The following is a 56423-nucleotide window of genomic DNA, read 5'->3' as shown; positions in this document are numbered from 1 at the left end:
CCTGGCCCTGGGGATGGGCCTGCCATTGCGCCCAACTGCGCATTTCGGCAGCGCAGCCACCGGCGGCGACCACCGCGTGCTCCAGTTCGGTCTTGTTCCACCCGGCCACCTGTTTCGCCATCGCGGCGCGATCGGCACAGGCACCGAGCACGCTTTCGGCGGCAGCCCGGTGATGGGGGGCGTTGGTGTGCAGGCGAATCCAGCCGTCCCGGGTCGCGTAGTCGCCGGCAACCGGGTCCCACAGCGGCGGAACGCTCCAGCCGGTGGGGCGGATCGAGGTGGCGAACCAGAACGAGGCCAGGCGCCGGTCGACTTCAACATGGGGCAAGCGCCCGTTTTCCTGGTGCAACAGCTCGCTGACGGCTTGACCGGCGGCTGCAATGCTGGCGCTGGCCAGGTCGGTCACGGCAAACGCCGAGGGCAGGGCGCCCTCGGACGTGAACGGAATCGGGGTGTGGGGCAAGCCGAGCGCGGCTTGAATGGACGTGAGTAAATCAGTCATCGAAGGCCCTCCGGAGCGAGAGCCCGATCATAGATCAAAAAAGCGATGGCGCTGGATGAAACCTGTGGGAGCGGGCTTGCCCGCGAAGAGGCCCTGACCTTCAACACCTCTATCGCCTGATCAACCGCTTTCGCGGGCAAGCCCGCTCCCACAGGGATCGTCGGTGTTGCCTACACCCGGAACTGATCCATCAGTTTCATCTGGTGGGTGGTCAGCGCGTTGAGCTGGCTGCTGATCTGCGCCGACTCGGTGGCCTGGCCGGTCAGGGTCTCGGTGACGGTGCGGATCGCCGAGACGTTCCGGTTGACCTCTTCGGCCACGGCGCTCTGTTGTTCGGCGGCGCTGGCGATTTGCAGGTTCATGTCGCTGATCACCGTGACCGCGTCGCTGATCTTGCCCAGCGCTTGCACCGCTTGCTGGATCTGCCCGGCATTGCTGTGGGCCTGGGTCTGGCTCGAGTGCATGGTGGCGACCACGCCACGGGTGCCGGTCTGGATGCGTTCGATCACCAGGCGTATTTCCTCCACCGAGTCCTGGGTGCGCTTGGCCAGGTTGCGCACTTCATCGGCCACCACTGCAAAGCCGCGACCGCTCTCGCCGGCACGCGCTGCTTCGATGGCCGCATTGAGGGCCAGCAGGTTGGTCTGCTCGGCAATGCTGCGGATGACCTCCAGCACCGAGCCGATCTGCTCGCTGTTGACCGCCAGGGCCTCGACTTCGGTCACGGCCTTGCTGACCTCGTCGGCCAGTTGGTTGATGTCGCGGGTGCTGCGCTCGATGATCGACAGGCCATCGCGGGCGGACTGGTCGGCACCCTTGGCCGCGTTGGCGGCGTTGGAGGCACTGTTGGCGACGTCGTGGGCGGTGGCGCTCATTTCGTTGGACGCGGTGGCCACCTGATCGATTTCACGGAACTGCACCTGCATGCCTTCGCTGGTCTGGCGGGCAATCTCCGAAGACTGGTCGGCGGTGCCCCGGGCGTCGGTGATGCTCTGCTTGATCTGCGCAATGGTCGGCTGCAGTTTGTCGAGGAAGCGGTTGAACCAGCTGACCAGTTCACCCAGCTCATCTTTCTTGCTGTAGTGCAGGCGCTGGGTCAGGTCACCGTCGCCGCTGGCGATCGCCTTGAGCATCTGCGCCACGCTGTTGATCGGCCGGGTCACACCCGACGCCGTCAGCCAGATCAACAGCAGGCCGATCAGGCCGGCGACAACCGCCACCGACACCGCCTGGATCGTGCCGCTTTGCTGGGCGTCATCAAGGACCGCCTGCAATTTCACCGAGTCGGCCAGCAGCACTTGCTTGGGCAAGTCGATGACCACCGCCCAGGCGTTGGCATCGGGAATCGGACTGACCGGGTAGACCGCGCGGATCAGGTCGCCCTGCTGGAGGATTTTCGCTGTCCCGGCGCCGAGCAGTTGCATGATGTCCTTGCCTTCTGCGCCCAGGGCGTCGCTGATGTTTTTACCGACCTTGCCCGCGTCTGCCCCGTAGCCGGCGAGAACGCCGCTGCCGGAAACGATCAGCATGTGCCCGGCGTTGTTGAACAGCTCGCGCTGGGAGTCGACCGCCGCCGCTTGCAGGGCATCGAGGGCGATGTCGATTCCGACGACGCCGATGGCTTTCCCCTCCACCAGCAGCGGCAGGGAAATGGTGGTCATCAGCATTTCCTTGCCGTTGACGGTGTCGGCATAGGGGTCCAGCAGGCAGACGCGCCGGTTGTCGCGAGGGCAGGTGTACCAGCTGTTGTAGGGCGTGCCGTTGATGTTCTGCGTGGTCTTGGTCATGTCGTCTTCGACCATGATCGTGTTGATCCCTTCGCCGCCGGCACGGCTCCAGTAGCTGGCGAAACGTCCGATCTCGTTGGACTGGCGGGCGGCGTCATTGGCGAACTCGCTGTCCCTGCCATCCAGGCCATTGGGCTCGAACGCCAGCCAGATGCCCAGTACCCGGGTGTTGCGCTCGAACGCGGTTTTCAGGCTCTGGTTCAACTCTTCACGCACGGCACCGGCTTCGAGCGACCGCTTGGCGGCCATGGTGCGCATGTCCTTGATCTGGTCGGCCAGGGCAGTGACCACCAGCAGGCTTTCGCCGAACGTCTTCTGCAGCCGCACCGCCTGCTCGGCGGCCTTGGCCTGCAGCCGTTCCTGCACGCTGTCGGTGAGCATCTTGCTGCTGGAAGCGCTGACCAGCTCATCGTTCCGGTTGGTCTGGTAGAAGTTCATGCCGACGATCAGCACGACCACGCCCAGCAGGCAGAGACCGGAGAGCAGGACGATTTTCAGGCGAATGGACAGGGAGTCGAACATGGGACGAACTCAAGTAGGAATGAAGTGATGACGTGAGTCGAAGCCCGACCCGGTTCGCCAAATCCATTCAGCGCCATTGACTGCACATCGGCGTGCCGGAGAAGCGCATGAGTCCACTGCCGACGAACGGTCGTGGTTGAACGTTTGCGCGGGGAAATGTGCCGAAAAGACTGATAAAAACGGGAAAAAGCAGGGTGTATGCGGCGGGGAAAATGACCGGGACGTTCGGGTTCAGCAGCCTTGCGGCAGGGACTCCGGTCGGGTCCAGATCCACAGGTTGCCCAGGCTCATGCCCGCGATGGCGAGGTAGATCGGCCAGCCATGGTCGAGCATGACCAGCATCAACCCGGCGCACAGCAGCATGCTCGCGGTGGCGCTGACCTTGGCGCGTCGCGCGATGACCTTGCCATTGCGCCAGTTACGCAGGATCGAACCGAACAACCGATGGTTTTCCAGCCAGGCACTCAGGCGCGGCGAACTGCGCGTGGCGGCCCAGGCGGCCAGCAGGATGAATTCGGTGGTCGGCAGACCGGGCACGACAATGGCGATCAGTCCGATGGCCAGGCTGGTGTAGGCGAGCGCACCGTACAGCAGGCGGGCGAGTTTTGAGGGTGAACGTTGGGGCATGCGGGTTCCTTGTGGGAGCGAGCCTGCTCGCGATGGCGATTTTCCAGTCACTGCGAAGGTGAATGTTAAATCTCCATCGCGAGCAGGCTCGCTCCCACAGGTGTTTATTCTCAGACGGGTTCGGGGGTGGTGGCGTAAGCCTGTTCCAACAATACGGTGAAGCGGTTGAACGCGTCGATGGCGCCCTTGTCCATTTCGGCTTCTTCGTCGGCGGTGAGTTCCAGCTCATCCAGGGTCTTGACGAAGGTTTTCCAGCCTTGCGCACGACCCCCGGCCGGTTCGCCGAGGTGGCGGGCGCCGAAAGTTTCGCTCAGGCCAAGGCCCATGGCGCGCTTGATCAGGAATGCCGCGCCCAGTTTCGAGCCTTCGGAGACGAAGAGCCAGCCCAGTGCCTCGGCCTTGCTCGGGTTGTTCACCGCACCGGCGACCGGTGCCGGCACTTCGGTGTCGAGGTCCGCCAGGTCGGCCTTGGCCGCCTCGGCCCGGCAACGCGCGGGCAGGTCGCCGACCAGCGCAACCAGTTCCGGGTCGTTGTACAGCGCCACCAGTTCCGACTGGAACAAGTACTGTGCGACCACAAATCGGGCAAAGTTGGTCTGGGTTTCAAAAGGAGCGTGGGCTTTGACCAGGGCGTCGAGCTTGCTGTGAGGCTCGTGGGTGATCTGGTTCAAGCGTTGCGAACGCAAGGCAGGGCGTTGAGCAGTGTCCTGGGTCGTCATGAAATATCCTGCAAGAAGAGGGGGCTTGGTAACGAGACGTACAAGAAGACGCCTGACAGTAAAAAAACTCACTGTGCGGCTCGATGAAAACCGCACAGCGAGGTATTCAGGATCAGATGTCCCAGACCAGGTTGACCGCGAAGTTGCGACCCGGTTGAGTCAGGCGGTCGAGGTTGGCCGGCTGTGTCACCGACGCTTCGCCGACGTTGTCGTAACCGCGCACGGAATCCCACTGCCAGTATTTTTTGTCGGTCAGGTTGTACAGGCCGGCGTTGAGGGTGAGGTCGTCTGTGACTTTGTAGAAACCGGTCAGGTCGAGCACCCCATAGCCTGGCGTCTTGAACTGGGTGCTGATGCCGTCCGGCGATTTGAAGCGGGTGTCATCGACGCGATCCTTGTTCTTGACCAGTGTCCAGCTGAGCAAGGCACCGTAGTTGTCGGCGTCGTAGCCCAGGCCAAACACGCCGGTCAGCGGGTTGACGCTGTTGATCGGCTCGCCGGTGTCGTTGTTGCGGCCGTACAGGTAGCTCACCGAGCCCTGCGTGTAGAGGCCTTGTGGAGCACCGAACGCATTGAGGTTCAGGCGGCCCTTGAGCTCGGTACCCTTGATCGTCGCGTGCTTGATGTTGGCACTGCGGAATGTCAGGTCGGTATAGCCGGGGGTGACGGCGTCTTCCTCGATGAAGTCGCGGTACTTGTTATAGAACACCGCGACCTCGAACGAACCCGATTCGAAATTGCCACGCAGCCCGGTTTCGACGCCTTTGCTGGTTTCCGGCTCAAGGTCGGGGTTGGGTTGCACGCTGTAGCCGGCGGTGGTGTTGTCGTAACGTCCGTACAACGCTTTGGCGGTCGGGGTGCGGAAACCCTCGGCGTACTGGCCGAACCAGGTGTATTCATCGGTCAGGGCGTAGGTCAGGCCGAATTTTGGCGACACGCGGTTCCAGGTCTTTTTCTTGTCGCTGACGGTGCCACGGCCGTCGGCGGCCACGGTGTTGAGGAACTCCTGGGTGATGTCGGGCTTGAGCTCGGTGTAGTCATAGCGGACGCCGGGCAGGAAGGTCCATTTGTCCCAGCTGATCTGATCCTGGGCAAACAGGCTGTAGGTGTTGATGGTCGGGTCCGGGAAGTCACTGGATTTGTTCAGCACATCCGCAGGACTGATGGCGCCTGCGCCGGTGCAGCGCACGCCCACCGCGAGGCAGGTGCCGCTGCCGCTGCGCGACCCGGTGACTTTCTGCTGCTTGAGTGTGGTGCCGTAGGTCAGCAGATGGTCGGTGTCGGCAATGCTGAAGGCCTTGTCCAGTTGCGCGTCGAAGACCCACTGCTTTTCTTCGTAGAGCGTTTCGCGAGTGCGGATCACCCGACGGGTGATCGGGTAGTAATACTCTTCGGTGCTCTGATCGGTCTTGGCGATCTGATAGTTGAGGCTCCACTTGGCGTTGTCGGCCAGCAGGCTGTCGAGGGCGAAGCTGTGCTCCAGGCCGAAACGTTCACGGCTGATGGTGTCGTTACCGGTGCGCCACTGGTACATGCCGCCGGGCAGAACACTGGACGGAATGGTCGGTGCGCCCTGGAAGTACGGGCCGCCGTAGGCGCTTTTCTGATCGGTGTCGCGGTCGTCCTTGTACTTTTCGTAGACCAGGCCCAGGCGCGAATCTTCGTTGTAGTTCCAGCCGACCTTGGCCAGTACGTTGTAGGTCCGCACGTCTTCCGGGTTGGCGGCGGTGCGGCTCAGGCCGGTGCTGTTGTGACTGCCGTAGGATTCGATTTCATGACCGTCGCGCTGGCTGTAGTGCAGCAGGCCGTCGAACTGATCGGCACGCCCGGCGACGGTGGCGGACTTGAGCCAGCTGTCGTCGGCCGAGCTGTAGCCGGTTTTCAGGCGAGCGCCGACGTCCTTGCCAGGCTTGATGATGTCATCCGGGTCGAGGGTGAAGTAACTGACTGCGCCGCCAATGGCGTTGCTGCCGTAGAGCACCGAGGCCGGTCCGCGGAGGATCTCCACGCGCTTGATGATTTCCGGGTCGACATAGTTTCGCTGGCTCTTGGCGTAGGGCCCGTTGAAGAAACCGTTGGGGATTTCCACGCCATCGATCTGCGTCAGGATGCGGTTACCGTCGATGCCACGGATGTTGTAGCCGCTGATCCCGCCACGGGTTCCGGCCCCACCCACCGACACGCCCGGTTCGTAGCGCACCAGGTCCCTGATGTTGTTGACGTTGTTGCGGTCCAGTTCTTCGCGGGTCTGGACCGTGACGGTGCTGGGCACGCTGTTCACGTTCTGCTCGTTACGCGTGGCGCTGATGGTCACCTGCTGCAGATTGAGGGTGTCGGCACCGGTGCGGCGTTCGAGCACGATGTTGTTGTTGCCCAGTTTGCGGTAGCTCAGGTTGGTCCCCACCAACAGGCGTTCCAGGGCTTTCTCCGGCGGCAGGGAACCTCGTACACCTGGCGAGGCGACGCCTTGCGCCAGATCAGCCGAAAAGCCCACCTGCCAGCCGGTGACCGTGGTGAAGGCATTGAGGGCCGAGACCAGCGGTTGCTGCGCGATGGCAAAGCTGTAATCGCCCATGTTGCGTGGGGTCTGCTCGGTGGCGGTCGCCGCCAGCAATGGTGCGCTGCCGGCCATGAGAATGGCGGCGGTCAGCAGGGAAAGTACGCGGGACGAAGAGGAAGAGGCGCAAGTAAGGCGAGAGGACATCGATAGTGCTCCGTGTCGCACGGGTTGTTATAGGTGCAGACAGGCATCCGAAGATGCGAATCAATTGCATTGGCTATAACGAGACGTACGGGCGTCGGCTATCGAGTAAAAATAATTCTCATTCAGTTCAGGATCACCAGCTTCGGGAATTCCTGAAGCCGCGCTGAGGTGATGTGGGCCAGCGAACGTACCACGTCCAGCGGCTGGTCGAGGCGATAGTTGCCGGTCACGGTGACATCAGCCAACTGCTCGTTGGTGTTGATGATCCAACCGGGGTAGTAGCGACGCAGTTCGGCCAGCACCTGATTCAGCGGGCAGTTCTCGAACACCAGTCGGCCCTGGACCCAGGCCAGTTCGGTGGCGGCATCGAGTTTGGCCGGGCGATCGAAGCCGTTGGGGCCGATGCGGATGCTTTCCCCGGCAGACAGGCGGATTCGCGCATCGTTACGGGTCGCGCGCAAGTCGACATCGCCGCGCTGCACCTGCACCTGCGCCACGCCATCGAGGTAGCGCACCGCGAAGGCGGTATCGTGCACGCTGGCCTTGACCGGTCCGGCATCGATTTCCAGCGGCTGGCCGAGATGGGCGGGCACTTCGAAAAACGCTTCGCCCTGATACAGGCGGGCCACGCGCTGGCGATCGTTGATGGTGCTGGAAAACGCCGAATTGGTATTGAGCAGGACTTTCGAGCCGTCCTCCAGTTGCACGCGCTGGCGCTCGCCGACCACGGTCAGGTGGTCGGCCTGCAGGCGCATGGGCAGGTTGCTGAAACTGAACAGGCCGAGGATCAGCACGGCCGCCGTGGCCAGGGGTTTCCAGTGCGGGCGCAGGCGTGCGAGCACGGTGACTTTCGCTGGCCGCGCCGCCAGGTGTTGTGCGCACTCCGCCACCTGTGGACCCTCCCAGATCGCCCGGGCCTTGGCGTAGGCTTCGGCATGCAGGGCAGAGGCTTCCAGCCACTCGTTGAACTGCTGGCTCTGTTGCGCGCTCGGACTGTCCATCACGATCAACCAGTCCAGTGCCTGGTCCATCGCGCTTGCGGGGTCCTGCGCCGCAGGGGGCGCCGGAGAGTGGTGGATGTCCGTCACGGTGTTTCCTCGCAGTGTCTGTGCACGGCTGTTTTATGAATGAGGCCTGAAAGCGGCCAAGAGTAGCAAAGCCCGGCGGTCTCAGTCGTGGTTCAACCGGTCGGCGACACCGACGCAGATCGCCATGATCAGCTTCAGCTCCTTCTGCACGGTGCTCAATGACACGCCGAGCTTTTCGGCGATTTCCAGGTAACTGTGCCCGTGCAAGCGGCTGAGGATGAAAATCTGTTGCTGGCGGCTGCTGAGTTCACTGAGGCTCACGTTCAAACGCTCCAGCAATTGTTTGGCATGGGCGGCGTCCTCGGCACTGCTGGCCGGCGCGGCGACGCTTTCGACCACGTCCGGCGGCACGTCGTCGAGCATCGTGCGCGACTGGATGCGCCGCGCCCGAAGATGGTCCAGCGCCAGGTTACGGGCGGTCTGGAAAACGAACGGCTCCAGGTGATCGATGGCCCGCTCGCTGAGGGCCCGGGTCACGCGCAGGTAGGTTTCCTGCAGCAGGTCTTCGGCGGTGCTGTGATTGTTGACCATCCGCTCCAATGTGCGCAGCAGCGAAACCCGCTGGGCGATGAAGACGTGATTGAAGCGCGATTGACTCACGGGAAGACCTGATCCATTTCGATCAGATGATAATGCTTATCATCTGCGCGAGTGGTCAAGTGTTGATTTTCGCTCGTCGTGTAATGCTGTCGAAAAATCCGTGGGAGCGGATGAATGCCCGCTTTGCAGCCACCGAAAATCCCTGTGGGAGCGGGCTTGCCCGCGAAAGCGTAGGGTCAGGCGACAACGTTGTCGGCTGGAAAACCGTCTTCGCGAGCAAGCCCGCTCCCACAGTTGGCGGGGCTGAACACAACCTTTGCATCCACCCGAAATGTCCATCCCGGGGCGTGCCTTACTCGGCGTTGCACAGCGCCAGGCAGTTATCGAGCATGCGGTTGGAGAAACCCCATTCGTTGTCGTACCAGGCCAGCACTTTGAGCAGCTTGCCGTTGGCCTTGGTGTGGTTGGCGTCGAAAATCGACGACAGCGGGTTATGGTTGAAGTCGCTGGAGACCAGCGGCAGGGTGTTGTAACCCAGGATTTTCGAATGCTGACTGGCCTGCCTGAGCAGTTCGTTGACTTCCTCGGCCGACGCTTCGCGCTTGAGTTGCACGGTCAGGTCCACCAGCGACACGTTGATGACCGGCACACGCACCGCCATGCCAGTCAGCTTGCCCGCCAGCTCCGGCAGCACCAGGCCGACCGCTTCGGCGGCGCCGGTCTTGCTCGGGATCATGTTCTGGGTGGCGGAGCGGGCGCGGTACGGGTCGGTATGGTAGACGTCGGTCAGGTTCTGGTCGTTGGTGTAGGCGTGGATCGTGGTCATCAGGCCGCTTTCGATCCCCAGCTCGCGATGCAGCACCTGGGCCACCGGGGCCAGGCAGTTGGTGGTGCACGATGCGTTGGAAATGACCTGGTGGGACTGGCGCAGGATGTCGTGGTTGACCCCATAGACCACCGTGGCGTCGGCGCCCTTGGCCGGGGCCGAGATGATGACTTTGCGCGCACCGGCCGTAATGTGTGCGGCGGCCTTGGCCCGGTCGGTGAACAGACCGGTGCATTCGAAGACCACGTCGATTCTTTCCGCAGCCCAGGGCAGGTCGGCCGGGTTGCGAATGGCGCTGACCGCAATACGGTCACCGTTGACGGTCAGGCTCTCCTGGTCGTGCTGGACATCGGCGTCGAACGTGCCGTGAACAGTGTCGTACTTGAGCAAGTGAGCATTGATCGCGCTGTCGCCCAGGTCGTTGATGGCGACGATCTGCAAATCCTGGCGATAGCCCTGGGTATACAGTGCGCGCAGGACATTGCGGCCGATACGGCCAAAACCATTGATTGCGATTCGAAGAGTCATTAACAGGGCCGCCGTCGATTTGTTGTTGGAATTACAAGATTATTCGCAAAAAAATAGAAAACAAGCCTTTTTAGTGGCAATATTTTGTTCAATCTACAACGAGTGACCTGAATCAACTGGTCCGAATGATCAAGCACACCGTCTGTCATTCCATCGACACCGGTGCTTGGTCAGCTAATGGGTCAGCATAGACAATCGGGTCGCCACATCCGTTAGCCTGGAGTTCTGAACATGCATCCCCGCGTCCTTGAGGTCACCGAACGGCTTATCGCTCGCAGTCGTGCCACCCGTGAGGCTTACCTTGCGCTCATTCGCGGTGCCGCCAGCGACGGTCCGATGCGCGGCAAGCTGCAATGCGCCAACTTCGCCCATGGCGTGGCCGGTTGCGGCAGCGAGGACAAGCACAGCCTGCGGATGATGAACGCCGCGAACATCGCAATTGTTTCGTCATATAACGACATGCTCTCGGCGCACCAGCCGTACGAAGTGTTCCCGGAACTGATCAAGAAGGCCCTGCGCGAGATCGGCTCGGTCGGTCAGTTCGCCGGGGGCACGCCGGCCATGTGCGATGGCGTGACCCAGGGCGAGCCGGGCATGGAGCTGAGCCTGCCGAGCCGTGAAGTGATCGCGCTGTCCACCGCAGTGGCGCTGTCCCACAACATGTTCGATGGCGCACTGATGCTCGGCATTTGCGACAAGATCGTGCCGGGCCTGATGATGGGCGCGCTGCGCTTCGGTCACCTGCCGATGGTGTTCGTGCCCGGCGGGCCGATGGTCTCGGGGATTTCCAACAAGCAGAAAGCCGATGTGCGCCAGCGCTATGCCGAAGGCAAGGCCACGCGTGAAGAGCTGCTGGAATCGGAAATGAAGTCCTACCACAGTCCCGGCACCTGCACCTTCTACGGCACCGCCAACACCAACCAATTGCTGATGGAAGTCATGGGCCTGCACTTGCCGGGCGCCTCCTTCGTCAACCCGAACACGCCCCTGCGCGATGCCCTGACCCGCGAAGCGGCGCATCAGGTCACGCGCCTGACCCAGCAGAACGGCAACTTCATGCCCATCGGCGAAATCGTCGACGAGCGTTCGCTGGTCAATTCCATCGTTGCCCTGCACGCCACTGGCGGCTCGACCAACCACACCTTGCACATGCCGGCCATCGCCATGGCGGCGGGCATTCAACTGACCTGGCAGGACATGGCCGACCTCTCCGAAGTCGTGCCGACCCTGAGCCACGTCTACCCGAACGGCAAAGCCGACATCAACCATTTCCAGGCGGCGGGCGGCATGTCGTTCCTGATCCGCGAACTGCTGCAAGCCGGGTTACTCCACGAGAACGTCAACACCGTGCTCGGCCATGGCCTGAGCCGCTACACCCAGGAGCCGTTCCTCGACAACGGCGAGCTGGTCTGGCGCGAAGGCGTGACCGAGAGCCTCGACGAAAGCATCCTGCGTCCGGTGGCTCGCGCGTTCTCGGCAGAGGGCGGCTTGCGGGTGATGGAGGGCAACCTCGGTCGCGGGGTGATGAAGGTCTCCGCCGTGGCGCTGGAAAACCAGATCGTCGAAGCCCCGGCCATGGTGTTCCAGGATCAACAGGACCTGGCCGATGCGTTCAAGGCCGGTCTGCTGGAGAAGGATTTCGTCGCTGTGATGCGCTTCCAGGGCCCGCGCTCCAACGGCATGCCGGAACTGCACAAGATGACGCCGTTCCTTGGCGTCCTGCAGGACCGCGGCTTCAAGGTCGCGCTGGTGACCGACGGGCGCATGTCCGGTGCATCGGGGAAAATCCCGGCGGCCATTCACGTCAGCCCCGAAGCGTATGTGGGCGGCGCTTTGGCGCGCGTGCAAGAGGGCGATATCATCCGCGTCGATGGCGTCAAAGGCACCCTGGAGCTTAAGGTGGACGCCGAGGCATTCGCCGCACGCACGCCGGCCAAGGGCCTGTTGGGCAACAACATCGGCACCGGTCGCGAGCTGTTCGGTTTCATGCGCATGGCGTTCAGCTCCGCAGAGCAGGGCGCCAGCGCCTTCACTTCTGCCCTGGAGACGCTTAATTGAAACTGGCTTTGGTCGGTGACATCGGTGGGACCAACGCACGTTTCGCGTTGTGGAAAAACCAGCAGTTGGAATCGGTCCAGGTCCTGGCGACGGCCGATCATGCCAGCCCGGAGGAGGCCATTGCCCTCTACCTGAGCGGGCTCGGCCTGGCGTCGGGTTCGATCGGCTCGGTATGCCTGTCGGTGGCCGGCCCGGTGAGCGGCGACGAATTCAAGTTCACCAACAATCACTGGCGCCTGAGCCGCAAGGCGTTCTGCCAGACCCTGCAAGTGGACCGCTTGTTGCTGGTCAACGACTTCTCGGCGATGGCGCTGGGCATGACCCGTTTGCAGCCCGGCGAATTCCGCGTGGTCTGCGAGGGCACGCCGGAACCGATGCGCCCGGCCGTGGTGATCGGTCCGGGCACGGGCTTGGGCGTCGGCACCCTGCTGGACCTGGGCGCCGGTCGTTTTGCCGCGTTGCCGGGGGAGGGCGGTCACGTCGATCTGCCTCTGAGCAGCCCACGGGAAACCCAGTTGTGGCAGCACATCTTCAACGAGATCGGTCATGTCAGTGCGGAAACGGCGCTGAGCGGTGGTGGCTTGCCGCGCGTCTATCGGGCGATCTGCGCGGTGGATGGGCATGAGCCGGTGCTGGATACGCCGGAGTCGATCACGGCCGCTGGCCTGGCAGGCGACCCGATCGCCCTGGAAGTGCTGGAGCAGTTCTGCTGCTGGCTGGGTCGCGTGGCCGGCAACAACGTGTTGACCACCGGGGGGCGCGGCGGTGTGTACATCGTTGGCGGGGTCGTTCCGCGCTTTGCCGATTTCTTCCTCGAAAGCGGTTTTGCCCGGTGCTTTGCCGACAAGGGTTGCATGAGTGATTACTTCAAGGGCATTCCGGTGTGGCTGGTGACAGCGCCGTATTCCGGGCTGGTGGGCGCGGGTGTGGCGCTCGATCAATCCTGAGTTGAAATGCGATCAACTGTGGGAGCGGGCTTGCTCGCGAATGCGGTGCATCATTAAACGTTGTGTCGGCTGACACAACGCATTCGCGAGCAAGCCCGCTCCCACATGGATCATGTGGTGTTTGCATATCCAGCGCTTGAGGCATAATCCGCCCCAATTTCAAACAACAAGGACGCCGCCCCCGTGAGCTCAGTCAACAAGTCGATATTGTTGGTCGATGACGATCAAGAGATACGCGAGTTGCTGGACACCTACCTGACCCGTGCCGGTTTCCAGGTACGTACCACGCCCGACGGCGCCGGTTTTCGCCAGGCCTTGAACGAGGCGCCGAGCGACCTGGTCATCCTCGATGTGATGCTGCCCGACGAAGACGGCTTCAGCCTCTGCCGCTGGGTTCGCCAGCACCCGCGCCAGGCGCAGGTGCCGATCATCATGCTCACGGCCAGTTCCGACGAAGCCGACCGGGTCATCGGCCTGGAACTGGGCGCCGACGATTACCTGGGTAAACCCTTCAGTCCCCGTGAATTGCAGGCGCGCATCAAGGCTTTGCTGCGTCGCGCGCAGTTCGGGCAGGAGCGTTCCGGCGGTGAAGTGCTGGCCTTCGACGACTGGCGACTGGACATGGTCAGCCATCGGCTGTTCCACACCGACGGCGAGGAAGTGATTCTCTCCGGCGCCGATTTCGCCCTGCTGAAACTGTTCCTCGATCACCCCCAGGAAATCCTCGACCGCGACACCATCGGCAATGCCACCCGGGGTCGCGACCTGATGCCGCTGGATCGCATCGTCGACATGGCGGTCAGCCGTCTGCGTCAACGCCTGCGCGATACCGAAAAACCGCCGCGGCTGATCCGTACCGTGCGCGGCAGTGGCTATCAGCTGGCGGCCAATGTGGTTGCCAGCAATGGTCACTGAGTTCTTCCGCAAGCTGGCCAGCAAAGTGCCGGTCCCGCGCTCGCTGCTCGGGCGGATGCTCCTGCTGACACTGCTGGCGGTGTTGTTTGCCCAGGCGTTGTCGAGCGTAATCTGGGTCTCGCAGTTGCGCGCCACGCAATTGGAGGGCCTGGTCACCAGTGCCCGCAGCCTGGCGCATTCGATGACGGCCAGTGTCAGTTACCTGCGCTCGTTGCCCGTGGCCTATCGCCCGCTGGTGCTCGACCAGTTGCGCAGCATGGGCGGCACGCGGTTCGTGGTGACCCTCAACGACAAACCCCTGGGCATGCAAGTGCTGCCCATCACGCCGCGCAAGCTGGCGGTGATGAAGGCCGTGGATGGCGTGTTGCGCCAGTCCCTTGGCCAGGACACGGACATCTCGGTGTCGTTCGTCAGTCCCGAGGATTTGCGCATCTTCAACGGCGGCCTGAAGCTCGATGAGTTGCCACGCTCCTGGGCGCATTACGCGCTGACCCTGGAGCCGGTGAACCCACCAGTGCTGGTCACGCAGATCCAGATGGCGCCGGGTGAATGGCTGTACATCGCCTCGCTGTTGCCCGAGCCCTACACCAGTCTGGAAGAGCAGGGCCTGCCGGCCCAGCAAGTGTGGTTCATTGTCCTGACCAGCGGTTTTCTCCTGTTGTTCATCGGCCTGCTGGTGCACTGGCAAAGCCGGCCGCTCAAGCGCCTGGCACGGGCGGCGCGGGAAATGTCGCTGGGGGCGGACGTCGAGCCGGTGGCGCAGGGCGGTGGCAGTGAGGTGGTGGAAGTGGGCCGTGCGTTCAACGCCATGCGTGAGCGCATCAGCCGTTACCTCACCGAACGCAGCCAATTGTTCAGCGCGATTTCCCACGACCTGCGCACGCCGATCACCCGCTTGCGCCTGCGCGTCGAGCTGCTCGAAGACGAGAAGCTGCAAGCCAAGTTCGGCCGTGACCTGGATGAACTGGAGCTGCTGGTCAAAGGCGCGCTGCAATGCGTGAAAGACACCGACATCCACGAAAACATCGAGCTGGTGGACCTCAATCATGTGCTCGACTGCCTGGTCGAACCGTACCTGGCGCCCCACGGCAATGGCCGCGTGACCCAGGATGGCCGGGCGCTGGCGGCCTATCCCGGAAAACCCCTGGCGCTCAAGCGCTGCATCGGCAATCTGATCGACAACGCTTTGAAGTACGGGCAAAACGCGCACCTGCATATCGATGACGACGAGAACGCCTTTGTCCTGCATGTCGATGACGAAGGGCCGGGCGTGCCGGAGCAGCGGCTGGAACAGGTGTTCGAACCCCACTTCCGCCTGGCCGGGCAGCAACAGGGTTATGGATTGGGGTTGGGGATCGCCCGCAACATTGCCCACAGCCATGGTGGCGAGGTCAGTCTGCAGAACCTGCGTGAGGGTGGGTTGAGGGTGACGCTGCAGTTGCCGCGCAATGCTGACTAGCCAGGACCGAGTCGCCCCCATCGCGAGCAGGCTCGCTCCCACAGGTTTCTCGGGTGTTCATGGATTTTGTGAACGACACAGGACCCTGTGGGAGCGAGCCTGCTCGCGATGGCGTCAGACCGGTCAATACATTCAAACAAGGCTGAATGTCACCATTCAGTGACATAACCCACCCCCTTCGTTACAAGCCCGCCGGCGCCCGTTGTTTAGACTGCCCTCCAGTCATAACAACAAGAAAGGCCGCCCATGCACACCTCTCCACCCGTTTCCGGCAATTGGCTGGACGCACCGGCCCATCAGCCATGGCTCGCCGCCGAAGGCTTGCGCCTGCTGGCGTTTGCCAAGGCGTCGAAACTGCCCGAAGGTTTCGGCAACCTGGATGAAAAGGGCCGGCTGCCGGCCAATGCCCAGGCCGAAACGATGAACACCGCGCGCATGACCCACAGCTTCGCCATGGCGCATATTCAGGGTCTGCCGGGGTTTGCCGAGCTGGTCGATCACGGCGTCCAGGCGCTCAGCGGTGCGTTGAAGGATGCCGTGCACGGCGGCTGGTTCGCCAGCGCCCATCACGCCGATGGCAACACCGGCAAGGCCGCTTACCTGCACGCCTTCGTGGCCCTCGCCGCCAGCTCCGCCGTGGTTGCGCAGCGCCCCGGCGCACAGGCCCTGCTCGATGATGCGATGCAGATCATCGACACGCATTTCTGGAGCGAGGAGGAGGGCGCGATGCGCGAATCCTTCAGTCGCGACTGGCGTGACGAAGAAGCGTATCGCGGCGCCAACAGCAACATGCACGCCACCGAAGCATTCCTCGCCCTGGCCGATGTCACGGGTCAACAGCGCTGGTTGAGCCGTGCGCAGCGCATCGTCGAGCGCGTGATCCATGGCCATGCCGCGGCCAATGGTTATTTGGTGATCGAGCATTTCGATCGCGACTGGCAACCCTTGCGCGAGTACAACCACGATAACCCTGCCGACGGCTTCCGTCCTTACGGCACCACGCCGGGCCATGGTTTCGAATGGGCGCGGCTGGTGCTGCACCTCGAAGCCGCGCGCGTGCAGGCCGGCATGCTGACGCCGGGTTGGCTGGTCAGCGACGCGCAACAACTCTTCGAACACAACTGCCGCCACGGCTGGAATATCGATGGCTTGCCGGGGATCGTCTACACCCTCGACTGGGACAATCGGGCGGTGGTGCGTCACCGCCTGCACTGGACCCATTGCGAAGCCAGCGCCGCTGCCAGCGCATTGTTCAAGCGCACGGGCGAGGCGCAGTACGAAGCCTGGTACCGACGGTTCTGGGCATTTTGCGAGCAGTATTTCATCGATCGCGAAGACGGCAGCTGGCACCATGAACTCAACCCGCAGAACCGGCCCAGCGCCGATATCTGGGCGGGCAAGCCCGATCTGTATCACGCCTGGCAAGCCGTGCTGATCCCGCGCCTGCCGCTGGCGCCGAGCATGGCCAGTGCCCTGGCAGGGTTGTCCCAGAGCATTTCCATGTAACCATGCGGTGACATTCACGCGTCCCTTCGTTACCTGCGAGGGGAACGCTCCTGTTTAAAATCCCATGCAGCGCAAGCACCAGACTTGCAATGCATAACAACAAGAAAGGTACTTCTAGATGAATGCGATTTCTCGCCTCGCTACTGTCATTTCTATCGCCTCCCTGTTTCCCCTCAGTGCCCTTGCCGACGCTTCCAAAGGTTCCGTGGAAGTCGTTCACTGGTGGACGTCCGGTGGCGAAAAGGCAGCGGTCGATGTGCTCAAGGCCCAAGTCGAAAAAGACGGTTTCACCTGGAAGGACGGCGCAGTTGCCGGGGGCGGCGGTTCCACCGCCATGACCGTGCTCAAGAGCCGTGCCGTGGCCGGTAACCCGCCAGGCGTTGCCCAGATCAAGGGCCCGGACATCCAGGAGTGGGGCAGCACCGGCCTGCTCAGCACCGACACCCTCAAGGATGTCGCCAAGGCTGAAAACTGGGATGGCCTGTTGTCGAAAAAAGTCTCCGACACCGTCAAATACGAAGGCGACTACGTGGCCGTGCCGGTGAACATCCACCGCGTCAACTGGCTGTGGATCAACCCGCAAGTGTTCAAGAAAGCCGGGATCGACAAAGCCCCGACCACCCTCGAAGAATTCTATGCCGCTGGCGACAAGCTCAAGGCCGCCGGCTTCATCGCGCTCGCCCACGGCGGCCAGCCGTGGCAGGACAGCACCGTGTTCGAAGACGTGGTGCTCTCGGTCATGGGCGCCGACGGTTACAAGAAGGCCCTGGTGGACCTCGACCAGAAAACCCTGGCGGGCGCCGACATGACCAAGGCGTTCACCGAGCTGAAGAAAATCACCACCTACATGGATCCGAACCGTGCCGGTCGTGACTGGAACATCGCTGCCGCCGACGTCATCAACGGCAAGGCCGGCATGCAGATGATGGGTGACTGGGCCAAGAGCGAATGGACGGCGGCGAAGAAAGTCGCCGGCAAGGACTATCAGTGCGTGGCCTTCCCGGGCACCGACAAATCCTTCACCTACAACATCGATTCGCTGGCCGTGTTCAAGCTCAAGGCCGATCGCAAGGGTGACATCGCCGCGCAACAGGACCTGGCCAAGGTCGCGTTGGGCACCGACTTCCAGAAAGTCTTCAGCATCAACAAGGGATCGATTCCGGTCCGCACCGACATGCTGAACGAGATGGACAAGCTCGGCTTCGACGCCTGCGCGCAAACCGCGGCCAAGGACTTCCTGGCGGATGACAAGACCGGCGGCCTGCAACCGAGCATGGCGCACAACATGGCCACTTCCCTGGCCGTGCAAGGCGCGATCTTCGACGTGGTCACCAACTTCATGAACGACAAGGACGCCGACCCGGCCAAGGCCAGCGCGCAATTGGCGTCGGCGGTCAAAGCGGCGCAGTAATCCCTGACATACCCCACCCAAATGTGGGAGCGGGCTTGCTCGCGAAAGCGGTTCCAACTTCAACACATGTGTTGACTGACACTCCGCTTTCGCGAGCAAGCCCGCTCCCACACTGGATCGGTGTGGCGATTATTTTCTCTTCTCTGGATTATCCCGATGAGCTCTGTGGCGGTTTTCAGCAAAGCCTCACCGTTCGATGCGCTGCAGCGCTGGTTGCCCAAGTTGGTACTGGCGCCGAGCATGCTGATCGTGCTGGTTGGTTTCTACGGTTACATCATCTGGACGTTCATTCTGTCCTTCACCAATTCCAGCTTCATGCCGAGCTACAAGTGGGTCGGCCTGCAGCAATACATGCGCCTGATGGACAACGACCGCTGGTGGGTCGCGAGCAAGAACCTCGCGCTCTTCGGCGGCATGTTCATCGGCATCAGCCTGATCCTCGGCGTGTTCCTCGCCGTGCTGCTGGACCAGCGCATTCGCAAGGAAGGCTTCATTCGCACCGTCTACCTGTACCCGATGGCACTGTCGATGATCGTCACCGGTACCGCGTGGAAATGGCTGCTCAACCCGGGCCTGGGCCTGGACAAGATGCTGCGTGACTGGGGCTGGGAAGGCTTCCGTCTGGACTGGCTGGTGGATCAGGATCGCGTGGTCTATTGCCTGGTGATCGCCGCCGTGTGGCAAGCCTCGGGCTTTGTGATGGCGATGTTCCTCGCCGGCCTGCGCGGCGTCGATCAGTCGATCATCCGTGCCGCGCAAGTCGACGGCGCGAGCCTGCCGACCATCTACCTGAAGATCGTGTTGCCGAGCCTGCGCCCGGTGTTCTTCAGTGCCTTCATGATCCTCGCGCACATTGCGATCAAGAGCTTCGACCTGGTCGCGGCGATGACGGCGGGCGGTCCGGGCTACTCGTCCGACCTGCCGGCGATGTTTATGTATTCCTTCACCTTCAGCCGTGGACAGATGGGCATCGGGTCGGCCAGCGCCATGCTGATGCTCGGTGCCGTGCTGACCATTCTCGTGCCGTACCTGTACTCCGAGCTGCGAGGCAAGCGCCATGACTAATCAACTCGGCAAACCGGCGCTCAGCTTCAGCCGCATCGCCATCTACGCCACCTTGCTGCTGGCGGCGGCGGTGTACCTGATCCCGCTGGTGGTGATGCTGCTGACCAGCTTCAAGACCCCGGAAGACATTCGCACCGGCAACCTGCTGAGCTGGCCGGCGGTGATCGACGGCATCGGCTGGGTCAAGGCCTGGGACGTGGTCGGCGGCTACTTCTGGAACTCGGTGAAAATCACCGTGCCGGCCGTGCTGATCTCGACCTTCATTGGCGCGATGAACGGCTACGTACTGTCGATGTGGCGCTTCCGCGGCTCGCAACTGTTCTTCGGCCTGCTGCTGTTCGGTTGCTTCCTGCCGTTCCAGACCGTGCTGCTGCCGGCCTCGTTCACCCTGGGCAAGTTCGGCCTGGCCAACACCACCACCGGCCTGGTGCTGGTGCACGTGGTCTACGGCCTGGCGTTTACCACGCTGTTCTTCCGCAACTACTACGTGAGCGTTCCGGATGCGCTGGTCAAGGCGGCGCGCCTGGATGGCGCGGGCTTCTTCACCATCTTCTGGAAGATCCTGCTGCCGATGTCGATCCCGATCGTCATGGTCTGCCTGATCTGGCAGTTCACCCAGATCTGGAACGATTTCCTGTTCGGCGTGGTGTTCGCCAGTGGCGATGCCCAGCCAATCACCGTGGCCCTGAACAACCTGGTCAACACCAGCACCGGGGCCAAGGAATACAACGTTGATATGGCGGCCGCGATGATCGCCGGGCTGCCGACACTGCTGGTCTACATATTCGCTGGCAAGTATTTCCTGCGTGGGCTGACGTCCGGCGCGGTCAAGGGGTAGAAACATGGCAACTCTCGAATTACGCAACGTCAACAAGACCTATGGCGCCGGTTTGCCGGACACCCTGAAAAACATCGAGCTGAAGATCGACGACGGGGAATTCCTGATCCTGGTCGGCCCCTCGGGTTGCGGCAAATCCACGCTGATGAACTGCATTGCCGGCCTGGAAACCATCAGCGGCGGGGCGATCCTGGTGGATGACGCCGACATCAGCGGCATGAGCCCGAAAGACCGGGACATTGCCATGGTGTTCCAGTCCTACGCGCTGTACCCGACCATGAGCGTGCGCGACAACATCGCGTTCGGCCTGAAGATCCGCAAGATGCCGACCGCCGAAATCGACGAGGAAGTCGCCCGTGTCGCCAAGCTGTTGCAGATCGAGCACCTGCTGGGCCGCAAGCCCGGCCAGCTCTCCGGTGGCCAGCAGCAGCGCGTGGCGATGGGCCGTGCCCTGGCGCGGCGGCCGAAGATCTACCTGTTCGACGAACCGCTGTCCAACCTCGATGCCAAGCTGCGGGTCGAGATGCGCACCGAAATGAAACTGATGCACCAGCGCCTGAAAACCACCACGGTCTACGTGACCCACGACCAGATCGAAGCGATGACCCTGGGCGACAAGGTGGCGGTGATGAAGGACGGCATCATCCAGCAGTTCGGCACGCCGAAGGACATCTACAACAACCCGGCCAACCTGTTCGTGGCGAGCTTCATCGGTTCGCCGCCGATGAACTTCATCCCCCTGCGCCTGCAACGCAAGGACGGCCGTCTGCTGGCGCTGCTCGACAGCGGCCAGGCGCGCTGCGAGTTGCCGCTGGGCACGCAGGACGCCGGTCTCGAAAACCGCGAAGTGATCCTTGGTATCCGCCCGGAGCAGATCGCACTGGCGACCAGCGACGGCAATGGTTTGCCGACCATTCGCGCCGAGGTGCAAGTCACCGAACCGACCGGACCCGACACCCTGGTGTTCGTCAATCTCAACGACACCAAGGTCTGCTGCCGCCTGGCGCCGGATGTTGCGCCGCAGGTAGGCGAGACCCTGACCCTGCAGTTCGACCCCTCGAAAGTGCTGCTGTTTGATGCGAAGACCGGTGAGCGCCTCGGCGAGGCCGGTGTGCCGAAGGTCGGGAACCACGCGGCGAACGTCGCTCAATTCAAGGGCCGCTGAAGAATACGTGCCGGAGCGGGCCTGCTCGCTCCCACCAGGGGGAAATCCGTGACGGGCGGCCTGTCGTCCGCCACAACCGCTGTAACCGCGTTAAACAAAAGTTAATAACAATAAAACGAGGAATGTAGGGATGAAGAAGAACAACAACGCCCAGTTGATCTGCCAGTTATCGGCAGTTGCGGCAATGATGCTGGCCGGTAGCGTCCAGGCGGCTGACGCGTTTGCCGCCGACTCCGAATGGATGACCGGTGACTGGGGTGGTGAGCGGACCCGCCTGATCGAGCAGGGTATCGACATCAAAATGGATTACGTCGGTGAAGTCGGTGGCAACCTGCACGGCGGCTACAACAACGACAAGACGGCGCGTTACTCCGACCAGTTTGGCCTCGGCGTCGCCCTGGATCTGCAAAAGCTCTGGGGCTGGGATAACACCCAGGCGAAGATCCAGCTGACCAACCGTAACGGCGAAAACATCTCCAACGACCGCGTGGGCGACCCGCGTGCCGGCACCTTGAGTTCGTCCCAGGAAGTCTACGGCCGTGGCCACATGGTTCGCCTGACCCAACTGTGGATCAAGCACCAGTTCCTCGACGGCAAGCTGGACGTCAAGGCCGGTTACTTCGGTGAAGGCGAAGACTTCAACACCTTCCCGTGCGAATTCCAGAACCTGGCGTTCTGCGGTTCCCAGGTGGGTAACTGGGCCACCAACATCTGGTACAACTGGCCGGTCAGCCAGGCGGCCATCCGCGTGAAGTACAACATCTCGCCGGAGTTCTATGCGCAGATCGGCGCCTATAACCAGAACCCGTCGCAACTGGAACACGGCAACGGCTTCAAGCTCAGCGGCAGCGGTACCAAGGGCACCGTGCTGCCGGTGGAACTGGTGTGGTTGCCTAACCCAGGCAATCTGCCGGGCGAATACCGTGTCGGTTACTACAAGAGCACGGCCAAGGCCGATGACGTTCGTGAAGACGTGAACGGCGATGACGCGGCCACCAGCGGCAATGCCTATCGCAGCCACAGCAGCAAGTCCGGTTACTGGTTCGTGGCGCAGCAACAACTCACCAGCCACAACGGTGACGCGTCGCGCGGTCTGACCCTTTCCGCCAACGCCACCTTCCACGACAAGGACACCAACATCGTCGACAACTACCAGTCGCTGATGCTGGTGTACAAGGGCCCGTTCGATGCGCGTCCGAAGGATGACGTCGGTATCGGTTTCGCCCGTATCCATGTCAACGATGACGTGAAGAAGAACGCCGAGCTGGTCAACGCCGCCAATGGTGTCGGCGATTACCAGGACCCGTTGTTCTCGCCCCTGCGCGACACCGAATACAACTACGAAATCAACTACGGCTTCCACGTGACCAACTGGCTGACCGTGCGTCCCAACCTGCAATACATCACTCACCCAGGCGGTGTGGATGAAGTCGACAACGCGCTGGTCGCCGGCCTGAAAATTCAGTCGGTGTTCTAACGCTGTTGCGATAAGCTCCTCTCTATGTGCGCATTTTTGCGGACGGCCCAGGCTGTCCGCTTTTTTTTGGGAGGGCGGCGCACCCCGGTGGCAGATGAATTTCAGGACCGTGGCACATGCATGAGCATCCGCTACAACGCTTCTTCAAATCCTTGCGCGAACGTCCGGTGTTCGCCTGGGAGCGCTATCAGAAGCGCGATGTGCTGGTGATCGATCACCCGCTGTGTCAGGCGGTGTTCAGCCGGCAGGGCGCGCAATTGCTGCACTTTCAGCCCAGGGGGCAGAAACCCTGGCTCTGGTGCGCGGCGAGATGGCCACACGTGGGCGCCATTCGCGGTGGCGTGCCGGTGTGCTGGCCGTGGTACGGCCGGCATCCGAGCGAAAACGCCTGGCCGTCCCATGGCTGGGCCCGCTTGCTTGACTGGAAGCTGCTCGACAGCCGCCATGACGACGACGGCGTGCGCCTGCACTGGCGTCTGGAGTTGTGTGACTGGCAGGTGGACCTGCATGCGCACCTGGGCGAACGCATGGAGTTGCGCCTGAGCACCGAGCATCAGGACAGCCTGCCGTGCCAGTTGAGTCAGGCGTTGCACGCCTATTGGCGTATTGGCGACGTCGGTGAGGTAGCGCTGTCTGGGCTCGAAGGCGCGCAGGGTTACGACCAGCTCAACCGTCAGGTTTGCCAGCAGGAAGGCGAGTTACGGGTGGAGGGCGGCTGTCAGCGGGTGTTCCAGCACGAGGGTGAATTGCAGCTCAAGGACCATGCCTGGCAGCGCGAATTGTGCATCGATACCGGCGAAACCGCCGATACGGTGGTTTGGCATCCCGGCTCGCGGCCATTGCTGGGGGTGAGCTGGGACGAGGTGTCGGAGTTTGTTTGCGTGGAAGCAGCCAGCGGTGGTACGGACAGTTTGTGCCTGAAGCCGGGGGAGCGGGCGCATTTGAGTTTGCAGGCGCGGGTGGGGGTTTGACTGTGCGGCGTCGCCGCTGGCGCCTTCGCGGGCAAGCCCGCTCCCACAGGGACACCCATTTCAATGTGGGAGCGGGCTTGCTCGCGAAGAGGGCCTGGCAGGCGATGAAGGTTTTGAGTTAGTTGAACTCATCCCCCACCGGATACCGGCTCGCATTCAGGCTTTCCTTGATCTTGCGCAAATGCGGCTGGAAATCCACGCCACGGCGCAGGGTCATGCCGGTGGCCAGGACGTCCAGCACCGTCAGTTGAATGATCCGCGAGGTCATCGGCATGTAGATGTCGGTGTCTTCAGGCAACGGAATGTTCAGGCTCAAGGTGCTGGCTTTGGCCAGCGGTGAGTTTTCGGCGGTCAGGCCGAGCACTGAAGCGCCGTTTTCCCGGGCGATACGCGCCACTTCCACCAGTTCGCGGGTGCGGCCGGTGTAGGAAATGATCACGAACAGTTCACCGGTGTGCGCCACCGAGGCAATCATGCGCTGCATCAGCACGTCGGCATGGGCCGTGACGGCCAGGTTGAAACGGAAGAACTTGTGCTGCGCATCCAGTGCCACCGGCGCGGAGGCGCCGAGGCCGAAGAAGTGGATCTGCCGGGCCTGGATCAACAGGTCGACGGCGCGGCTGATCAGGCTCGGGTCCAGGGCTTGCAGAGCGCTGTCCAGGGAGGCAATGGCACTGCCGAAAATCTTCTTGGTATAGGCTTCCGGGTTGTCGTCGGCTTCCACTGCGCGGCTGACGTACGCGGCGCCGCTGGCCAGGCTCTGGGCCAGCTGCAACTTGAGTTCCGGGTAACCGCTGACGCCGAACGAACGGCAGAAGCGGTTGACCGTCGGTTCACTGACCGAAGCGGCCTGGGCGAGGGCGGCGATGCTGAACCGGGTGGCCTGCTGTGGGTTGAGCAGGATCACCTCGGCGACTTTGCGCTCGGCCTTGTTCAGCTCTTCAAGGCGATTCTGGATCTGCTCCAGTAAATTTCGCACGCGGTCCATATAAGTATCCTTGACACCTGCGCCGATAAGCGCACGGCTATGCAAAAAGGGCCTTTGATGGGGCCCGTAACGGTGGCCTATCCTACTGATGGCTCCGACCGACCACCACTCGGAATCTGTATTTTGCGGAAATGTTGTGGTTATTACTACATTTTCCCTTGAGTGATGCCTTGAAAAAAGGTATTTGTAGCTTAACTTGATAAAAGAACAAATATCATGCCTTCGATTACGGTTGAACCGTGCACCTTCGCCCTGTTCGGCGCCCTTGGCGACCTGGCCTTGCGCAAGCTGTTTCCTGCCCTGTATCAGCTCGATGGCGCCGGCCTGCTGCACGAGGACACGCGCATCATCGCGCTGGCCCGTGAGCCCGGCAGCGAGCAGGAGCACCTGACGTTCATCGCTTCCGAGCTGCGCCGATATGTCGGTGCCAAAGAGCTGGACGAAGCAGTGGTCGAACGTTTCCTGGCGCGCCTGACCTATCTGCACGTCGATTTCCTCAAGTCCGAAGATTACGTGGCCCTGGCCGAACTGGCCGGCACCACCCAGCGACTGATTGCCTACTTCGCCACGCCGGCCGCCGTCTACGGTGCGATCTGCGAGAACCTGGCCAAGGTCGGCCTGGCGGAAAACACCCGTGTGGTGCTGGAAAAACCCATCGGCTCGGACCTCGAATCCTCGCGCACGGTCAATGACGCCGTGGCGCAGTTCTTCCCGGAGAACCGCACGTACCGCATCGACCACTATCTGGGCAAAGAGACCGTCCAGAACCTGATCGCCCTGCGTTTCGCCAACAGCCTGTTCGAAACCCAGTGGAACCAGAATTACATCTCCCACGTGGAAATCACCGTGGCCGAGAAAGTCGGGATCGAAGGTCGCTGGGGCTACTTCGACAAGGCCGGCCAACTGCGGGACATGATCCAGAACCACCTGCTGCAACTGCTCTGCCTGATCGCCATGGACCCGCCGGCCGACCTGTCCGCCGACAGCATCCGTGACGAGAAAGTCAAAGTGCTCAAGGCCCTGGCGCCGATCAGTCCGGAAGGCCTGACCACGCAGGTGGTCCGCGGCCAGTACATCGCCGGTTACAGCGAAGGCAAACCGGTGCCGGGCTACCTTGAAGAGCCCAATTCCAACACTCAGAGCGACACCGAAACCTTCGTCGCCCTGCGTGCCGACATCCGTAACTGGCGCTGGGCCGGCGTGCCGTTCTACCTGCGCACCGGCAAGCGCATGCCGCAGAAGCTGTCGCAGATCGTCATCCATTTCAAGGAACCGTCGCACTACATCTTTGCGCCGGAACAGCGCCTGCAGATCAGTAACAAGCTGATTATCCGCCTGCAACCGGACGAAGGCATTTCCCTGCGGGTGATGACCAAGGACCAGGGCCTGGACAAGGGCATGCAACTGCGCAGCGGTCCGCTGCAACTGAATTTTTCCGACACCTGGCGCAGCGCACGGATTCCCGATGCCTACGAGCGGTTGTTGCTGGAAGTGATGCGCGGCAATCAGAACCTGTTTGTCCGCAAAGATGAAATCGAAGCCGCGTGGAAGTGGTGTGACCAGTTGATCGCCGGGTGGAAAAAGTCCGGCGATGCGCCCAAGCCGTACGCGGCCGGGTCCTGGGGGCCGATGAGCTCCATTGCACTGATCACGCGGGATGGGAGGTCGTGGTATGGCGATATCTGATTTGAAACTGCCCCAGGGCGTCAGCGCCCATGCGTTCAAGAGCCCGGTGCTGCTGGCCGAGAGCCTGGCGCTGAACGTGGCCAAGCAATTGAGCGATGCGATCGACACCCAGGGCACCGCGACCCTGGTGGTCTCCGGCGGCCGCAGTCCCGTGGCGTTTTTCCAGCATTTGGCCAAGCAGGCGCTGGACTGGTCGAACGTCGTGGTCAGCCTGGCGGACGAGCGCTGGGTGCCGGTGGAGCACGCCGACAGCAATGCCGGCCTGCTCAAGAAATACCTGTTGCAGGGGCCGGCAGCCAAGGCGCAGTTCCTCAGCCTGTACAGCGCCAGCGCCAATCTGGAACAGGCCGCCGAGCACGCCGACCGTTTGCTTTCCGAATTGCCGGTGATCGACGTGCTGGTGCTGGGCATGGGCGACGACGGGCATACGGCGTCGCTGTTCCCCAACAGCCCGAACCTCGCCGAGGCCTTGAAGGCCGACGGCACGCGTCGATGCTATCCGATGCTGGCGCCGACCGTGCCGCATCAACGTCTGACCATGAGTCGCGCGCTACTGGCATCGGCCAAACACAAGATTCTGTCGATTTCCGGTCAGTCCAAGCTGACCACTCTGAACACCGCACTGGCCGGTGACGATGTCGCCGCACTGCCGATTCGCGCATTTCTGCAACCTACGTTAGAGATTTACTGGTGCCCATGAGCCAAGGAACAGCCGCTATGACAAACCCATCCCCGACCGTTTCCATGGCGGATAAAGTTGCCCTGATCGACAGCCTCGCCGCCAAGGCGCGGATCCTGCCGGTGATCACCATCGCTCGTGAACAGGACGTCCTGCCGCTGGCCGATGCCCTGGCCGCCGGTGGCCTGACCGCCCTGGAAGTGACCCTGCGTTCGCAGTTCGGCCTCAAGGCGATCCAGATCCTGCGCGAACAGCGTCCGGAGCTGGTGACCGGTGCCGGTACCGTGCTCGATCGGCAGATGCTGGCGGCTGCCGAAGCGGCCGGTTCGCAATTCATCGTGACCCCGGGCATTACCCGTGACCTGCTGGAAGCCAGCGTCGACAGCCCGATTCCGCTGCTGCCGGGCATCAGCAACGCGTCGGGCATCATGGAAGGCTATGGCCTGGGCTATCGCCGCTTCAAGCTGTTCCCGGCGGAAGTCAGCGGTGGCGTCGCAGCCATCAAGGCCCTCGGCGGCCCGTTCGGCGAGGTGAAATTCTGCCCGACCGGCGGCGTCGGCCCGGCCAACATCAAGAGCTACATGGCGTTGAAAAACGTCATGTGCGTGGGCGGTAGCTGGATGCTGGATCCCGAGTGGATCAAGAACGGCGACTGGGCCCGCATTCAGGAATGCACCGCCGAGGCCTTGGCGCTGCTGGACTGATCGACCCGACACTTCGTTGTGTGTTCTACGGCTTTTGGGTGCGCTTGGTCGGCGCACCTTTTTTTTGCCCGCCAGAAAGCCACCGTCGCCCCCCGGTAGGCGCGAGCCTGCTCGCGAGAGTCGTCAACGGTGACGCGGTTTGTCAGGAAGCCAGCGGTGTCTGGACCTTTTTCGCGGGCAAGCTCGCTTTTACAGGGAGAGGGCATCAGCTCAGCTGTGTCAACGCCGCAACCAACTGCCTCATATGCTCGGCGGTCGTGGTCAGCCCCGGCGTGATTCGAATGCACGGGCCACAGGCCGCCCCGCTACGGACCACGGTGAACAGGTTGAAGTCGTTGAGCAGTCGCTCGACCATCGTCTGTTGATCGGCCTGCGCGGTGAAGCGCAACGAGGTGATGCCGCAATACAGTCGGGGATCGTCCGGGGTCAGGACCTCTATGCCCGGCAGCTCGCGCACCGCGCGGACCCACAGGTCGCGCAGGTAGTTGAGTCGGGTGCCCTTGGCGGCGGCTCCGCCCATGGCCCTGTGTTCCTCGAACACCAGCGGCAGGGTCAGCAACGCCGGAATGTTGGGGGTGCTGTAGGGTGTGCGCCCTAGAATGTCGGTGACCGGGAAATGCAGTTCGCCCATGTCCGGGTCGATGTCGGCCAGGCGATGGGGGGCGATGTAGATGAAGCCCAGGGTCAGCGGCGCGCCGATCCACTTGTGCAGGTTAAACCCGGCAAACTCGATGCCCAGTTCCGCGAGGTCGAACTCCATCTGCCCGAGGGCATGGGCGCCGTCCAGGATCACATCGACGCCATGCTCCCTCGCGGCAGCGGCGATCGCCTGTACCGGCATCACCAGCCCGGTGCGGTGGGTGACGTGGGTCAGCGCCATCAGCTTGAGTCTGGGATTACGCGCAAAGGCGTCGCGATAGGTCTCAAGCAGGCTGTCGAAGCTGGCGGGGTGCGTGTGCTCGATCTCGATCACTTCGACGCCGCGATGGCGTGCCAGCCAACGCATCGCGCCCTTGACCGTGTCGTACTCCAGGTCGCAGATCAGCACTTGGTCGCCCGGTTGCAGGCGATTGTAATTGCGGATCAGCGACTGCAGGGCGTCCGAGGCATTGCGGGTAAAGGCAACGCTGTCCACCGGCACGTCGATCAACTCGGCGAGCCGGGTGCGGATCCTCACGCCGTCGGCCTTTTCGAAGCGCTGGCGCACATACACCGAGTTGCTGCGGTTGATCAGTTCGATGTTGCGCTGGTACTCCTCGACCACCGTGCGCGACATGCGGCCGAAGTAGCCGTTTTCCAGATTGACCGGACCGGACTCGACGGCGTAGCGATCGGCGAAGGTTTTCCAGAACAGTTCATCACGGGCGCGGCGGGTGTTATCGGGCATAAGGACAACTCAGTGGCGAGGGGCGGGTTTGCCATGTTTGGCACGTAACGGCTCGAGCAACTCCGACAGACCGTTGTGATCGATTTCCTGCATCAAGGCCAGCAACCCGCCCAATTCGCCATGGGGAAAGCCTTCCCGGGCGAACCAGTTGAGGTAGGGACCGGGCAGGTCGGCAATGATGCGACCCTTGTATTTGCCAAAGGGCATTTCGCGGGTAATCAGCAGTTCCAGCTTTTCAGGGTTCATCGGTGGCTCGTCTTGATTCGGCCACTTGAAAAATACAGGCATTCTGCATGCAGGCCAAATGACAGATCATGCAAAAAAAGCGGATACAGATTTCCGCTTAAAGTCTAAGTTATTGAAATTTAAGGAGTAAATTGCAATGTGAAAGCTGGCATGTCGGCTGCAATAGTTATTGCATCTTTCATCAACCCGTGAGGAATTGAAAATGACCGACATGAATAAAGAAGCGATCTCTGTGCTCAATGACCTGATCGAAACCAGCAAGGACGGTCAGGAAGGGTTCAAGACCTGCGCTGAAGACATCAAGCATCCGGAACTCAAAACGCTGTTCACCCAGCGCTCTGCCGATTGCGCGACTGCGGCTTCGGAACTGCAAGCTGCCGTACGTTCGCTGGGTGGCGATCCGGAAACCTCGACCAGCGTCAGCGGTGACCTGCATCGTCGTTGGGTCGATGTGAAAGCGATGTTCACCGGCAAGGATGAAGAGGCTGTGCTGAACGAAGCCGAGCGCGGTGAAGACCACGCGCTGAAGGCTTACCGTGAAGCCATCGAGAAGATCAACAAACACAACCTGGTGGGCATTCGTGACCTGGTTGAACGTCAGTACCACGGCGTGCAACGTAACCACGATCAGGTCAAGGCCCTGCGTAACCAGGCTCGCGCACGTTCGTAATCCAAGCGTGTAGCCACCTGTGGGAGCGAGCCTGCTGGCGAAAGCTGCCTCTCATTCAACAGCACTGTTGAATGACCTGGCGCCATCGCGAGCAGGCTCGCTCCCACTTTTTTTGCGCTGAAATTCAGCCGATGCTGATCGCCGGCAGGGTCGGCAATGTCACTGTCTGTTGCTTGCGCGGTGCGAGGATTTCCGCCTCGCCATCCACCACCAGTTCATCACGCTGATTGAACACGCGGGTGGCGATGCGCACGCGAAACTTTGGCAGCTTCTCGAGAATCTCCAGGCGCACCGTCAAGGTGTCGCCGATCTTCACCGGCTTCTGGAAGCTCATCTGCTGGCCGATGTAGATCGTCCCCGGGCCAGGCAACTCGCAGGCCACGGCCGCGCTGATCAAGGCGCCGCTGAACATGCCGTGGGCGATGCGCTCCTTGAACATGGTGGCGGCAGCGAACTCGGCGTCCAGGTGCACCGGGTTGTGGTCCCCGGACATCGCGGCGAACAATTGAATGTCACGCTCTTCGACCGTCTTGCTGTAGCTGGCGGTCTGCCCGACTTCGAGGGCTTCATAAGGAGTGTTGGTCACCTGGGTCATCGGTTTTGAATTCCTGTAACAAATAAAAAAACACAAAAAACAACTATTCGGATCTGGGCGGGCGGCGGTGGCTGAGGGCGTGGGCCATCCAGCCCAGTACATCGGCCGTCACTTCATCGCGATTGCACTCGTTGAACAGTTCGTGCCGGGCCTGCGGATAAATCTTCAATTGCAGGTTCTGGCAGCCGGCGGCGTGCAGTGCGTCGGCCAGATCTTTCAGACGCTTGCCTTCGCTCACCGGATCACATTCTCCGCCGATCACCAGCAATGGCAGGCCCGGGTCGATCTGCGCGAGATTGGACGCTTTACTGATCTGCTGCAAGCCGCCGAGCAGGTCGATCCACAATTGGTTGGTGCAGCGAAAGCCGCAAAGCGGGTCGTTGGCGTACTTGTCGACTTCAGCGGGGTCGCGGCTGAGCCAGTCGAAGGGCGTTCGCGCCGGTTTGAATTTCTGGTTGAACGAACCGAACGACAACCATTCGATCAAGGCGCTGCGGCCTTTCGGCCCTTGGCGCAGGCGTTCGAGGCGAGCGATCTGGCGCGCCGCGCGATAAAGCGCCACGGGCTGGAAGTTCGAGCCGCTGAGTACCGCGCCGTGCAGGCTGGCGCTGTGGTGCAGCAGATAAGCCTGGGCGATGTAGCTGCCCATGCTGTGGCCAAGCAACACGATGGGCACCCCGGGGTGCTGTTGGCCGATGTGCTGGTTGAGGCTGGCCAGGTCGCCAACCACCTTGCACCAGCCATCGTCGTCGGCGAAGTGACCGAGGGTCCCGCCGTCGGCCGTTCTGCCATGCCCTCGCTGGTCCGGCGCATACACGCCGTAGCCCTGAGCACAACATTCCTGCGCCAGACGGGCATAACGAGCGCTGTGTTCTGCCATGCCATGGGCCAGCAGGATCACGGCTTTCAACGGCGCGTCCGGCAACCACTGGTTGACGAACAGGCGGCTGCGGTCACTCGCGGTCAGCCAGAAGGTGTCGTGGATCATGGCGATTCCTTTGCATGGGCACGTTGCATTGTATAGCGCATCCTTCGCCCGCCGTCCGATCAGCCCACACCAAGGCACCAAGATTCATACGATCAATGTCGGTTGTTGCCATATTTGCCTGATTGGCCATAGCTGCTAGTGTCCGTGAAGCTCCGCTTTTTGCTTTCTGTTCCAAGGGATGGGAAAGCAAGGACACACAAGCGGCCCCGGATAGGTTCAGGTAAAGAGGACAAGAACAATGCAACCTGATTTCTGGAATGACAAACGCCCGGCCGGCGTGCCCCTGGACATCGATCAAGGAGCCTACAAGTCGGTGATCGAGGTGTTCGAGCGTTCCTGCAAGAAATTTGCGGACCGCCCGGCCTTCAGCAACATGGGCGTGACCCTGACCTACGCCGAACTCGAACGCCAGAGCGCGGCGTTCGCCGGTTACCTGCAAGCCCACACCGACCTGGAGCCCGGGGATCGCATTGCGGTGCAGATGCCCAACGTCCTGCAATACCCGATTGCCGTGTTCGGTGCGATGCGCGCCGGGCTGATCGTGGTCAACACCAATCCGCTGTACACCGCACGGGAAATGCGCCACCAGTTCAAGGACTCCGGTGCCCGTGCGCTGGTCTACCTCAACATGTTCGGGCAGAAGGTCCAGGAAGTGCTGGCCGACACCGATCTGCAGTACCTGATCGAAGCGAAGATGGGCGACATGATGCCCGCCGCCAAAGGCTGGCTGGTCAACACGCTGGTGCGCAAGGTCAAGAAAATGGTTCCGGACTATCAGTTGCCCCAGGCCATTTCCTTCAAGAGCGCCCTGCGCATGGGCCGTGGCCAGGGCATCAAGCCGCTGAACGTCGGGCTCGACGACATCGCCGTGCTGCAATACACCGGCGGCACCACCGGCCTGGCCAAGGGCGCAATGCTGACCCACGGCAACCTGGTGGCCAACATGCAACAGGCGCGGGGCTGCCTCGGGCAGTATGGCGACGATGGCCAGCCGCTGTTGCGCGAAGGGCAGGAGGTGATGATCGCGCCGCTGCCGCTGTACCACATCTATGCCTTCACGGCGAATTGCATGTGCATGATGGTGACCGGCAACCACAACGTGCTGATCACCAATCCACGGGACATCGGCGCTTTCATCAAGGAGCTGAAGAACTGGCGATTCTCGTGCCTGCTGGGGCTCAACACCTTGTTCGTCGCGCTGATGGACCATCCGGATTTCAAGACCCTGGATTTCTCCAGCCTCAAGCTGACCAACTCCGGTGGCACCGCGCTGGTCAAGGCCACCGCCGAGCGCTGGGAGCAACTGACCGGTTGCCGCATCACCGAAGGCTACGGCCTGACCGAAACCTCGCCGGTGGCGTGCACCAACCCCTACGGCGACAAGTCGCGGATCGGCACCGTCGGCCTGCCGGTGCCGGGCACCACGCTGAAAATCATCAACGATGAGGGCGTCGAGCAGCCGTTGGGCGAGCGCGGCGAGCTGTGCATCAAGGGCCCGCAGATCATGAAAGGGTACTGGCAGAAGCCCGATGCCACCGCCGAGGTGCTGGACGCCGAGGGTTGGTTCAAGTCCGGCGATATCGGGGTGATCGACCCGGACGGTTTCGTACGCATCGTCGATCGCAAGAAAGACATGATCATCGTCTCGGGTTTCAACGTGTACCCGAACGAAATCGAAGACGTGGTGATGGCCCACCCGAAAGTCGCCAATTGTGCGGTCATCGGGGTACCGGACGAGCGCTCCGGCGAGGCGGTGAAGCTGTTCGTGGTGGCGCGTGAATCAGGCGTGAGCCTCGAAGAGCTGAAGGCTTACTGCAAGGAAAACTTCACGGCGTACAAAGTGCCCAAGCACATCGTGTTGCGCGAGTCGTTGCCCATGACGCCGGTGGGCAAGATTCTGCGGCGGGAGCTGCGGGATATTGCGTAAGCGATGAATGGACGCGTCGTTCCCACGGATTACGTCCCCGTCTGTGGGGGCGAGTCTGCTCGATATCTTGTTGTGAAGGCCCCGAATTCCGGGGCTTTCAGGGTCTTATAGACCCTTTGCTCTAAAATGACTGCCTGTTATTCTTGAGTCACCAAAATGACTGTAGGGGCCACGTTTGGCTCTAGTCGGCCCTTGGCAAAGCTGCTAATCTCGGCGCGCTTTGTGACCTCCTGGCCTTCAAAAACGGCCGGATTCACCAACAATCAACACCAATAATAATCGCATCAAATGCGGTATTTGAATTCGCGTTGCTGAGGAGTGGGCTTGCATGATCGAAGACTTCTGGAAGGATAAGTACCCTGCCGGGATTGCTGCCGACATCAATCCGGACGAATACCCGAATATTCAGGCAGTGTTGAAGCAGTCCTGCCAACGCTTCGCCGACAAGCCGGCTTTCAGCAACCTGGGCAAGACAATCACCTACGGTGAACTGTACGAATTGTCCGGTGCCTTTGCCGCTTACCTGCAACAGCATACCGACTTGCAGCCGGGCGATCGAATCGCCGTGCAATTGCCCAACGTCCTGCAATACCCGGTCGCCGTATTCGGGGCCATCCGCGCCGGGCTGATCGTGGTCAACACCAACCCGCTGTACACCGCGCGGGAGATGGAACACCAGTTCAACGATTCCGGTGCCAAGGCCCTGGTGTGCCTGGCCAACATGGCGCACCTGGCCGAGACGGTCGTGCCCAAGACCGGCGTCAAGCACGTCATCGTCACCGAAGTGGCCGACCTGCTGCCGCCGCTCAAGCGCCTGCTGATCAACAGCGTCATCAAGTACGTGAAGAAGATGGTCCCGGCGTATCACTTGCCCAAGGCCATCAAGTTCAATGAGGTACTGAGCAAGGGCCAGGGCCAGCCTGTGGCGGAAGCCAGCCCGGCCAGTGGTGACGTGGCGGTGCTGCAATACACCGGCGGCACCACGGGCGTGGCCAAGGGCGCGATGCTGACCCACCGCAACCTGGTGGCGAACATGCTGCAATGCAAGGCGCTGATGGGCTCCAACCTCAATGAAGGTTGCGAGATCCTGATCACGCCGCTGCCGCTGTACCACATCTATGCCTTCACCTTTCATTGCATGGCGATGATGCTGATCGGCAACCACAACATCCTGATCAGCAATCCGCGCGACCTGACCGCCATGGTCAAGGAACTGTCGAAGTGGAAGTTCAGCGGCTTTGTCGGCCTGAACACCCTGTTCGTCGCCCTGTGCAATAACGAAGGCTTCCGCAAGCTGGATTTCTCGGCGCTTAAAGTCACCCTGTCCGGCGGCATGGCCCTGCAACTGGCCGCCGCCGAACGCTGGAAAGCGGTCACCGGCTGCGCCATCTGCGAAGGTTACGGCATGACCGAAACCAGCCCGGTGGCCACGGTGAACCCGATCCAGAACATCCAGATCGGCACCATCGGCATTCCGGTGCCCTCGACCTTGTGCAAAGTCATCGACGATGCCGGCGTGGAACTGCCGTTGGGTGAAATCGGCGAGCTGTGCGTGAAAGGCCCGCAGGTGATGAAGGGCTACTGGCAGCGTCAGGAAGCCACCGATGAGATGCTCGACAGTGAAGGCTGGCTGAAGACCGGCGACATCGCGGTGATCCAGCCTGACGGCTACATGCGCATCGTCGATCGCAAGAAAGACATGATCCTGGTCTCCGGTTTCAACGTTTACCCCAACGAGCTCGAAGACGTGCTGGCGACCCTGCCGGGCGTGCTGCAATGCGCGGCCATCGGCGTACCGGACGAGAAGTCGGGTGAGGCGATCAAGATCTTCATCGTTGTCAGGCCGGGCGTGACCCTGACCAAGGAGCAGGTGATGGAGCACATGCGGGCGAACGTCACTGGCTACAAGGTTCCGCGCTCGGTCGAGTTCCGCGATGCACTGCCGACCACCAACGTCGGCAAGATCCTGCGTCGAGAGTTGCGCGATGAAGAGCTGAAGAAGATCAACGCGAAGAAAGCCACCGCGTAATCCAACAAAAAGCCCCGCCGATGCGGGGCTTTTTGTTGGCCGTCTGGAAACCTCGGTGTCCTGTGGGCGCGCTTGCTCCCACAGGTGGGTTCTTATTGGCGAAACGGCGCGAAGTTGACGTTGGTCCCGGACGGGCGCATGTCCTGCAGGAATGAATCCTTGTCTGCACTCAATTCCAGGCTCAGCGCTGCCTTGCGCTTGCCTTCGTTGCGCACCACCAGCCCTTCCAGCTTCTCGCGCAGGAACACCGTTGGCACCTTCAGGTGCAGCAGTTCGTCGGTGGCCGGGGTGTGCATCAGCAGGTGAATCCATTCGTACTGACCCACGGCCAGGCGCGACACCGGAATATCGAACCACCAGATGTTGCGGTTGCGGTTCAATTCGGTGAAGTGGCAGTTGTTGACGCCCAGCACTGCTCCGCCAAGTTCCTGGTTTCTGCGGGCAATGGCCTGCTTTTTATCGAGTTTCATAACATTCCTACGGGGTTGGATCTTCAGCGCCATGGCCTGAATACGTTGCGCATTCTCGGGGGTTGGCCGGCAAACATAAAGCCCAACCTGCAGCCGGCGATGAAATGTCGTTGGGCAAAATAAATGAAACTCTGCACAAACCCCTCCGGTCAATCCTTGTGTAACGACTCAATGCGTTCAATTGTTCACAGGAGAATCACCATGGGCAGCACTGGCGATAAAGTAAAAGGCATGGCCAACGAAGCCGTCGGCAACATCAAGCAAGGCGTTGGCAAGGCTACCGACAACGACAAGATGCGCGCCGAGGGCGTGGTGCAGGAAAAGAAAGGCGAAGCACAGCAAGCGGTCGGCAAAGCCAAGGATGCGGTGAAAAAAGGTGTCGACAAGGCGTGATCCAGCCTTTGACGCACGACCGAAACGGCCATCCGCGGATGGCCGTTTTTGCGTCGGCCTTTACTTGTACAAGATCAAAATCGCCAAGTAGGCTAATTTGATGGTAGAAAACGGCCCCTGAGTCGCCACGACTTCAAGCGATTTGCGGCGAAAGGAGACGCTCATGATTTTCCCCGACATGAAAGGCTTGCCCCTCCACCGAGTGATGGTGCGCACGATCAAGGAGTTCGTCGACGACGAGATGTCGACCTACGCCTCGGCGCTGGCCTATCAAATGCTGTTTTCGCTGTTTCCCTTCATCCTGTTCCTGATCGCCCTGATCGGTTTCCTGCACCTGCCGGACTTTTTCTCGTGGCTGCGCCTGCAATCGGAACTGGTCCTGCCGCCCCAGGCACTGGAACAGGTGAACCCGGTGATCGACCAGCTCCAGCAATCCAAGGGTGGCTTGCTCTCGGTCGGTATCGTCATTGCGCTGTACACGGCCTCGGCCGGCGTGCGCCTGATGATGAGCGCGATGAACGCGGCCTACGATGTGGTGGAAGGTCGTCCGCTGTGGAAGCGTTTTCCCCTGTCGATCTTCTACACCATCGGTATCGCCGGCATGTTGCTGGTCGCCGCTGCGTTGATGGTGCTCGGGCCGCAGGTGATGGGCTGGATTGCCGCGCAGGTCGGGCTGGAAGACTTCATCGTCACGGTCTGGACCGTTGCCCGCTGGCCGGTGATCGTGGTGCTGATGATGATCGCTGTCGCGCTGATCTATTACGTCATGCCGGACGTGCGCCAGGAGTTTCGCTTCATCACCCCGGGGTCGGTGCTGGCAGTGGTGGTGTGGATCATCGCGTCCCTGGGGTTCGCGTTCTACGTCAAGACCTTCGCCAACTACAACGCCATGTATGGCAGTATCGGTGCGATCATCGTGCTGTTGCTGTATTTCTATATTTCCTCGGCGGTGTTGTTGCTCGGCGCGGAGATGAATGCGGTGATCGAGCACATGTCCAGCGAAGGCAAGGACCCTGGCGAAAAGGTCCCCGGCGAGCTCGACGAAACCCCCAAACAACACGTATCGGGACTGGGTCGGGACCACTCGATCAAACCGAACACTGACGAAGCCATCCAATGATCCGTGAAATCCTGAAAATGGGCGACGAGCGCCTGCTGCGCATCGCGCCACCGGTCCCGGCGCAGATGTTCGACAGCCCGGAATTGTGGCAACTGATCGACGATATGTTCCAGACCATGGAAAGCGTTGGCGGCGTCGGCCTGGCCGCACCGCAGATCGGCGTCGACCTGCAACTGGTGATCTTCGGTTTCGAGCACAGCGAACGCTACCCCGATGCCGAGGCCGTGCCGCAGACCATCCTGATCAACCCGCTGATCACCCCGTTGAGCCCGGTGATGGAGGAGGGGGTCGAAGGTTGCCTGTCGGTGCCCGGCCTGCGGGGCGCGGTGGACCGTTACCAGCAGATCCGTTATGAAGGTTTCGACCCCAAGGGCGAACCGATCGTGCGCATCGCCGAAGGCTTTCATGCGCGGGTGGTGCAGCACGAGTGCGATCACCTGATCGGCCTGTTGTACCCGTCGCGGATCACCGATTTCAGCAAGTTCGGCTTTACCGAAGTGATGTTTCCCGATCTCGATCCCAATGCTGACGATTGATCCAGGTCCTTGTGGGAGCGAGCCCGCTCGCCCCCACAAGGGGCTCTTCAAGCCTTCCCGAACGGCTCCAACCCCATCGCAATCATCGGCTTGCTGCGCGCATAACGACTGAGGCGTTCGACCATCGCATAAGGCATTTGCGGGTCGAACCTGAAGCCGCAACGCTCGTAGAAACCGCGCAGGTCCGGATGACAGAACAACCACACCGGTTGTTCGAGGCCTTCGACCGCTGCGCCGATCAGCGCCGCCGCCACCCCTTGGTTGCGGCAGCTCGGGTCGATGAACAATCCGGTCAACCAATGTCCCCCCGACACCGGCCGCAGGCACAGCGCACCGATGATCTGCTCGCGCCGGGCGACCCAGAGGCGAGCCTCGCGGACCGCTTTCATCGACGATTGGTGGGCGCGATAAAACTTGTTCATCAACGGCCATGACGGCTCGTCGAGCTGGGTGTACCGGGTTTCGGGCATGGCGCGGATCTGTCGCTGGGCAAAGCGGGCAATTATAAAAGAACGCGTGGCCGGGGATAGGTGTATACCTGATCGTACATCCCGTATGAGTGGAGTCAGTATCATGGCCAAAGGCATGGATTCAAAAAAAGCGGCAAAGAAGAAACCGGCAAAGACCGCCGATGAAAAGCGTGCGGACAAGAAGGCCAAGAAGGTGGACGTGTTCGGTCACTGACGCCACACGCAGGAAGATCATTCCCGCGCAGGGTGTGGGAATGATCGCCGCCGCTTCGCAAAAAATAATCTGCAAGATTTCCAGGCGCTGTTGCACAGAAGGGGACTGGTCCCTGATCCGAGCAACGCCATGCCCCATTACTTCGATAGTGCCCATCGAGAAGAAATCGAAACCCTGCGCCAACGCCTGACGGCTCGCACCGAGTGGCCGACCTGGTTGCTGCTTGTCGCCGTGTACGTCGGCTGGTTCAGCCTGGTGCTGGGCAGCGCCCGATTGGGCCTTGGGTGGAGCACGCTGGCATTGATCGTGCTGCTGGTGCTCTGGTTATCGGTGCAGCACGAATTGCTGCATGGCCATCCGACCCGCTGGACCACGCTGAACAAAATCCTCGGCTACGCGCCGTTCGCCGTCTGGTATCCCTACACCCTGTATCGCGACAGCCACTTGCGGCATCACCGCGACGAAGACCTGACGCTGCCCGGCATCGATCCGGAAAGCCGTTATCTGAGTGCGCGGCAATGGCAGGACCGTTCACTGTTCGAGCAGAGCCTGCACTGGTTGAACAAAACCGTGCTCGGTCGCTTCCTCCTGGGTGCACCCCTGGCGCTGCTGGGGCTAGCGCGGGAAGAGCTGCAACGGCTGCAGGCCGGTGAGCGCCAGGCCTGGTTGATGTGGCTGAGCCACGGCACGCTGACCCTGTTGATGTTGCTGTTCATCGCCCGCTACAGCGTGTTGCCGGTGTGGCATTACCTGTTGCTGATCAGTGTGCCGGCGCTGTCGATTGCGATGATCCGTTCCTATTACGAGCATCGTCCCCACGCGCAACCCGAGCAGCGCACGGTACTCAACGAAGCGGCCTGGCCGTGGCGCTGGCTGTTCCTCAACCTCAATTTCCATCTGGTGCATCACGACCTGCCGGGCCTGCCCTGGTACGACCTGCCCCGGGTCTACCACGCGCGCCGCGAACAATGGCTGGCGCGCAGCGGCGGCTTTCTGGTGCGCGGTTATGGCCAGTTGTGGCGCGAGAATGGGATAAAGGCAATCGACAGCCCACGACATCCATTCCACTGATTCCAGTCAGTACTCCCACCGTTCAATGATGTGCAGGGACGATTTTCCGATGACCCGACAGATTGCCGAATTACTCATGTACGTCGCCCCCGAACCCATCCAGCAGGCCAACGAGCGCTGGTTGGTGCGTATTCTCGAACGCCTGGGCAGTACGCGCCGTGGCGCTGGCGGGTTGCCGCTGCTTGAGCTGTGGCGGGCGCCGGATCTGTTACTGACGCAAACCTGTGGCTACCCGTTGATGACGGCATTGCGCGGTCAGGTGCGGGTGGTCGGCCGACCCCGCTATGAGCTGCCGGAGGCCAGTGGCGGCAATCATTGCAGCCTGTTGTTGAGCCGCGCCGATGATTCTCGCCGGACGTTGCCTGACTTCTTCAACAGTCGCGGCGTGATCAACGGCGAAGACTCCAACAGCGGGATGAACCTGTTGCGCCAGCGCTTGGCGCCGCTGCACCGCGACGGGCAGTTCTTCACCCGTGTCGGCATCAGCGGCAGCCATCGCGAGAGCCTGCGCTGGCTGCGCGACGATCTGGCCGACCTCGCCGCCATCGACAGCGTGACCTTCGCCTACCTGGCGCGGCACGCCGGGCAGGAAGTGAGGGGGCTGCGCGTGGTGGAGCGCAGTGCGTCGAGCCCGACCTTGCCGTACATCACCGCCGTGACGGCCAGTGACGAGCAGGTCACGGCGTTGCGCAGGGTCATGAACGAGACGTTGGGCGAGTTGCCTGAAGTCGCTGAAGTGCTCGGTTTAAGCGAGGTGTTGCCGGCCGGCGAGGAGGATTATCAGGTGCTGCTCGATTATCAGCGAGAGGCACAGGGCTTGGGGTATGGGCGGGTGCGGTAAGCGGGAGAACCAGTGGCGTCGGCGCCATTGCCATCGCGAGCAGGCTCGCTTCTACAACCTTGGGTCCCTGTGGGAGCGAGCCTGCTCGCGATGCTGTCCGTAAATTCCTTTATCAAATATAAAAATGAATTTTAAGTATTATTAATGAATAAGGCTCCTTGCTAGGATTCGCCTCACCGGGCCACCGGACATTCAGCGACCCTAACCCCTGGAGCCTCTATGTCCGGCACCGACCATCGTCACGCCGTGGGCGGATTGTTCCGCGCCCATTACCCCTGGTTGTGCGCCCGCCTGCGTCAGCAGTTGGGTACCCATTGCAGCGTCGAAGACATCGCCGCGGAAACCTTTGCGCAACTGCTCGAATCGCCCGGTCTGACGCCGATTCGCGAGCCCCGTGCCTTGCTCACCACCATCGCCCAGCGGTTGATTTATCAGCTCTGGCGGCGCCGTGATCTGGAGCGCCGGCACCGCGAACACCTGCAACACTTCGATCCGCCAGCCGTGACCTCGCCCGAGGTTCTGCTGCAACTGAGCGAAACCCTGCAGGGCCTCGACCGCACCCTGGAGCGACTGCCAGGCAAGGTCCGGGCGACGTTCCTGCTGTCGCGGATCGATGGCCTGACGTACCCGCAGATCGCGGCCGAGCTGGGCATTTCTCAACGCTCGGTCAGCGTCTATATGACCCGCTCCCTCGCGTTATGTGCCCCGCACAGCGCCAATGAACCCTTGCATCAGAGGTCCGCATGAAATCGATCAAAAGTCTGCTCGGCGGTTCGCTGCTGGCCCTGAGCCTGGTGGCCAGCCATGTCCCCGCCGCCGAAAAAAACGCGCCGATCCACTTCGGCGACATCACCTGGGAAAGCGGCAGCCTGATTACCGAAGTCCTGCGGCTGATCGTCGAAAAAGGCTACGGTTACCCGACCGACACCTTGCCCGGCAGCACCGTCAGCCTCGAAGCCGCCCTGGCCAAAAATGACATCCAGGTGATCGGTGAAGAATGGGCCGGGCGCAGCCCTGCCTGGGTCAAGGCCGCCGCCGAAGGCAAAGTGTTTGGCTTGGGCGACACCGTCAAAGGAGCCACCGAGGGGTGGTGGGTGCCGGAATACGTGATCAAGGGCGACCCTGAACGCGGCATCAAGCCGCTGGCGCCGGAGCTGAAGTCGGTGGCCGACCTGGCGCGCTACAAGGATGTGTTCCGCGACCCCGAGGACCCGAGCCGGGGACGCTTCCTCAACAGCCCGACCGGCTGGACGTCGGAGATCGTCAACAGCCAGAAGCTCAAGGCCTACGACCTGACCACCAGCTTCGTCAACTTCCGTACCGGCTCCGGGGCGGCGCTGGATGCCGAAGTGGCGTCGTCGATTCGTCGCGGCAAACCGGTGTTGTTCTACTACTGGTCGCCAACGCCTTTGCTGGGACGGTACAAACTGGTGAAACTCGAGGAGCCGCCGTTTGACGCCGACGCCTGGAAAACCCTGTCCGACGCCAATCACCCAAACCCCAAGGGCACGCGCTCGATGCCGGCGAGCCTGGCCATTGGCGTGTCCGCACCGTTCAAGGCGCAGTATCCGGATCTGGTGGCGTTCTTCGAGAAAGTCGATTTCCCCATCGACCTGCTGAACCAGACCCTGGCGCAGATGGCCGAGAAACGCCAGCCACCGCGCCAGGTTGCGCAAGCGTTTCTGCGTGATCAGCCGCAGGTGTGGAAGGGCTGGGTGCCGGGGGAGGTGGCTGAAAAAGTCAGTTCCAGCCTGTAGATATAGAAGCCGGTTATCGCCAGCAGGCTCGCTCCCACGATGGAATGGGTTTCCCGGTGGGAGCGGGCTTGGCCGCGAAGGGGCTCAAGCCCTACGCCAGTTCCACAGCCAACGCCGCTGTTACGCTCTGGCGCTCTCCCACCCTCGCCTGAAACCTCGCCAACGCCGGCCAGCGATCCAGATCAATGTCAAACCACGGCGCCCAACGCAGCACCGTGAACAGGTACGCGTCGGCAACGCTGAAGCCGCTCGTCAGCAGATAATCCTGACGCTCCAGCGTCTGGCACAACACCACAAAGCGCTTGAACAGCTTCTCCTTGATCTGCGCTTTCACGTCCTGGGTAAACCGCTCGCTGAACAGCCAGCCCAACCCGCCATGAACCTCCGTCGACACGAAGTTCAGCCACTCCTGCAAGCGCACCCGTTCGAACGTCCCGGGGGCTGGCGCCAGGCGGGTGTCGGGGCGCAGGTCGGCGAGGTATTGCAGGATCGCCGGGCCTTCGGTCAGCACCTGCGCATCGTCCAGTTGCAGTGCGGCAACGTAGCCCTTGGGGTTGATGGCGAAGAAGTCTTCGCCGCTGTCAGTCTGTTTGCTGCGGTTGTCGATGCGGATCAATTCAAAGGGCAGGCCCAATTCGCGCAACACAATGTGCGGCGCCAGCGAGCAGGCCTGGGGGGCGTAATACAGCTTCATCGGCAGGTCTCTGGTGAGTGATTGGCGCCAGTGTCATAGTGCGCGCCACCCTCGGTAAAATTAATCTTTCAGAACGTTGCCATAAGGAAAGCTACTGCCATGATGAACCTGATGCATTGGCGAATGGTCGTGGCGGTGGCCGATACCGGCAACATCACCCGTGCCGCCGAGCGGATCGGCATGACCCAGTCGGGGGCCAGCCAAGCGCTGGCACTGATCGAGGAAACCCTGGGCGTGCAACTGTTCAGCCGGGAAAACCGCCAGACCTTGCCGACCGCCATCGGCCTGCCGGTCATCGAACACGCGCGCACCATGCTCGGCGCCCTGGAAAACATCCGCAAAACCGTCGACGCCGCCAAAGGCGTCCAGCGCGGGACGATTCGCCTGGCCAGTTTTCCCATGGTGCTGGCGACGTTCCTGCCGCCTTTGCTGCGTCAGTTCAACCGGCTTCATCCCGGTATCCAGGTGGTCGCGCTCGAAGTCAGCGACGACGAAGTGGACAGCCTGCTGGCTGCCGGCCTGGTGGACGTCGGTGTGGTGTTGAACCCCACACCGTCGCGCAATGCCGGTCGTCTGGGGCGTGACGCCTGGGTGGCGGTCCTGCCGGCTGGCCACGGCCTGGCGCGCCGACCGGTGGAAGAGGGCGTCACGCTCGCCGAGCTGGCGCAGCAACCCTTTGTGCTGGCCACGGGCGGATGCTCGACCAACGCCCGCAGCCTGGCCAGCGACGCCGGCTTGCAGCTCTGCGACGTTCGCGTCGAGGTCCGAGAATGGAGCAGCGCATTCACGCTGGTACGGGAAAACATCGGCGTGACGGTGGTGCCGGAAATGACGCTGCCTAGCCAGCTCCAGGGCCTGCGGGTGATGCCGCTCAAACCGCGGGTCGACCGCGAATTCGCCCTCGCCATTGCCCCAGGCAAGCCACCCTCGGCAGCCGTACAGGCACTCCTGGCGATGCTGGCTGATCGTTAGCCCCATCGTGCTGAATCGATTTTGTCCTCAATACTGGCCGACTAGTGGCCTTGCAGGCCGTAAGCGGCTGGCTATGCTGACTCGTAACTAACCATGTCGGACGGATGGATGTCCGGCTGCTGGCTCGAGAGTGCGCGAGACAAGGCACCGATACCGAGCAACCGGGAGCTTTGCGTAAAAGGGAATTGCTTATGAATACATCAGGGTTGGCCCGGTCCCGGGCTATCAAGAGACGGATGTCTTGATAAGAGCGTTGCCACATGGACTCTCCGATTCAACATCATTGATCACCTGAACAGCCCCTCGTGTGGAGGGGCGCGTGTGCCTGTTCCTTGGAACGTTGTGGTGGATACGTTGAAAGACCGCAGAACTTTCATCAATCAAAGAACCGCGCTTAGGGTGATATGACATGTTTAACCTTCATCACAAGGCTGACCTGCTGGAAATCGAACGCTTCAGCTGCGCGCTGAGCGAGGCCAACGCCAAACTGGCCGCGATCTGTCGTTCGATGGCGATGATTGAATTCACGCCGGACGGTTTCGTCCTCGATGCCAACGAAAATTTCTGCGCGGCCATGGGCTACAGCGTCGAAGAAGTGCGAGGCAAGCATCACCGGATTTTCTGTGAAGAGGCGTTTTACCGCAGTGAAGAGTACGCCCGCTTGTGGCGTGACCTGGCCCGTGGCGAACCGGTCAGCGGCACGTTTCCACGTCTGGACAAAAACGGCAGGGAGGTGTGGCTCGAAGCCAGTTACATGCCGGTGTTCGGCCCTGACCGCCAGGTAAGGAGCGTGATCAAGGTGGCCAGCGACATCTCTGACAGGGTGCACGAGGAGCACGAAAACAAAAGCATGCTCGAGGCCATCGGCCGTTCCATGGCGGTAATCGAATTCACCCCCGAAGGTCGGGTGATCACCGCCAATGACAACTTCCTACAGGCCACGCACTACTCGCTCAACGAAATCGTCGGTCAGCATCACAGCTTGTTTTGCCACCGTGCCGAAGCCGAATCCCCGGGCTACAGGGCGTTCTGGGCTTCGCTCAATCGCGGCGAATTTCATTCCCACCGCTTCGAGCGCAAGGATAAACACGGCCGTACCATTTTTCTTGAAGCGTCCTACAACCCGTTGTTCGACACCAAGGGGCGGCTGTACAAAGTGGTGAAGTTCGCCAGCGACATCACTCGGCAGATGACCACCCTGCAAACCGCCGCCGAATCGGCCCACAGCACTTCGGTGCAGAACGACGCCTGCGCGCAGAAAGGCTCTCAGGTGGTGCAGCAGACGGTGCAAATCATCCAGGACATTTCCCGGGATTTGAACGAGGCCGCGCTGAGCATCGATGCGGTCAGCAAACAGTCCGACATCATCGGCACCATCGTCCAGACCATTCGTGGCATTGCCGACCAGACCAACCTGCTGGCGCTCAACGCCGCCATCGAAGCGGCACGCGCCGGGGAGCATGGACGAGGGTTCGCGGTGGTCGCCGATGAAGTGCGCAGCCTCGCCGCTCGCACGAGTCAGGCGACCGTGGAAATCGTTGATGTAGTGCGCCGCAACCACGACCTGTCGGTGAGTGCGGTGACCAGCATGCAATCGAGTTTGAGTCGAACCGGGCTGGGCGTGGAGCTGGCGAACGAGGCGGGGGAGGTGATTCTGGAGATTCAGCAGGGCTCGCGGCATGTGGTGGACGCGATCAGCCAGTTCAATTCAACGCTGCAATTGAACTGACGGATACCTGTGGGAGCGAGCCCGCTCGCGATGGCCGTCAACGATAACGCGGGCTGTCTGAATGCCCGGGTTGCCTGGGCGGCCATCGCGAGCAGGCGCGCTCCCGCAGGTGCAGCCTTACAGCGACGCCAGGAACTTGTCGACCACGGCGGCCTTTTCCGGATCGCCGCTCTGTTGGGCTTCTTCCGTCTTGGCAATGGCTGCCTTGTCTTGCATGCGCTTGGCAATTTCCTCACCGATGGCCTGTTGCTTCTCCGGCGGCATCTGGTCGACCTCTTCCTGGGTCAGGCCCATCTCTTCCAGAATCGCATCACGGATGCGCTGTTCCGGGCTCTTGGCCATCCAGTCCTTGAAGTCCTGGGTAGCGCTGCCGGCCGTGCCGATGCGCTCCTTCGTGCCCTCGGGCAGTGGTGCATAGGTGGTTTGCAGTTCCACGCGGGTTTTGGCGAACGCTTCGTCGATGTTGTCGCTGATTTTGTTCGCGGCGTTGACCTGCTCGGTGCTCTGTTTGGAGACAGCGGCCTGAACGTTGCCCGCCTCCTTGCTGTTCTGCAGCTGGATGTTGTTCTGCACGTTCTGCATCAGCGCCGCTTGCAGACCGCCCTGTAGACCGGCGGCCGCTTCTGCGGTCGGGTCTTCGCCGGGTTTCTTGAGGAACAGCGGGGTAACCAGGTTTTGTTGTGCACTGACCAACATGATGAATGGACCTTGTAGGTGGTTGCGGTACAGTGCCAGGAGCAAATAGTGTGCCCATTGGATAAAACTCAATGTTTACAATGAGTTGAGTTGTATCGGCGGGTAAACATTCAGGCGTGTGCGGTCAGCCTTTGCCGCCAGGCGGCAGTGGCCAACCGCTCAGGGCAGGCCGTTGCAGACATGCCTGAGGAAGCCTTGGCGTTGCGCCAGCTTCTGGAAGTATTCATCGATGGCAGGGAAGTCGGGTCGCTCCATCGGCGTCATCAGCCAGCGGTTGATCGACAGTCCGATGACGACGTCGGCCAGGGTGAAGTTTGTTCCGGCCACGTAGGCCTTGGTCATCGCGAGCTGATGTTCGAGGATCGCCATTTTCTGGTTCCAGTCGCGAAGGCCGTGGGCAATTCGCTGCGCGTCCTGGAATTCCGGGTCCTTGCGCACCAGGGCGGTGAAGGCATAGCGCCAGGACGTGTTGAGGTCGGTGGCCTGCCAGTCCATCCACTGCTCGACCCGCGCCCGTGCCGCCGGTTCGTGGGGCAGCAGGTCGGTATTTTGCTGCTTGCCCGCCAGGTAGCGGCAGATGGTGTTGGATTCCCACAGCACCCCGGCCTCGTCGATGATCACCGGCACCTGGGCATTGGGGTTCAGGCGCACGAACTCGGGGCTGTGGGTCGAGGCAAATCCGCTGCCCCAATCTTCGCGCTCGTAGGCGATATTCAGCTCATCACAGGTCCACAGGACTTTTCTGACGTTGATGGATGACGCTTTACCGAGGATTTTCAGTGCGTGTGCCATGGCGCTACTCCTGCTGCTGATCGACAGCTTCCGGCTGTTGCGGGTCAGGTGCTTTCACGCACCTTCAATTCGAAGCCCATGTCCTGCACCGGCCTGGCCACGGTGTTACCCGCCATCAGGGTCAGCATCTGCTCCGCAGCGCGCCGGCCAATGGCCTCGCGCGGGGTATTGATGCTGCTCAGGCGCGGCACCATGTGCGCCGACATCGGCAGGTCGTTGAAGCCGAGGATCGCCACCTGCTCGGGGATCTTGATGCCGCAGCGCATCGCTTCCAGCAGCGCGCCCTGCGCCAGGTCGTCGTTGCCGAAGAAGATCGCATCGACATCCGGGTGACTGGCGATCAATTGCAGGAACAGCTCGCCGCCCAGGCCAACGGAGGAGGGGCGCGGGGTCAGCACTTCCAGGTCCGGGTCATAGCGACCGGCACTCTGCAAGGCCTTGCGAAATCCTTCGCCACGCAACAGGGTGCGTTGATCCAGTTGCGCGCCGATGTAGGCCAGGCGCTTGCGCCCGCGTGACAGCAGGTGCTGCGCCGCCGTTTCGCCGGCCGCCAGTTGCGAGAAACCGACGCAGTTGAGCCCGGCCGCGCTGTCCAGCTCCATCATGTAGACGCAGGGAATATTGCTGGCTTCGATCATCCGTCGCGAGCTTTCGGTGCGGTCGAACCCGGTCAGCAGCAGGCCGCGAGGCTGATAGGCCATGTAGTTGCGCAGCAGGTTTTCTTCTTCATCGCGCGAGTAATGGAAGTTGCCGATCAGCACTTCGAAGCCCTTGGGGCGCAAAACCTGATGAATGGCTTCCAGTGTGTCGATGAACAGCAGGTTGGACAGCGACGGCACCAGGACCACGACCGAATGGCTCTGGGCCGAGGCCAGGGCGCGGGCGGCGGGGTTGACCACGTAGTTGAGTTCGAGCGCGGCTCGCTGCACCTTTTCCACCAGTTCGGTGGCCACCGTGCTGACCCCGCGCAAGGCGCGGGAGGCGGTAATCGGGCTGACGCCGGCCAGGCGGGCGACTTCATTGAGGGTCGGACGGCCAGTGGTTCGGGTATTTTTATCGTTTTTAGGGGCGGTCATCGGGCGGCTTGCCAAACAAAATTCAAGGCACTAAGGTAGCGCTGTCCCGAAGCAGCTGCAAATGCGTAAGCGAGTTTGACCTGAACCTCGCTTTTCGGCGTTGGGACCGAATTAGCTGCAACCCACAAAAATGACAAGAAGGCGTCGGCAACTTCTGCTTTTGCTGCAGTGTCATAACTGACAAAGGTAGCGCTGTCTGCGCGCTGAGGTGTTACATGAATCATCCCATCACCGCCCTGGTCATCATGGGCGTTGCCGGTTGCGGCAAGACCTGCGTCAGTGAAGCTCTTTGCGAGCTCAGCGGCGCCACTGCCATTGAAGGCGATACTTTCCACCCTGCCGCCAACATCGAAAAGATGAGCGCAGGCATCCCCCTGAACGACGACGACCGTGCCGGTTGGCTCGATACGCTGTGCGCCGAATTGCGCCGCGTCGATGCCTCGGGCCAGCGCCCGGTGCTGACCTGCTCGGCGCTCAAGCACATTTATCGCGAGCGCCTGCGCAGCGCCTTGCCGGGCCTGGGTTTCGTATTCCTCGAGCTGACGCCCGAAGTCGCCGCCGACCGTGTTTCCCATCGCCCGGGCCATTTCATGCCATCGACTTTGATCGACAGCCAGTTCGCCACCCTCGAATCCCCTGTGGGCGAACCGCTGACCCTGGCGCTCGACGCTTCGAATCACAGCGTCGCGCAGTTGGCTCAACAGGCCCACGCCTGGTGGCTGGCGCACGGCCTGAAACGCGCCGGTTGATTTTGCTCGAAAAGACAGCGCTGTCCTCATGGCGCTCGAATAACCCGCTTTAATAACAACAACAACCAGGAGACACCCCTAATGTTTGGCATGTCCCACGAGACGTTCCTGCTGCTCGATGCAGTGGTCACGGTGATCGGGCTTATCGTCCTGATCACCAAGTTCAAGTTCCACCCGTTCATTGCCCTGATCCTTGCCGCCGCCTTTCTCGGGCTGACCTCCGGCATGCCGATCGGCACCATCATCAAGGCGTTCCAGGACGGCTTCGGCGGGGTGCTCGGTTTCGTCGGCATCATCCTCGCGCTGGGCACCATGCTCGGCAAAATGATGGCCGAGTCGGGCGGGGCGGATCAGATTGCCCAGACGCTGATCCGGGCGTTCGGCAAGGACAAGGTGCAGTGGGCGATGATGTTCGCCGCGTTCCTGGTGGGCATCCCGCTGTTCTTCGAAATCGGTTTCGTGCTGTTGATCCCGCTGGTGTTCATCGTGGCCCGGCGCACGGGCGTGTCGATCATCAAGATCGGGATCCCGCTGCTGGCCGGCCTGTCCGCCGTGCACGGCCTGGTGCCACCGCACCCGGGCCCGTTGCTGGCCATCGGCGTGTTCGGTGCCGACATCGGCAAGACCATCCTGTACGGCCTGATCGTCGCACTGCCGACGGCCATCATTGCCGGCCCGATTTTCGGTACGTTCATTGCCAAGCACATCCCCGGTCATCCGAACCAGGAGCTGGTGGATCAACTGGCGCGTGAGTCGGATTCGGCCGATCTGCCGAGCTTTGGCATCACCCTGGTCACCGTGCTGTCGCCAGTGTTCCTGATGCTGCTCAAGACCTTCGCCGATGTGGTGCTGCCGGATGGCAACTTCTTCCGCACCTTCATGGACCTGATCGGTCACCCGATTTCGGCCCTGCTGCTGGCGTTGCTGCTGTCGCTGTACACCTTCGGCTACAAACAGGGCATCGGCTCGCAGCAGATGCTCAAGTGGCTGGACGCGAGCCTGGCCCCGACCGCCGCGATCATCCTGATCATCGGTGCCGGTGGCGGCTTCAAGCAGATGCTGGTGACCAGCGGCGTGGGTGACGTGATCGGCCACATGGCGGTGGCGGCGCAGATTTCGCCGATCCTGCTGGCGTGGCTGGTGGCAGCGGTGATCCGCATCGCGACCGGTTCGGCGACCGTGGCAACCATTACCGGCGCGGGCATCGTGGTGCCGGTGGTGGGGATGATTCCAGGGGTCAACCGTGAACTGCTGGTGCTGGCCACCGGTGCCGGTTCGTTGATCCTGTCCCACGTGAACGACGCGGGCTTCTGGCTGGTCAAGCAGTACTTCAACATGACCGTGGCGGAAACCTTCAAGACCTGGACCGCGATGGAAACCATCCTGTCGGTGGTCGGTCTGGGCTTTATCCTGTTGTTGTCGCTGTTCGTCTAAGCACTTCAGCCGGGCACAAAAAAACCGCAGCGATGCGGTTTTTTTGTGGGTGATCGATCAGGCTGAATACCGTCCTTGTGGGAGCGGGCTTGCTCGCGAAAGCGGTGTGTCAAACAACATCTTCGTTGACAGACTGTCCCTCTTCGCGAGCAAGCCCGCTCCCACAGGGGCAGGAGGCGTCAGTTGGTTTTGTGCACCAACCCATCCGCCCTAAACATCCCGCGAATCCCGCGCACGGCCTGGCGAATCCGGTCCTGGTTTTCGATCAGGGCGAAGCGCACGTGGTCGTCGCCGTACTCGCCGAAACCCACGCCCGGCGAGACGCAGACCTTGGCCTCGGCCAGCAGTTTCTTGGCGAACTCCAGCGAGCCCAGGTGGGCGTAAGCCTCGGGAATCTTGGCCCAGACGTACATCGAGGCTTTCGGGTTCTCGACCATCCAGCCCAGTTCATGCAGGCCCTTGACCAGCACATTGCGACGCTGCCGGTATTGCTCGGCGATGTCGCGCACGCATTGCTTATCGCCTTCCAGCGCGGCAATCGCCGCGACTTGCAGCGGGGTGAAGGTGCCGTAGTCGTGGTAGCTCTTGATCCGCGCCAGGGCGTTGACCAGCTCCGGGTTGCCGACCATGAAACCGATCCGCCAGCCCGCCATGTTGTAGCTCTTGGACAGGGTGAAAAACTCCACCGCGATGTCCTTGGCGCCTGGCACCTGCATGATCGACGGGGCTTTCCAGCCGTCGTAGACGATGTCGGCATACGCCAGGTCATGCACCACCAGCACGTCGTACTGCTTGGCCAGCGCGATCACACGTTCGAAGAAGTCCAGCTCCACGCACTGCGCGGTGGGGTTGGACGGAAAGCCGAGGATCATCATCTTCGGCTTCGGGATCGAGCCGCGGATCGCCCGTTCCAGTTCGGCGAAGAAGTCCACGCCCGGCACCAGCGGAACCGAACGCACCTGGGCACCGGCAATCACGGCGCCGTAGATATGGATCGGGTAGCTCGGGTTGGGCACCAGCACCGTGTCGCCCTGGTCGAGGGTGGCCAGCATCAGGTGGGCCAGGCCTTCCTTGGAACCGATGGTGACAATGGCTTCGCTTTCCGGGTCGATCTCGACCTCGTAGCGTTCCTTGTACCAGTTGGAAATCGCCCGGCGCAGGCGCGGGATGCCCTTGGACGTGGAGTAACCGTGGGTGTCTTCACGTTGGGCGACCTGGACGAGTTTCTCGACAATGTGCGGCGGCGTGGCGCCGTCGGGGTTGCCCATGCTCAAGTCGATGATGTCTTCGCCACGGCGGCGGGCGGCCATCTTCAGCTCGGCGGTGATATTGAAAACGTAGGGGGGGAGTCGATCTATGCGCGCAAAGCGGCGCGGCGAACCTTGTTCGGCCATTGTTGCCTCGATAACGTAAGCGCCCGGAACCGTCCGAGCGACGCTGGTCACTGCGGTGACCTGTGGCGCAATGTACGGAAAGCTGTGACAGACTGTCCAGCCTGAATGTAAACATTTTTTTCCGAAGGAAATCGGTCGATGGAATTTAGCAGCGGCTTCCTGCTGAGCCTTTCTCTGTGTCTGGATATTGGTGTGGCCAACATCGCGATGATCACCCTGGCCATGCAGCGCGGCTATTTTCAAGGCTTTGCCCTGGGGTTGGGGACCTGCGTCGGCGACCTGATCTACGCGGTGCTGGCCCTGGCCGGCATGACCGTTCTGCTGCAATACGAAACCGTGCGCTGGGTCCTGTGGATCGGCGGCTCGGCGCTGCTGATCTATTTCGCGGCAAAGATGATCTATTCGGCGATTCACCACGAGGCGTTGCTGGCCGAAACCGCCGAGGTGGGCCACAACTCCCACCGCAAGGAATTCTTTCGCGGGATCTTCCTCGCCATGTCGTCGCCCAGCGCCATCCTCTGGTTCGCGGCGGTGGGCGGCACCCTGATCGCCCGTTCCGGCGGGGGCGGCCCGGTCAGTTCGGCGTTGTTCCTGGGCGGTTTTCTCTGCGCCGGGCTGTTGTGGTCGGCGGGCCTGTGCTTCGCCGCGAGCCATGGCGGCAAGTTGCTGGGCGACAAGCTGTTGCGCTATTCCTACCTGGCATCGGCGGCGATCTTCTGCTATTTCGCGGTGTACGTGATCCTTTCCGGGTATAACGAGTTTGTCGGAGGCGCGGCCGCCGAGGCGTTGCACACCCTGTAACTGGGCGAATCGGGAATGGCCTCTATACTCCCAGCCGAACCCACTTTTCTGTATCAGGAGTCGTGTCATGGATGAGCTATCAGGCGCATTGCTGGCCGAACCACGTTTCGAACACGGGCATTTCCAGCTGATCGCAGGGCTGGGTGGACGCTTCACCCAGGATACGACCCAGGGCATTCCTGACCTCTGGGCGAAATTCATTCCGCACATCGGCAAGATTCCAGGGCAGAAAAGCGACGTAACCTACGGCATCTGTTGTAATCCGGATGGCAAGGGTGGTTTCGAGTACATCGCCGGGGTCGAGATCAGCAAACTCGATGACCTGCCTGACACCTACCGCTGGGTTGAAGTGCAGCCGCAGCAATACGCCGTGTTCGAACACAAGGGCACGCTGGAGAGCTTGCCGCAGACCTTCCAGTACATCTGGAAAACCTGGTTGCCGCAGTCCGGCCATCAGGCGGCGGATGCTCCGGAGTTCGAGCGCTACAGCGAAGATTTCAACCCGAAGCTCAATACCGGAAAGCTGGAGATCTGGGTGCCGATCAAGGCGTGAGACGACCATCGGGAGGCGGATCGAGGATTTGTTTCTCGATGTCATGCCGACGCTTGATTTATGATCCCCGGCCTTTTCCAGCTGACTGCGACCTGCCATGAACACCGTCATCCGCCCCGTAACGCCTGCCGACCTGGACCGCTGCTACGCCATCGAAACGGTGGCGTACGAAGGGGACGAAGCCGCCACCCGGGAGAAAATCGCCACGCGCATCGCCACCTGGCCTGACGGTTTTATCGTCGCCGAGGTGGACGGCGTGGTGGCGGGTTTCATCAATTCCGGCGCGGCGTTCGAGGTGGAAATGTCCGACGAAGCGTTCAAGGAACTGATCGGTCACGACCCGGCAGGCCCGAACGTGGTGATCATGTCGGTGGTGGTGCACCCCGACTTCCAGGGCCAGGGCCTGGCGAAACGCCTGATGGGCGAGTTCATCGAGCGCATGCGCGGCCTGGGCAAGGCGACGATTCACCTGATGTGCAAAGAGCGGCACATCCCGCTGTACGCCGGGTTCGGCTTTGCCTACATCAAGCCGTCGGCGTCCGACCATGGCGGCATGGCGTGGCATGAGATGATGTTGACACTGTAATCGCTCTTTGTGGGAGCGAGCCTGCTCGCGATGGTCGTCAACGTTAACGCTGGCGACCTGACACCCAGCGGTGCCTGGAAGTCCATCGCGAGCAGGCTCGCTCCCACAGGGGCCGGGGCGTGCTATCAGAAACTCATCCCCATCCGCCGCTCATAGCCGATCCGCCCCTTGTACGCCTCGCCGCTGTCGACGAAGCCATAGTGGGCGTACAGGGCGATGGCGGCATCGTTGTCGGCGTCCACCGACAGTTCCAGGCCCTTGATCTCCGGCCAGGCCTGACGCGCGACGTCGGGCAGCGCCTGCAGGCAGGCCTTGCCATAACCCTTGCCTTGAGCGCGATGATCGACCTGCAGCGCATGCAAGGTGGCGCTGTGCTCATTGGCCCAGGCCGGCAGCAATGGCGGGCGCTTGAGCAGCAGAAAGGCAACCGGCACCTCGTCTGCCAGCAGGGCAAAACCTTTCACGCCGGGGCCGGGTTTCGACAGCAGGGTATGCAAGGCGCCGTGGATGTCGCCGGAGAACTTGATCTGCTCGGGATGGATTTCAATGGCCTCGACCTGTTGTCGTTGAGTGGCATTCAGGCTTTCGTAAGGCACGAGTCGGGCTGACACGGGAATTTCCTTTTTCCTACAAAGATGAGCTGCCGATTCTAGCGGTTTTGTTTTCCTCGGAATTTTTTTGTTGCAGCTGTCGATCCCGTTCATCGTCGAACGACTAGGGGTGTCTTCACCACAAAAAACACGGAGAACACCATGAGCGCACAGACTGAAATTCAAACCCTGATCGACACGTATCGCCAGGCCGTCATGACCAAGGATGTGGAAAAGGTCATGGCCCTGTACGCCGATGACATCCTTTCGTTCGATGCGATCAAGGCCCTGCAATTCAAGGGCAAACCCGCCTACCGCGAGCATTGGCTGGCGTGCATGGAAATGTGCCCGGGCCCGCACGTCTTCGAGTTCCATGAAATTGCCATCGAAGTGGCGCCAAACATCGCCTTCGCCCATTGGGTGGCCAATTGCGGCGGTACCAACGAGAAGGGCGAAACCCAGAGTTGCTGGATGCGCGCCACCGCGTGTTACCGGCAGGTTGGCGGGACGTGGAAGATTGTCCACGAGCACTGGTCGGCACCGTTCGACCCGATGAGCGGCGCCACCCTGTTCGATGTGCAGCCTTAGTCGCCAAATCCGCGATCTGCGGCCATAGTTGATCCGTGCAACCCCGGAGAACACCATGAAGTATCTATGCCTGGTCTACAGCGATGAGCGCCTGCTGCATTCGCTGCCCGACAGCCCGGAAGACGCTGAGTGCATGGCCTACGCCGAGTCGATCCAGGGCAGCGGACGGATGCTCGCGGCCGAAGCGCTGGAGTCGGTGCAGACGGCCACCACGGTGCGCATGCGCAACGGCAAGCTGTCGATCACCGATGGCCCGTTTGCCGAAACCAAGGAGCAGTTGGCCGGTTTCTACCTGATCGATGCCAAGGACCTCAATGAGGCCCTGCAGGTCGCGGGCCATATTCCGGCGGCCCGGGTGGGCTGTGTCGAGGTGCGGCCGATTCGGCAATTGAACCCGCAGCGCGAAGGCCTGCAGCACCGATGACGGCCGTATCCGTCCAGGCGCGGGTCGAACAGGTTTATCGCGAAGAATCGCGGCGAATCCTGGCGACGCTGATTCGCCTGCTGGGTGATTTCGACCTCGCCGAAGAGGCGCTGCACGAAGCTTTTTTCATTGCCGTGGAGCGTTGGCAGCGTGACGGCGTACCGGACAACCCACGGGCCTGGCTGGTGTCCACCGGGCGTTTCAAGGCCATCGATGTCCTGCGTCGACGTGCCCGGTTCGCCGCGTCCCGACCGTTGCTGATAGCGCAGGCGGAGGCCCTGGAGCAGGCCGACTGGAGTGATGACGATGTGGAAGACGACCGTCTGCGCCTGATCTTCACCTGCTGCCACCCGGCGCTGGCGGCGGATGCCCAGGTGCCGCTGACCTTACGTGAAGTCTGCGACCTGACCACCGAGGAAATTGCCAGGGCCTTCCTGTGCGCGCCGGCCACCATCGCCCAGCGTATCGTGCGCGCCAAGGCGAAGATCCGCGACGCGAAAATCCCCTATCAGGTGCCGACCCTGGCAGAACTGCCCGAGCGACTCGACAGCGTGCTGCGGGTGATTTATCTGGTGTTCAACGAAGGCTACTCCGCCTCCATCGGCAACGAACTGACTCGCGAAGACCTGACCCGCGAGGCGATCCGGCTCGGGCGCCTGCTGATGCAATTGCTGCCCGAGCCCGAGGTGATGGGCCTGCTGGCATTGATGCTGCTTCACGAGTCGCGACGCACGGCACGCACCTCGCCCACCGGTGAGCTGATCCTGCTGGATGAGCAGGACCGCTCGCTGTGGGATGCCGGGTTGATCGCCGAAGGTTGCGCCTTGACCGAGCAAGCCCTGGGTCAGGGGCGCTTCGGGCCTTATTGCCTGCAGGCGGCCATCGCGGCGGTGCACGCCGAAGCGACGACGGCGGCGCA

General features: G+C 61.7%; 54 protein-coding genes and 3 pseudogenes (2 of these 57 running past the window's edge). 35 read left to right on the top strand and 22 right to left on the bottom strand.

Annotation, left to right across the window (positions count from 1 at the left end):
- The 9 genes and pseudogenes from ACM6IM_RS28175 to gap form a co-directional block, all read right to left on the bottom strand.
- Positions 1–502: the beginning of a CoA transferase gene (locus tag ACM6IM_RS28175; RefSeq protein ID WP_414866903.1), read on the bottom strand. Its footprint begins 848 nt before the window's first position; only the first 502 of its 1350 coding nucleotides appear in the window; its start codon is at positions 500–502; its stop codon lies beyond the left edge, outside the window.
- A gap of 170 nt (positions 503–672) precedes the next feature.
- Positions 673–1197 (bottom strand): annotated as a pseudogene (locus ACM6IM_RS28170) (methyl-accepting chemotaxis protein); the annotation flags it as partial.
- Between the two features lie 381 nt (positions 1198–1578).
- Positions 1579–2538 (bottom strand): annotated as a pseudogene (locus ACM6IM_RS28165) (chemotaxis protein); the annotation flags it as partial.
- A 504-nt stretch (positions 2539–3042) separates the two neighbouring features.
- Positions 3043–3438 carry a YbaN family protein gene (locus ACM6IM_RS28160; RefSeq protein ID WP_414866902.1) on the bottom strand — a complete coding sequence of 132 codons (396 nt, stop codon included), beginning with the start codon at positions 3436–3438 and terminating at the stop codon, positions 3043–3045.
- Between the two features lie 110 nt (positions 3439–3548).
- A complete protein-coding gene (locus tag ACM6IM_RS28155) occupies positions 3549–4157 on the bottom strand; it encodes a biliverdin-producing heme oxygenase (RefSeq protein ID WP_414866901.1) in 609 nt (202 codons plus the stop codon).
- Between the two features lie 112 nt (positions 4158–4269).
- Positions 4270–6861 carry a TonB-dependent receptor gene (locus tag ACM6IM_RS28150; protein ID WP_414866900.1) on the bottom strand — a complete coding sequence of 864 codons (2592 nt, stop codon included), beginning with the start codon at positions 6859–6861 and terminating at the stop codon, positions 4270–4272.
- Positions 6862–6983: 122 nt separating this feature from the next.
- Positions 6984–7949, bottom strand: coding sequence for a FecR family protein (locus tag ACM6IM_RS28145; RefSeq protein ID WP_414866899.1), 966 nt, complete (start codon positions 7947–7949; stop codon positions 6984–6986).
- Between the two features lie 81 nt (positions 7950–8030).
- On the bottom strand, positions 8031–8549 hold the full coding sequence (locus tag ACM6IM_RS28140; RefSeq protein WP_414866898.1) for an RNA polymerase sigma factor: 519 nt from the start codon (positions 8547–8549) through the stop codon (positions 8031–8033).
- Positions 8550–8841: 292 nt separating this feature from the next.
- On the bottom strand, positions 8842–9843 hold the full coding sequence (gene gap / locus ACM6IM_RS28135) for a type I glyceraldehyde-3-phosphate dehydrogenase (protein WP_192305615.1): 1002 nt from the start codon (positions 9841–9843) through the stop codon (positions 8842–8844).
- Positions 9844–10074: 231 nt separating this feature from the next.
- Here gap and edd point away from each other — a divergent pair, with 231 nt between their 5' ends.
- From edd to ACM6IM_RS28080, 11 genes are all read left to right on the top strand, one after another.
- Positions 10075–11901: a phosphogluconate dehydratase gene (gene edd / locus ACM6IM_RS28130; RefSeq protein ID WP_201193427.1), complete on the top strand. Its 1827-nt coding sequence runs from the start codon at positions 10075–10077 to the stop codon at positions 11899–11901.
- A complete protein-coding gene (locus ACM6IM_RS28125; protein WP_414866897.1) occupies positions 11898–12848 on the top strand; it encodes a glucokinase in 951 nt (316 codons plus the stop codon). The genes edd and ACM6IM_RS28125 overlap by 4 nt, the downstream gene beginning before the upstream one ends.
- A gap of 183 nt (positions 12849–13031) precedes the next feature.
- Positions 13032–13763, top strand: a complete 732-nt coding sequence (locus ACM6IM_RS28120; RefSeq protein WP_192305621.1) for a response regulator — start codon at positions 13032–13034, stop codon at positions 13761–13763.
- Positions 13753–15222: an ATP-binding protein gene (locus ACM6IM_RS28115; protein WP_414866896.1), complete on the top strand. Its 1470-nt coding sequence runs from the start codon at positions 13753–13755 to the stop codon at positions 15220–15222. The genes ACM6IM_RS28120 and ACM6IM_RS28115 overlap by 11 nt, the downstream gene beginning before the upstream one ends.
- 246 nt (positions 15223–15468) lie before the next feature.
- Positions 15469–16728 (top strand): AGE family epimerase/isomerase, encoded by a 1260-nt coding sequence (locus ACM6IM_RS28110; RefSeq protein WP_414866895.1) that lies wholly within the window; start codon positions 15469–15471, stop codon positions 16726–16728.
- Between the two features lie 118 nt (positions 16729–16846).
- The gene (locus ACM6IM_RS28105) at positions 16847–18139 is read left to right on the top strand and encodes an ABC transporter substrate-binding protein (RefSeq protein WP_192305628.1); all 1293 of its coding nucleotides are present in this window, start codon (positions 16847–16849) and stop codon (positions 18137–18139) included.
- A 156-nt stretch (positions 18140–18295) separates the two neighbouring features.
- On the top strand, positions 18296–19204 hold the full coding sequence (locus tag ACM6IM_RS28100) for a carbohydrate ABC transporter permease (RefSeq protein WP_192305630.1): 909 nt from the start codon (positions 18296–18298) through the stop codon (positions 19202–19204).
- A complete protein-coding gene (locus ACM6IM_RS28095; RefSeq protein WP_192305632.1) occupies positions 19197–20042 on the top strand; it encodes a carbohydrate ABC transporter permease in 846 nt (281 codons plus the stop codon). The genes ACM6IM_RS28100 and ACM6IM_RS28095 overlap by 8 nt, the downstream gene beginning before the upstream one ends.
- Positions 20043–20046: 4 nt before the next feature.
- A complete protein-coding gene (locus ACM6IM_RS28090) occupies positions 20047–21207 on the top strand; it encodes an ABC transporter ATP-binding protein (RefSeq protein ID WP_201193419.1) in 1161 nt (386 codons plus the stop codon).
- Between the two features lie 130 nt (positions 21208–21337).
- On the top strand, positions 21338–22684 hold the full coding sequence (locus ACM6IM_RS28085; RefSeq protein WP_192305636.1) for a carbohydrate porin: 1347 nt from the start codon (positions 21338–21340) through the stop codon (positions 22682–22684).
- Between the two features lie 116 nt (positions 22685–22800).
- A complete protein-coding gene (locus ACM6IM_RS28080; protein ID WP_192305638.1) occupies positions 22801–23655 on the top strand; it encodes a D-hexose-6-phosphate mutarotase in 855 nt (284 codons plus the stop codon).
- A gap of 118 nt (positions 23656–23773) precedes the next feature.
- On the opposite strand, the gene ACM6IM_RS28075 is transcribed toward ACM6IM_RS28080, so the two are convergent.
- Positions 23774–24634: a MurR/RpiR family transcriptional regulator gene (locus ACM6IM_RS28075; protein WP_191623047.1), complete on the bottom strand. Its 861-nt coding sequence runs from the start codon at positions 24632–24634 to the stop codon at positions 23774–23776.
- A 225-nt stretch (positions 24635–24859) separates the two neighbouring features.
- Here ACM6IM_RS28075 and zwf point away from each other — a divergent pair, with 225 nt between their 5' ends.
- From zwf to ACM6IM_RS28060, 3 genes are read left to right on the top strand one after another with little or no spacing between them, the layout of a single operon-like run.
- Positions 24860–26329 (top strand): glucose-6-phosphate dehydrogenase, encoded by a 1470-nt coding sequence (zwf, locus tag ACM6IM_RS28070; protein WP_192305640.1) that lies wholly within the window; start codon positions 24860–24862, stop codon positions 26327–26329.
- Positions 26316–27029, top strand: a complete 714-nt coding sequence (gene pgl, locus ACM6IM_RS28065) for a 6-phosphogluconolactonase (protein ID WP_414866894.1) — start codon at positions 26316–26318, stop codon at positions 27027–27029. Before zwf ends, pgl begins: the two co-directional genes overlap by 14 nt.
- Before the next feature lie 17 nt (positions 27030–27046).
- Complete coding sequence (locus ACM6IM_RS28060) at positions 27047–27712, top strand: bifunctional 4-hydroxy-2-oxoglutarate aldolase/2-dehydro-3-deoxy-phosphogluconate aldolase (protein WP_192305644.1); 666 nt, start codon at positions 27047–27049, stop codon at positions 27710–27712.
- A 205-nt stretch (positions 27713–27917) separates the two neighbouring features.
- On the opposite strand, the gene ACM6IM_RS28055 is transcribed toward ACM6IM_RS28060, so the two are convergent.
- Positions 27918–29099, bottom strand: coding sequence for an aminotransferase class V-fold PLP-dependent enzyme (locus ACM6IM_RS28055; protein WP_414866893.1), 1182 nt, complete (start codon positions 29097–29099; stop codon positions 27918–27920).
- Between the two features lie 9 nt (positions 29100–29108).
- Positions 29109–29345 carry a DUF3820 family protein gene (locus ACM6IM_RS28050; RefSeq protein ID WP_003213031.1) on the bottom strand — a complete coding sequence of 79 codons (237 nt, stop codon included), beginning with the start codon at positions 29343–29345 and terminating at the stop codon, positions 29109–29111.
- 202 nt (positions 29346–29547) lie between these two features.
- Here ACM6IM_RS28050 and ACM6IM_RS28045 point away from each other — a divergent pair, with 202 nt between their 5' ends.
- Entirely contained in the window at positions 29548–30015 is a 468-nt protein-coding gene (locus tag ACM6IM_RS28045) for a ferritin-like domain-containing protein (protein WP_192305648.1), read from the top strand.
- Positions 30016–30139: 124 nt separating this feature from the next.
- Here the strand turns inward: ACM6IM_RS28045 and ACM6IM_RS28040 are convergent, their stop codons facing one another.
- Both ACM6IM_RS28040 and ACM6IM_RS28035 read right to left on the bottom strand, forming a co-directional pair.
- On the bottom strand, positions 30140–30610 hold the full coding sequence (locus ACM6IM_RS28040) for a MaoC family dehydratase (RefSeq protein WP_020295762.1): 471 nt from the start codon (positions 30608–30610) through the stop codon (positions 30140–30142).
- Positions 30611–30653: 43 nt separating this feature from the next.
- The gene (locus ACM6IM_RS28035) at positions 30654–31598 is read right to left on the bottom strand and encodes a lysophospholipase (RefSeq protein ID WP_414866892.1); all 945 of its coding nucleotides are present in this window, start codon (positions 31596–31598) and stop codon (positions 30654–30656) included.
- A gap of 238 nt (positions 31599–31836) precedes the next feature.
- Here ACM6IM_RS28035 and fadD2 point away from each other — a divergent pair, with 238 nt between their 5' ends.
- Positions 31837–33525 carry a long-chain-fatty-acid--CoA ligase FadD2 gene (gene fadD2 / locus ACM6IM_RS28030; RefSeq protein ID WP_414866891.1) on the top strand — a complete coding sequence of 563 codons (1689 nt, stop codon included), beginning with the start codon at positions 31837–31839 and terminating at the stop codon, positions 33523–33525.
- 328 nt (positions 33526–33853) lie between these two features.
- Positions 33854–35554, top strand: a complete 1701-nt coding sequence (fadD1, locus tag ACM6IM_RS28025; RefSeq protein ID WP_414866890.1) for a long-chain-fatty-acid--CoA ligase FadD1 — start codon at positions 33854–33856, stop codon at positions 35552–35554.
- Between the two features lie 92 nt (positions 35555–35646).
- On the opposite strand, the gene ACM6IM_RS28020 is transcribed toward fadD1, so the two are convergent.
- Positions 35647–36024 carry a hypothetical protein gene (locus ACM6IM_RS28020; RefSeq protein WP_192305656.1) on the bottom strand — a complete coding sequence of 126 codons (378 nt, stop codon included), beginning with the start codon at positions 36022–36024 and terminating at the stop codon, positions 35647–35649.
- 201 nt (positions 36025–36225) lie between these two features.
- On the opposite strand from ACM6IM_RS28020, the gene ACM6IM_RS28015 reads away from it, so the two are divergent.
- The 3 genes from ACM6IM_RS28015 (at position 36226) to def (ending at position 38073) form a co-directional block, all read left to right on the top strand.
- Positions 36226–36417: a CsbD family protein gene (locus ACM6IM_RS28015; RefSeq protein ID WP_414866889.1), complete on the top strand. Its 192-nt coding sequence runs from the start codon at positions 36226–36228 to the stop codon at positions 36415–36417.
- A 163-nt stretch (positions 36418–36580) separates the two neighbouring features.
- Positions 36581–37537, top strand: a complete 957-nt coding sequence (locus ACM6IM_RS28010) for a YihY/virulence factor BrkB family protein (protein ID WP_192305658.1) — start codon at positions 36581–36583, stop codon at positions 37535–37537.
- A complete protein-coding gene (gene def, locus ACM6IM_RS28005; protein WP_414866888.1) occupies positions 37534–38073 on the top strand; it encodes a peptide deformylase in 540 nt (179 codons plus the stop codon). Before ACM6IM_RS28010 ends, def begins: the two co-directional genes overlap by 4 nt.
- Before the next feature lie 47 nt (positions 38074–38120).
- On the opposite strand, the gene ACM6IM_RS28000 is transcribed toward def, so the two are convergent.
- A complete protein-coding gene (locus tag ACM6IM_RS28000; RefSeq protein ID WP_414866887.1) occupies positions 38121–38543 on the bottom strand; it encodes a GNAT family N-acetyltransferase in 423 nt (140 codons plus the stop codon).
- A gap of 343 nt (positions 38544–38886) precedes the next feature.
- Here ACM6IM_RS28000 and ACM6IM_RS27995 point away from each other — a divergent pair, with 343 nt between their 5' ends.
- The 4 genes from ACM6IM_RS27995 to ACM6IM_RS27980 all read left to right on the top strand — a co-directional run bounded on the left by ACM6IM_RS27995 (position 38887) and on the right by ACM6IM_RS27980 (position 42426).
- Positions 38887–39828, top strand: a complete 942-nt coding sequence (locus ACM6IM_RS27995) for a fatty acid desaturase (protein WP_414866886.1) — start codon at positions 38887–38889, stop codon at positions 39826–39828.
- Positions 39829–39877: 49 nt separating this feature from the next.
- A complete protein-coding gene (locus ACM6IM_RS27990) occupies positions 39878–40669 on the top strand; it encodes a phosphate/phosphite/phosphonate ABC transporter substrate-binding protein (protein ID WP_414866885.1) in 792 nt (263 codons plus the stop codon).
- 219 nt (positions 40670–40888) lie between these two features.
- Complete coding sequence (locus ACM6IM_RS27985) at positions 40889–41416, top strand: sigma-70 family RNA polymerase sigma factor (protein WP_414866884.1); 528 nt, start codon at positions 40889–40891, stop codon at positions 41414–41416.
- Positions 41413–42426, top strand: a complete 1014-nt coding sequence (locus ACM6IM_RS27980; protein WP_414866883.1) for an ABC transporter substrate-binding protein — start codon at positions 41413–41415, stop codon at positions 42424–42426. The genes ACM6IM_RS27985 and ACM6IM_RS27980 overlap by 4 nt, the downstream gene beginning before the upstream one ends.
- 91 nt (positions 42427–42517) lie before the next feature.
- On the opposite strand, the gene gstA is transcribed toward ACM6IM_RS27980, so the two are convergent.
- Positions 42518–43120, bottom strand: a complete 603-nt coding sequence (gene gstA / locus ACM6IM_RS27975; RefSeq protein ID WP_414866882.1) for a glutathione transferase GstA — start codon at positions 43118–43120, stop codon at positions 42518–42520.
- A 99-nt stretch (positions 43121–43219) separates the two neighbouring features.
- Between gstA and ACM6IM_RS27970 the strand changes: the two genes are divergently transcribed.
- From ACM6IM_RS27970 to ACM6IM_RS27960, 3 genes and pseudogenes are all read left to right on the top strand, one after another.
- Complete coding sequence (locus tag ACM6IM_RS27970) at positions 43220–44092, top strand: LysR family transcriptional regulator (RefSeq protein WP_414866881.1); 873 nt, start codon at positions 43220–43222, stop codon at positions 44090–44092.
- A 409-nt stretch (positions 44093–44501) separates the two neighbouring features.
- Positions 44502–45272: pseudogene (locus ACM6IM_RS27965) on the top strand (PAS domain-containing protein); the annotation flags it as partial.
- A gap of 9 nt (positions 45273–45281) precedes the next feature.
- Positions 45282–45821: a methyl-accepting chemotaxis protein gene (locus ACM6IM_RS27960; protein WP_371048730.1), complete on the top strand. Its 540-nt coding sequence runs from the start codon at positions 45282–45284 to the stop codon at positions 45819–45821.
- 117 nt (positions 45822–45938) lie between these two features.
- Here ACM6IM_RS27960 and ACM6IM_RS27955 read toward each other — a convergent pair whose 3' ends face one another.
- From ACM6IM_RS27955 to ACM6IM_RS27945, 3 genes are all read right to left on the bottom strand, one after another.
- Positions 45939–46517, bottom strand: coding sequence for a hypothetical protein (locus ACM6IM_RS27955; RefSeq protein ID WP_414866880.1), 579 nt, complete (start codon positions 46515–46517; stop codon positions 45939–45941).
- 159 nt (positions 46518–46676) lie between these two features.
- On the bottom strand, positions 46677–47309 hold the full coding sequence (locus tag ACM6IM_RS27950) for a glutathione S-transferase family protein (RefSeq protein ID WP_371048551.1): 633 nt from the start codon (positions 47307–47309) through the stop codon (positions 46677–46679).
- Positions 47310–47353: 44 nt separating this feature from the next.
- Positions 47354–48385 carry a LacI family DNA-binding transcriptional regulator gene (locus ACM6IM_RS27945; protein ID WP_192305678.1) on the bottom strand — a complete coding sequence of 344 codons (1032 nt, stop codon included), beginning with the start codon at positions 48383–48385 and terminating at the stop codon, positions 47354–47356.
- A gap of 215 nt (positions 48386–48600) precedes the next feature.
- Here ACM6IM_RS27945 and ACM6IM_RS27940 point away from each other — a divergent pair, with 215 nt between their 5' ends.
- Together ACM6IM_RS27940 and ACM6IM_RS27935 are read left to right on the top strand one after the other, a co-directional pair.
- On the top strand, positions 48601–49134 hold the full coding sequence (locus ACM6IM_RS27940) for a gluconokinase (RefSeq protein ID WP_192305680.1): 534 nt from the start codon (positions 48601–48603) through the stop codon (positions 49132–49134).
- 81 nt (positions 49135–49215) lie between these two features.
- Positions 49216–50568: a GntP family permease gene (locus tag ACM6IM_RS27935; RefSeq protein WP_192305682.1), complete on the top strand. Its 1353-nt coding sequence runs from the start codon at positions 49216–49218 to the stop codon at positions 50566–50568.
- Positions 50569–50747: 179 nt separating this feature from the next.
- Here ACM6IM_RS27935 and alaC read toward each other — a convergent pair whose 3' ends face one another.
- The gene (gene alaC, locus ACM6IM_RS27930; protein WP_414866879.1) at positions 50748–51962 is read right to left on the bottom strand and encodes an alanine transaminase; all 1215 of its coding nucleotides are present in this window, start codon (positions 51960–51962) and stop codon (positions 50748–50750) included.
- Positions 51963–52100: 138 nt separating this feature from the next.
- Here alaC and ACM6IM_RS27925 point away from each other — a divergent pair, with 138 nt between their 5' ends.
- The 3 genes from ACM6IM_RS27925 (at position 52101) to ACM6IM_RS27915 (ending at position 53902) form a co-directional block, all read left to right on the top strand.
- A complete protein-coding gene (locus ACM6IM_RS27925; protein WP_414866878.1) occupies positions 52101–52763 on the top strand; it encodes a LysE family translocator in 663 nt (220 codons plus the stop codon).
- Positions 52764–52830: 67 nt separating this feature from the next.
- Positions 52831–53316 carry a GyrI-like domain-containing protein gene (locus ACM6IM_RS27920; protein ID WP_192305688.1) on the top strand — a complete coding sequence of 162 codons (486 nt, stop codon included), beginning with the start codon at positions 52831–52833 and terminating at the stop codon, positions 53314–53316.
- Between the two features lie 97 nt (positions 53317–53413).
- The gene (locus ACM6IM_RS27915; RefSeq protein WP_414866877.1) at positions 53414–53902 is read left to right on the top strand and encodes a GNAT family N-acetyltransferase; all 489 of its coding nucleotides are present in this window, start codon (positions 53414–53416) and stop codon (positions 53900–53902) included.
- Between the two features lie 125 nt (positions 53903–54027).
- Here ACM6IM_RS27915 and ACM6IM_RS27910 read toward each other — a convergent pair whose 3' ends face one another.
- Complete coding sequence (locus ACM6IM_RS27910) at positions 54028–54513, bottom strand: GNAT family N-acetyltransferase (protein ID WP_414866876.1); 486 nt, start codon at positions 54511–54513, stop codon at positions 54028–54030.
- Between the two features lie 141 nt (positions 54514–54654).
- Here ACM6IM_RS27910 and ACM6IM_RS27905 point away from each other — a divergent pair, with 141 nt between their 5' ends.
- The 3 genes in view from ACM6IM_RS27905 to ACM6IM_RS27895 are tightly spaced (at most 55 nt apart) and all read left to right on the top strand, a layout consistent with a single transcriptional unit that may run on beyond the window.
- A complete protein-coding gene (locus ACM6IM_RS27905; RefSeq protein WP_192305694.1) occupies positions 54655–55080 on the top strand; it encodes a YybH family protein in 426 nt (141 codons plus the stop codon).
- A gap of 55 nt (positions 55081–55135) precedes the next feature.
- Positions 55136–55504 (top strand): YciI family protein, encoded by a 369-nt coding sequence (locus ACM6IM_RS27900; protein WP_414866875.1) that lies wholly within the window; start codon positions 55136–55138, stop codon positions 55502–55504.
- Positions 55501–56423, top strand: the 5' portion of a protein-coding gene (locus tag ACM6IM_RS27895) for an RNA polymerase sigma factor (RefSeq protein WP_414866874.1). Its footprint extends 310 nt past the window's final position; only the first 923 of its 1233 coding nucleotides appear in the window; it begins with the start codon at positions 55501–55503; the stop codon falls past the right edge of the window. The genes ACM6IM_RS27900 and ACM6IM_RS27895 overlap by 4 nt, the downstream gene beginning before the upstream one ends.

Origin of the sequence: Pseudomonas sp. IT-P12 (assembly GCF_949767465.1) — a bacterium.
Taxonomy (GTDB): Bacteria; Pseudomonadota; Gammaproteobacteria; order Pseudomonadales; family Pseudomonadaceae; genus Aquipseudomonas.
This window is presented reverse-complemented; position numbering and strand designations above follow the sequence as displayed.

Coding starts and splice junctions, on each gene's coding strand:
- ACM6IM_RS28160 (WP_414866902.1), bottom strand. CDS start 3,438: ATGCCCCAACGTTCACCCTCAAAACTCGCCCGCCTGCTGTACGGTGCG.
- ACM6IM_RS28155 (WP_414866901.1), bottom strand. CDS start 4,157: ATGACGACCCAGGACACTGCTCAACGCCCTGCCTTGCGTTCGCAACGC.
- ACM6IM_RS28150 (WP_414866900.1), bottom strand. CDS start 6,861: ATGTCCTCTCGCCTTACTTGCGCCTCTTCCTCTTCGTCCCGCGTACTT.
- gap (WP_192305615.1), bottom strand. CDS start 9,843: ATGACTCTTCGAATCGCAATCAATGGTTTTGGCCGTATCGGCCGCAAT.
- edd (WP_201193427.1), top strand. CDS start 10,075: ATGCATCCCCGCGTCCTTGAGGTCACCGAACGGCTTATCGCTCGCAGT.
- ACM6IM_RS28115 (WP_414866896.1), top strand. CDS start 13,753: ATGGTCACTGAGTTCTTCCGCAAGCTGGCCAGCAAAGTGCCGGTCCCG.
- ACM6IM_RS28110 (WP_414866895.1), top strand. CDS start 15,469: ATGCACACCTCTCCACCCGTTTCCGGCAATTGGCTGGACGCACCGGCC.
- ACM6IM_RS28105 (WP_192305628.1), top strand. CDS start 16,847: ATGAATGCGATTTCTCGCCTCGCTACTGTCATTTCTATCGCCTCCCTG.
- ACM6IM_RS28100 (WP_192305630.1), top strand. CDS start 18,296: ATGAGCTCTGTGGCGGTTTTCAGCAAAGCCTCACCGTTCGATGCGCTG.
- ACM6IM_RS28095 (WP_192305632.1), top strand. CDS start 19,197: ATGACTAATCAACTCGGCAAACCGGCGCTCAGCTTCAGCCGCATCGCC.
- ACM6IM_RS28090 (WP_201193419.1), top strand. CDS start 20,047: ATGGCAACTCTCGAATTACGCAACGTCAACAAGACCTATGGCGCCGGT.
- ACM6IM_RS28085 (WP_192305636.1), top strand. CDS start 21,338: ATGAAGAAGAACAACAACGCCCAGTTGATCTGCCAGTTATCGGCAGTT.
- ACM6IM_RS28080 (WP_192305638.1), top strand. CDS start 22,801: ATGCATGAGCATCCGCTACAACGCTTCTTCAAATCCTTGCGCGAACGT.
- zwf (WP_192305640.1), top strand. CDS start 24,860: ATGCCTTCGATTACGGTTGAACCGTGCACCTTCGCCCTGTTCGGCGCC.
- pgl (WP_414866894.1), top strand. CDS start 26,316: ATGGCGATATCTGATTTGAAACTGCCCCAGGGCGTCAGCGCCCATGCG.
- ACM6IM_RS28060 (WP_192305644.1), top strand. CDS start 27,047: ATGACAAACCCATCCCCGACCGTTTCCATGGCGGATAAAGTTGCCCTG.
- ACM6IM_RS28055 (WP_414866893.1), bottom strand. CDS start 29,099: ATGCCCGATAACACCCGCCGCGCCCGTGATGAACTGTTCTGGAAAACC.
- ACM6IM_RS28050 (WP_003213031.1), bottom strand. CDS start 29,345: ATGAACCCTGAAAAGCTGGAACTGCTGATTACCCGCGAAATGCCCTTT.
- ACM6IM_RS28045 (WP_192305648.1), top strand. CDS start 29,548: ATGACCGACATGAATAAAGAAGCGATCTCTGTGCTCAATGACCTGATC.
- ACM6IM_RS28040 (WP_020295762.1), bottom strand. CDS start 30,610: ATGACCCAGGTGACCAACACTCCTTATGAAGCCCTCGAAGTCGGGCAG.
- ACM6IM_RS28035 (WP_414866892.1), bottom strand. CDS start 31,598: ATGATCCACGACACCTTCTGGCTGACCGCGAGTGACCGCAGCCGCCTG.
- fadD2 (WP_414866891.1), top strand. CDS start 31,837: ATGCAACCTGATTTCTGGAATGACAAACGCCCGGCCGGCGTGCCCCTG.
- fadD1 (WP_414866890.1), top strand. CDS start 33,854: ATGATCGAAGACTTCTGGAAGGATAAGTACCCTGCCGGGATTGCTGCC.
- ACM6IM_RS28020 (WP_192305656.1), bottom strand. CDS start 36,024: ATGAAACTCGATAAAAAGCAGGCCATTGCCCGCAGAAACCAGGAACTT.
- ACM6IM_RS28015 (WP_414866889.1), top strand. CDS start 36,226: ATGGGCAGCACTGGCGATAAAGTAAAAGGCATGGCCAACGAAGCCGTC.
- ACM6IM_RS28010 (WP_192305658.1), top strand. CDS start 36,581: ATGATTTTCCCCGACATGAAAGGCTTGCCCCTCCACCGAGTGATGGTG.
- def (WP_414866888.1), top strand. CDS start 37,534: ATGATCCGTGAAATCCTGAAAATGGGCGACGAGCGCCTGCTGCGCATC.
- ACM6IM_RS28000 (WP_414866887.1), bottom strand. CDS start 38,543: ATGCCCGAAACCCGGTACACCCAGCTCGACGAGCCGTCATGGCCGTTG.
- ACM6IM_RS27995 (WP_414866886.1), top strand. CDS start 38,887: ATGCCCCATTACTTCGATAGTGCCCATCGAGAAGAAATCGAAACCCTG.
- ACM6IM_RS27990 (WP_414866885.1), top strand. CDS start 39,878: ATGACCCGACAGATTGCCGAATTACTCATGTACGTCGCCCCCGAACCC.
- ACM6IM_RS27985 (WP_414866884.1), top strand. CDS start 40,889: ATGTCCGGCACCGACCATCGTCACGCCGTGGGCGGATTGTTCCGCGCC.
- ACM6IM_RS27980 (WP_414866883.1), top strand. CDS start 41,413: ATGAAATCGATCAAAAGTCTGCTCGGCGGTTCGCTGCTGGCCCTGAGC.
- gstA (WP_414866882.1), bottom strand. CDS start 43,120: ATGAAGCTGTATTACGCCCCCCAGGCCTGCTCGCTGGCGCCGCACATT.
- ACM6IM_RS27970 (WP_414866881.1), top strand. CDS start 43,220: ATGATGAACCTGATGCATTGGCGAATGGTCGTGGCGGTGGCCGATACC.
- ACM6IM_RS27960 (WP_371048730.1), top strand. CDS start 45,282: ATGACCACCCTGCAAACCGCCGCCGAATCGGCCCACAGCACTTCGGTG.
- ACM6IM_RS27955 (WP_414866880.1), bottom strand. CDS start 46,517: ATGTTGGTCAGTGCACAACAAAACCTGGTTACCCCGCTGTTCCTCAAG.
- ACM6IM_RS27950 (WP_371048551.1), bottom strand. CDS start 47,309: ATGGCACACGCACTGAAAATCCTCGGTAAAGCGTCATCCATCAACGTC.
- ACM6IM_RS27945 (WP_192305678.1), bottom strand. CDS start 48,385: ATGACCGCCCCTAAAAACGATAAAAATACCCGAACCACTGGCCGTCCG.
- ACM6IM_RS27940 (WP_192305680.1), top strand. CDS start 48,601: ATGAATCATCCCATCACCGCCCTGGTCATCATGGGCGTTGCCGGTTGC.
- ACM6IM_RS27935 (WP_192305682.1), top strand. CDS start 49,216: ATGTTTGGCATGTCCCACGAGACGTTCCTGCTGCTCGATGCAGTGGTC.
- alaC (WP_414866879.1), bottom strand. CDS start 51,962: ATGGCCGAACAAGGTTCGCCGCGCCGCTTTGCGCGCATAGATCGACTC.
- ACM6IM_RS27925 (WP_414866878.1), top strand. CDS start 52,101: ATGGAATTTAGCAGCGGCTTCCTGCTGAGCCTTTCTCTGTGTCTGGAT.
- ACM6IM_RS27920 (WP_192305688.1), top strand. CDS start 52,831: ATGGATGAGCTATCAGGCGCATTGCTGGCCGAACCACGTTTCGAACAC.
- ACM6IM_RS27915 (WP_414866877.1), top strand. CDS start 53,414: ATGAACACCGTCATCCGCCCCGTAACGCCTGCCGACCTGGACCGCTGC.
- ACM6IM_RS27905 (WP_192305694.1), top strand. CDS start 54,655: ATGAGCGCACAGACTGAAATTCAAACCCTGATCGACACGTATCGCCAG.
- ACM6IM_RS27900 (WP_414866875.1), top strand. CDS start 55,136: ATGAAGTATCTATGCCTGGTCTACAGCGATGAGCGCCTGCTGCATTCG.